Source organism: Acinetobacter piscicola (genome assembly GCF_002233755.1).
Lineage (GTDB): Bacteria > Pseudomonadota > Gammaproteobacteria > Pseudomonadales > Moraxellaceae > Acinetobacter > Acinetobacter piscicola.
In genome coordinates, this window is sequence record NZ_NIFO01000025.1 from 1 (window position 1) to 57,671 (window position 57,671).

Consider the following 57,671-nt stretch of genomic DNA (forward strand, 5'->3'; position numbering starts at 1 on the left):
TTCGAGTCCCGTCCGCTGCGCCATTCTTTTGATTCCTGAGATCAAGACAATAGCAAAATCAGTTGATAAAGTTTCAGCGTTTTTTTAGAAATCTCTAATATCCTTAACGCACTTTATTCACAACTCTCAGGGCGCTTAGCTCAGTTGGTAGAGCGTCTGCCTTACAAGCAGAATGTCGGCGGTTCGATCCCGTCAGCGCCCACCATATTCTCTCTTTATTCATTTCATAAATTTCTATACAATCAACTTATAATTATTTTAAAAATTACCTATTACTATGAGAAATCCTTATCAACGTAAAGCTGCCTCTTCGACTCAAAAAGGACCAGTTCAAGCCATTGATCAATATAAAATTTTTGTAGAAACAATTGTTTCTCAAACTAAGTTATATGCACTTTATGATGATGGATGGGCATTGTGTTCGACACCTACAGGTCAGCAGTCTTTAGCCGTTTGGCAAAGTAAGAGTTTAGCTCAGTTATTAATCAAGGATAATTGGAGTCGCTATACACTCCAAGAGATTGATTTGATCCCTTTTTTAGATGAAATGATTCCATTTATTATTAAAAATAATACGTTGCTATCAATCAATCTCACACCAGAAGGACAAAATGTTTTGGTTTCAGGGCATAAGTTCTTGGTCGATATCAAAAACTATTTATATCAACTGTATACGACACAACCTGAATTGTTTAGAAATAATATAAATTTACCATTACCAAGAAAAATTCGAATTAATCAAATGTAAATGTAGTGAATGTACTGTCTATTATTCTAAAAGAGTGATTTTTAATACTCACCCAATAGCCAACCACTGATATAGGCAAAATATTCTCTTAGCCATGCGTTATAGCGTGTTGTGATCGGAGTTTCTGCACCGACAGTGATAAAGTTACGATAACCTTGCTTGTTGGCGATTGCACCCGCACGCAGTGTGTGGAAATCACTGGTGACAATTGCAATTTTGGAATCTAAGCCGAGTTGATGTTTTGTCAAAATCGGCTGGCTATTTTTGAGATTTAAATCGGTACTGGTACTCTGGTTTTCTTGCAGAATACGCTTGGCTGGAATTTTCGAATATTCTTGTAAATAATTGGACATGATTTCAGCTTCAGTTTTTACTTCGCCATAATCAAGCCCACCACTGACAATGATCAGTGTTTGAGGTTGTTGCGTTGCAATTTCACCTGCAGTATCTAAACGCTTCGCTAGTGTAGGCGATGCTTTGCCTTGAGTAATTCCGCTACCCAATACAATAATCGCTTGAACATTTTCAATTTGATGTTTTTGATTAGATTTAATCAGTATGTAGCCAAAGAATCCAATCAGGCTAATCAGCCAGATTCCAAATGTTATCCAACCCAAATGCCAAATCTTTTTTAATTTTAAATGTTGATTTAGAAAAGAATTGATTGGCTTTATCCATAATGCTGTTGCACAAAAAACGAGACCAATCAATAGGGGGAGTATTGTCCCTAAGTGGATTTTTTTAAATAAAATAAGGATAAATCCATCAAGGAACAGTAAAAAACCAATGATAAACAGAACAGACCGCAACACTTTGTTTTTATACATATCAATCAAAATAGTTTAAGTATTCTATTATTTTAAACTGAAATTGTATGATTATTTGTAAATAAATCTTATTTTCAAGGTCGCTAACACAAGATGTGGTATTTTCAGTTTGATGTAAATCACAATGCTGAGTAGCTGTGTAACATCGGATCAGTGAAGTAAATAATATTGTCTGGTATCCTCATATTTAAAAATCCACTTTCCAAAATACAAGACCGAGCACTTTGGCTCGGTCTATCTGTTATTAAAAAGATTTAGAATGTGTTGATAAACAATTAATAAACATCACGACGATAACGACCATCGAGACGTAACTGATCGACACGATCTTGACCAAGGATGTCGATCAAAGCTTGCTCAACATCACTTGCCATACCATTGATGCTACCACATACGTAAATGACCGCATCATTTGCTACCCAAGCTTTAAGCGCTTCGGCATGATCACGTAATTTATGATGCACATAGATTTTTTCAGCTTGATCACGAGAGAAGGCTAAATCAATACGTTTAAGCATTGCCGTGTTTTGCCAAGCTTGAACAGTATCTTTAAAGAAATAGTCATGAGCCTGTTGGCGTTCACCAAAAATAAGCCAGTTATCGGTGTAATCCAAACGAACACGAGCATGAATTAAACTCATAAGACCTGCAATACCCGTACCATTACCAATGCAGATAATTGGGCGATTATCTGAAATTAAATGGAATGATTCATTGGTGCGAATGCGCAAAGCAACTTTATCATGTAATGCAATATGCTCAGTCAGCCAACCTGAACCAAGTCCGAGTTCACCTTGTTCATTACGTTGCTGACGAATCACTAGACGTAACACCTGTTGGGTTGGAATGCTGGCAATTGAATATTCACGTGTTGGTAGGGGAGGTAATTGTTCAAGTAAATGTTGCATACTTGAAAATGAACTTATCTCTACGGTTAAATCACGATCCCAAAGTGCTTGCTGAATGGTTTGATTCAAAGTTGTTAGTTGTGTTTCAGCATCAATTCGGTGTTTATCCAAAAAGTATTGAATACGATCTGCACTATTACTTGTTTGAATTTCAGCAATATCACCTGCTTGCCAGCTAGTATCATACGGTGCTTGCAGTTCAAGATTAAATGCAGGAGCACCCATGCTGTTTGGATTAAGCAATTCACGCTTAGCCAATTTCCACTGATCAAAGGTTTTTTCAATCGACATACCTTTTAGATCAAGCTGTGTGGTTTGTGCTAAAGCAGTGTTCCATTTTTGAATGTCATCATTATTTGCATTATTGACTTCAATTGTTGCAAATAATTGTTGTGCGCCAGATTGTTTTAACCATTGATCAATACGATGCCCAAAACCACAGTAAGAATCAGGATAATCTTGCGAACCAAGTGCTAAAACAGCATATTTTAAATGAGAAAGATCGAGTGACATAGTCATCAAATTTTTCTCAAAACTTGATGCAAGATCAGGAGCTTCACCCGTACCATAAGTACTGGCAACAAAAAGAATCTGTTTGGCTTGTTTTAAATCGTCAACCGTTACTTGTTGTATAGCTTTTACAGTTGTTGGCTGATGTGCTTCTTGTAAGCTACTTGAAGTGCGCCAAGCCAATTGTTCAGATACACCAGTCTGTGATGCATAGATGATGAGCCAAGGTGTTGCATTTGGATCAATTTGAACTGCCGAGGTGGTCTGTTTTGCTGCTAAGGTGAGTTTCTTTTGTTTACGGCGTTTGAGATAGAGCATCCAACCTGTCACAAAGAATAACGGCATAGCCAATGCAGCAAGCATGACAATGAACTGATAAACAGGCCCAAAGAAGCTACCACGATGCACAGGAAGCATACTGCTCATAATTTTTTCATTGAGCTTTTTATCTTCATATAACTCAACTTTTTCTAGCTGAGCATTTTGATAATTATAGATTGCCTTATTGCGCGCACGTTCATGTTGAGGAATCGCATCCACAAAAGAAACTTCAACTTTACCATCCGCTTTTTTAGGAATAGAAACGGTGAGAGTAGAGTAGTCACGTTTAATCTGAGAATTAAATCCACTCCAAGTTTGTGTGAGAGCGATTTGAATTTTTTCAGGTTTTATACCTTGTTTTTCATCATGTTGTCGACTTTCTCCACCAGACTGTTCACCACGATTTGGGCTGTCTTTCGCTTGTTTTTCGCTTCGAGCAGCATCACCACGGCCTTCGTCACGGTTTCCACCATCACGTTGTCCTTCTGCACGATTAGCTTGAGGCCGTTGATTGCCTTCTCCGCGACCAGCTTGCATTTCAGGTTGGGGTTTTTCTACGCCCAACACTTTGAACATGCCATTACGCCACCAGTCATACGACCAATATAAGCCTGTACATGCAAGAATTAAGTAGAAAATAACTACCCACGTACCAACAACCGCATGTAAATCCCAAAGGAAATTACGCCCTTTGAGCTTTGGTTTAATCACAAACCATTGTTTAAAAGAATGTTTTTTCGGCCAACGTAAATACAAACCACTCAGTACAAAGAAAATCAGCATCAAGGTACACGCGCCAGTAATTTGCTTACCGACTTCACCTACAGTCAAGTTGCGATGTAATTGTTGTACAAATTGGAAAAAATCTTTGCCTTTGACTTCAGGTAAAACTTCCGCTGTGTAAGGGTTAATCATCATGGTATAGCCCTTGCGTGCACCTTCTTTCACAATATTGATGCTAGAAGATTCGTCAGGTGCTGTTGCAATGCTAATACTATTGATTTTAGTTTCAGGACTTTCTGTTTGAAAATGTTGATAAATTTCAGCAGGTGTTAATTTTGCTTTATTTTCAACTTGAACAGTGAAACTGTCTGGACTTAACCATTTCTGAATGGGTTGTTCATAAGAATAAATAGCACCAGTTACCCCCATAATGGAAAGAATTAACCCTGCTGTAATCCCCAAGAACCAATGTATTTGGAAAAATGTCTTTTTAAACATGGTCGTAAAAGTGGAAATGTAATTTTGATGGACAAATTATAACTGAAGATTTAGAAGATAAAATGAATTTTGAAGATAATATTTATTCTCATTATCATTTTTATTAAAATTCTGTAATGGGGTATAAAAAAACCTCCATCATTTGGAGGTTTTTAAGAAAATTATTTTTTACAGTGTTTTAGCTTCGCCAACAACTTCTTGTAAATGTTTACGTACAGTTGCGAAAGGGAAGTTCCGGCTATCCATACGTTTAGGTAGGATATAAGCACCTTGCTGACCTTTCACTTTAAAGTTAACTAACATAAACTCAGGGGTGTTGTACCATTCATAAATATCACTCCAAGCAATGGTACCAACACCTTCTTGCGCACCCATTTGTTGACGCATGATAATGCCACTTGGTTGTACACCTAGTTTAATGCCTTTAATTTCCTGAACTGGAAATTCATTCATTTTACGTTTTACGTACCACTCAAGGCCAAATTTACGAACCAGTAAATAGACTGCTACACAGGCAAGTGCGACCCAGAAAATAATGGTTGAATAATTTTTAATGAAAATAAGGCCCAATAAAGCCAGCGCTACAACTACGCCCATAATTGCCCAAGCTTTCATTCCAATTTTATTGGTACTACGCCAAATTGCGAGTTGAGCGCTACGTTGTTCAGTTTCCGAAATTTCATACGGAACAGGTTGTAAAGTATAAGCGTAAATATTCTTGGCAGTCATAGTGTCAGTAGTGTGTATAAATCTAGTCAGAGTTTAGCACTAAATCCTCAGATTTAGTGCGCGTATTGTACCAAATAACGAAGCAAATTTTATACACATTTATAAAGAAGCCAATTCAGTTGAATGTTCATCACGTGCATGGCTTAAATTTTGTTTTAAAGTTCTTAATTGGTCTAAAATACTAAACATAAGTGATAATTGTTGAAGAATAATCAAAGATTTAGAGTCATCTAGTTCTGATTGGTTTAAGCGAGTTCGAATGTTCTGTAACATATTTTGTGCGGTTAAATCTGGCGCTTCATCTCGTAGTAAAGCTCCACGGATATCATCTAAGGCTTGATCCAATAAATTTAAAACTTCCTGATCATGTATTTGTGATCTATGTGCCCCCAAAGCGGCAATATAACTAATAAATGTATGATTTAAAGCTAAAAATTTAAATGCTAAGCCTTTTTGACTTGGATCAAAATCGGGTTCAGTGGCTAAAGTTGAAATAAGTGAAGCCACATCTGCATCTGTATTGTGTGCGGCGCGGCGGACAATCCGATAATTCAAAGCATTATTTCGACCATGATGATATTGATTGACCACTTCAGCCATATAGTTACATTGCGCTTCCAAAGAACGCTGAATGGTTCTTGGTAGGCGGCGGAATTTCCAATCAGGGAAAATAAAACTGACGCCAAACCATGCCAAAGCACAGCCAATAATTGTATCGATCATACGCGGCAGACCTGCGTCAAAACCGCTCCCGTCAAGATTAAAATTAATTAATGCCAAAGTCGTTACAAAAGCAGTGGCTTGGGCATATTGTTTACTGCGCAAATCGAAGAACAACACACCTGTGAGCACCAACAATAATAATTGCCCTTCGATGGATGGGACAAAATATAAAATGGCGTAGCCTAAAATGATTCCAGCAAGTGTGCCGATAATTCTTAAACGTAAACGACGTTTAGTCGCATTAAAATTGGGTTGACTGACAAAGAGTGCGGTGAGTAGTACCCAATAACCATATTCAATATTGGTCATTTGAATAAAAACATAACCGATGAAAAGCACAATCGAAACACGAATCGCATGTCTAAACAGAACAGATTCAGGGGTTAAATTCTGTTTAATACGGATAAAAATATCATCCCAACCTTTTAAATCATCATCTTTAAGTTGGTGCTCAATATGTTTACTTTGATCAGTGATAATGTGACGTTCAGTTTCGAGGTTTCGTAATTGAGCATCAATCGATTTGAGGTTTTGATAAAGAGAAAAGAATGCATTGATCCACATGAGATCGTATTTTTCTTCTTGCTTTAACTTGTCTAAAGAATAGCGCAGGTTTTTAAACGCATGTTCGAAGCGAGTATTATGCTCATATGCAGTGCGATGTAAGATACTATCACTTAAATCCTTACATGCTTTACCTTGTAGAGCTATAACACGTTGAAAACGAAATAAAATATCGCTGTGTTCAAATAGTCTCGCTAGTTTTTGATAATCAATATGGGCAGAATCGGCACGTTCATGAATATCTTGAGCGACAAAATAATATTGTAAACTTCGACGCGTATCACGTTGACCTCTATCGCCTTTTAAGCGAGTAAGTAGGGCTGTACGCATTTCGTTGAAGATGGTGATCAAGCGCCCATTTTCTAGCGACAAGCTAATCATGCTTTGTTGATAGCTGTCTGAAGTCATATCGACATCAAATAAATTCGATTTTGAAAATAGAAAATCACTCAGTGCTGAATAACATTGTGATAATTTATCTTGAACTTGGCGAACAGGGAAAAGCAGAAAACTAATCGTAGAAATTAGCCCATACCAAGCTGCTCCAATGACCAATAAAGTCGGTTGCATATACCATTGATCAAATAAATGCACACCAAGCATTGTATAAACAGAGATGACCAGACATCCGTAGGAAATCGTGGCATAACGACGTCCTAAAGAACCCAATAAAATCCAACCGATACAAGAAATAATCAATCCAATTGCAAATAGGATGGGATAAGGAAAAAGTAGGGTTACTGAAGTTGCGGTAATGAAAAATCCAATGTAGGTATACAATAAGTTTTGAATACGTACTGAAAAGCGATCATCAATATCACTTAAACCTGCGGCAAGTACACCTAAGGTTAAAGGAATGGTCATCAATTGATTTCCCATAAAATAAGGAACAAAAGCTGTACCTGAAAAGGCAATGATCATTCGCAAGTTATACATAAAACTTGTGTTATAGGTGGCTTTTCGGAGTTTTAACAACCAAGTCTTCAAAGGAAATCCTTATTTAATCAATAGGTGTTATGGTGATGATCAGTATAGGTAATTTATGTGACTTTTCACTCTTATCAATATCAAATCATACATCGGACAGTGTAAACTTGTCTGTAATCTTCGTATGTAATTATAAATGATCTATGTCTGAAAAAAATGCAAGACAACAGTATTCTATTGGTTGGATTATGCTTTTGGCTTTATTTACATCTTTGGGGCCATTATCCATAGATATGTATTTGCCAGCATTGCCTGAAATGGCTCAAGACTTCCATGTTTCGACACAACAAATAGCCAATACTTTACCTGCTTATTTTTTAGGTTTAGCAATCGGACAACTGATTTATGGCCCTATCAGTGATCGTATTGGGCGGAAAAAACCCTTGTATTTTGGTATGGCACTCTACACGATTGCCAGTTTGTTATGTGTCATAGCACCAGATCATTGGTCTTTGATTGCTGCACGGATTCTACAAGCACTGGGTGGCTGTGTTGGTGTGGTGATGGCACGAGCAGCGATTCGCGATTGTTTAGATGTACAAAGTTCTGCGCAAGCTTTTGCGAGTATGATGATTGTAATGGGGATCGCCCCAATTCTCGCACCAAGCATTGGTGCAGCAATTCTACATTTCTTTAATTGGCATGTGGTTTTTATTACATTGTCTTTGATCGGTTTAATCTGCTTGCTGTGTGTGCATTTTTTATTTAAAGAAACACTTGAACCAGCGCGAAGATTAAATCTAAATTTCAAACAAGTTTTTATTTTATATGGCGTTATTTTAAAAGATAAAAGCTTTCATTTTCCAATGATGGCAGGCTGTTTTACAGGTGCAGCATTGTTTTGCTATATCAGTTCAGCTTCAGCCGTGTTGATGGATGGTTACCATTTATCTCAGCAACAATTTGCCTTTGCATTCGGTTTTAACGCTTTTGGTATTATTATTTTATCGTCTTTAAATAAACGTTTAGCCAATAAAGTTTCTGTCATTAACCGTTTGAAAATAGGTGGTCTGATTCAAGTGCTTGGTGCTTTGATTATCATCATCGCTGGATTATTAGTCACCGCACCATTGGCTTTAGTCATGTTTGGACTATTTATGACTGTATCAGGCATTGGTTTTACTGGGCCTAATGCAATGGCTTTGGCAATGTCAGGGCAAGGCGCAAGGGCAGGAACGGCAAGTGCTGTTATGGGAAGTATGCAATTTGCATGTGGACTTTTGGGTGGTGTGGTTCTTAATTTATTGGTTTGGAATCCGCTATTTAATATGGGGATTTTAATGTTAGCATTCACTTTTATGGGGTTTATAACTATTTTAAAAGTTGCCCAACAACTCAGACAAAACGCGGCTTAATCCGTTCGTAGATATATTAGATATAGCTTATGTCCAACTACACTGAAATTGCATTAAAAATAGCATGATAAAAAATAAAAGGCCGACGATTCGAGTGATGATAAATCGTCGGCCAAAATACTTCGTTTAATTTAGATTCAGGCTGCTATTCTAAATCTAGATATTGAAGCATAAGTTTTAGGTCTCTCTTGGGAGGAAGGTCTCCAAATCTATGCGGATGCCGTGCACTAGGACTTGGTTGCTGCGACCTTATACTTATATAACGACATCAGTTGAGGATTGGTTGACAAGAAAATTAAAAAAACTTAAAAAAACTTCTTATAATGTATTTTTAAAGTTTGGATAAGTATCGATGGTTTCGCTAAGCAAATATTTTTTATGGTTTTTTGTTCTTTGTTTAGTGCTGACTGTGGTTATGGGATTAATCAGTTTAATTGTTCCAAATCAAATTGCAGGGATTCTTATCGCATTTCCATACTTGATCAGTATGATCATTGTGTTGCATCTGTTTCTAAATCGACAAAAGAGAGCACCTACTCAACAAGAAAAGAAAAAATTTACGATAGGTTTTAGTTTGATTTTTTGGAGCTATAATTTAGTTGGTTTAATTGGTGAAATTTTGTACTTTTCTCGACAAAACCCCGAGGTTTTAACAAACTTTCTATCTGGGTTACAAAATATTCAATTTTTAAGCATTTCAATTTTAATGTTACTCATGCTTGCTGTTCCTTTATATTTAATTACTTACTGGTTTTATGGGAAGCAAGCGCAACGTATGGCAGCAAAAATGTTTGGAGCGTAATTTTTTATCAATTGCTATTTTTCCAATAGCTCTAAAGACTTTAAAATAAAATAGGAATAAATAGAAAATGAAAACAGTTTTAGTCACAGGTGCGACAGGATTTATTGGCAGCCATTTACTTGAATATTTACTCAGTCATGGTTTTCAAGTGGTTGGATATTCACGACAACAAAAAACATCGACCAATGTACAGCTTCGATGGATCCAAGATTTTTCTGAACTTGAAAATTTAACCATAGATTATGTGGTGAATTTGGCAGGAGAAAGTATTGGAGAGGGGCGTTGGACAGCCAAACGCAAGCAACAACTGATTCAAAGTCGTGTTGGTACGACACAAAAACTTTATTGCAGCTTAGAGCAATTTCAGATCAAACCTGAATGTATCGTTTCAGCTTCGGCAATTGGATTTTACGGTATTGATTTCAATGAAAATTGGTCGGTTGAATGTGATGAAACATCACCATCTCAAAATATCTTTATGTCTGAATTGTGCCAAAAATGGGAAGCCGAAGCGCTAAGTCATCCAGACCAAAATACTAAAATTATGCGTTTAGCTGTTGTTTTTGGAAAAGGTGGTGGAATTTTGCCGCAAATATTATTACCCATTAAACTGAATTTAATTGGAAAAATCGGTACAGGCCGTCAACCGATGACTTGGGTACATGTAGATGATGTGATTCAAGCCATTCTATTTTTATTTAAAAGTAATTCTCCTCAGAAGATTTATAATGTGGTTGCACCTGATCATATTTCTCAGTCGCAATTTGCACAGCTTGCATCACAGGTTTTAAAGCGTAAACCTTTGTTATTTTTACCAAGTTTTGTGATGAAAATCTTGATGGGCGAACAATCTCAATTGGTTTTAAATGGGCAGTATGTTCAACCCAAAGCTTTGCTAAAAGAGAATTTTCAATTTCAATATGTAGATTTAACAAGTTCTTTACAGCAGATTGTGAATGCGTAAATTCTAGTTACTCATCATCAACATCTGCTTATAAGACTCTCTTTTTCATCCAGCATGTTTTAAGCGTTCTGTAGAATAAGCATCTGCATTTACTAAAGTGTCTTGATTTAAAATAAGTTGCCTAAGCAATCGAGCAGATGCAGGCCCCATACATAAACCATTACGATAATGCCCAAAATTGGCCCAAAGATTATCGAGTTCAGGCATTCGCCCAATATAAGGAATACCTGTAGGTGAGCTTGGTCTTAAGCCAGCCCATTGTTTTACAATTGGAAAATCAGCAAGCTCAGGCACCATTTCTACACAAGCTTTATAAATGTTTTGCTGTGTTTGTACGCTTGGTCGATGATCAAAACCAATATTTTCCATACTTGAACCACAAACCACATGACCATCCATACGTGGAATGAGGTACATTACTTTGTTCATACACATGGTTGGTAACCAATTTTCAGGGGTTTTGAATAGCATCATTTGCCCTTGTACGGGTTCAACTGGGATTGAAAGCTGTAATTGTTCTGACCAACAGTTTGACCATGCACCTGTCGCAATAACAAACTGATCTGCTTCAAAGTGTTGTCCACTTGATGTTTGGATAGATTGGATGTGTTGGTTTTGAATATTAAATTTTTCAATCCATGTATTTTCATACACTTCAACATTTGAGTGTTGTTTGAGATACGTAATCAGTGATTTGAGTAGTCTTGGATTTCTGATATTGGCTAAATGCGGAAAATAGATCGCATGTTGAAATTGTTGTGAAATATGCGGATTAATATGTTCAAGTTGCGTTCTTTTTAAATATTCGCAATGTTGCATTGGGTCTTGGTATTGGTCTTTGTAATTGAGTCCAATATCAAAATCATCCTCATCAAAAATTAGCATACCCGTTTCGTGAATTTGAAAATCGATACCTGTTTCAGGTTGTAATTTTGCATTCCATTGTTGATAAAACTGTTTTGCATATTGGGCAAGATGGTTGACTTCTTGAGGATATCGCCATGGATACATTGCAGAGAGAATACCACCTCCTGCCCATGAGGCAGCATGTCCAGCTTGTTGCTGGTCAAAAAGCGTGACTTTACAGCCTTGTTCTGCAAGTTCTAAGGCAGTGAGTAATCCGCTTACTCCTGCACCGATAATGGCGATGTGCATTTTGTGTTTTATACCGATACTCAATTTTGTTTTAACCCGCCTCAATTACGCTTAGTTTTACTGTCGCTCTTTAAAACTTGCTTAGATAGGGCTTTCAACTTTTCATTAAATTGATAATGAATACCTCCCTTTTTTAAAGGGAGGTTGGGAGGGATTGATTACTTCATTTCTTTTAATTGACGTGCCGCATGTTCAGCATAGTATGTCCAAATACCATCTGCGCCTGCACGACGGAAGCACATGAGTGATTCCATGATGATGCTTTCAGACAACCAGCCGTTTTGAATTGCTGCTGCGAGCATGGCATATTCACCACTGACCTGATACACAAAGGTTGGTACGCCAAAGGTGTCTTTAACTTCACGAACCACATCTAAATAAGGCATGCCTGGCTTAACAATCACCATATCTGCACCTTCTTGAATATCCAGTGCGATTTCATGCAATGCTTCCGCACGATTACCGACATCCATTTGGTAATTGTATTTATTGCCACCTTTTAAGTTCGATGATGAACCGACAGCATCACGGAATGGTCCATAAAAGCTTGATGCATATTTCGCAGAATACGCCATGATACTGGTATAAATATGACCATGACTTTCTAAAGCTGCACGGATAGCACCAATACGCCCATCCATCATATCACTCGGTGCAATCACATCTGCACCTGCTTCGGCATGACTTAAAGCTTGTTTAATCAAACATTGAACAGTTTCATCATTTAAAACATAACCTGTTTCATCGATAATACCGTCTTGGCCATGTGTTGTATAAGGGTCTAATGCGCCGTCGGTGATGAGTACCATTTCAGGTAACTCTTTTTTCAAAAGGCGTAGCGTGTTTTGCACTAAACCATCTTCATACCATGCCGCTTCTGCGGTTAAGCTTTTGTCTTGTTGTGGTGTTACTGGAAAGAGAGCGAGTTTAGAAACACCAAGTTCTAGCAAGGTTTCTGCTTTTTTCAACAGTAAATCGGCAGATAAACGTTGTACATTTGGCATGCTTGGCACATCTTGGGTTTGGTTCTGCCCTGGAAGTACGAATACTGGATAAATGAGATGATCTGCTGTGAGTTGAGTCTCTCTGACCATCGCCCTAAGTTTGTCGTTTTTACGGATACGGCGCATACGCGTAGCGGGAAAAGCAGGACGATTGAACGTATAAGTCATAACACAATCTCGTTGTTCAGTATTAAACTAGGTCATAATTGTAGTCCTTTCATATGTCTTTTGGGGAAAAACTAACGTTTTTTCTCATTATTGGTTCCGAAATTATTATGAGTGATTCTTCTAAAACTGATTCTGCACCAAGCGAATCACAAAAAAAATGGACTGGTAACTTACATTTAGGTGCGAAAGCAGATTTAAATGTTGTTCTCAACCAGCTCACCACAGCATTTAATGGTTCACCTTATTTCTCGCACAACACCATGCAAATGCGTGTCGTGAATAATGAAATTGAAGGTTATATCGAAATGCAATCATTCTTGATTGGAAATGTTGCCTTTCAGATTTTACATGGCGGTGTTGCTGCAACCTTATTGGATAGTATTGGTGGAATTGTGGCAATGGGGGAGCTTTATAAACGAGCAGAACCAGATCAACTGCCAGATACTTTAAAGAAAGTATCTCGTTTAGCAACGGTTGATATGCGGGTTGACTATTTGGCACCTGGCCGTGGTAAGCACTTCATTGCTAAAGCTGAAACTTTAAGAATGGGGCGTAAAGGTTGTACCATGCGTATGACTATGGTGAATGATGAAGGTCAAGCTATTGCAACTGCAATCGCATCTTATGCCTATTAAATTATCAAAGTGTACTAGTTAGTACAGATTGTATGAATTATGTCAATATAAGCCATCAAAATGAGCATTTTGATGGCTTATTTTTTATGAAAAAGAAGATTAAAATCAATAGTATTACAGGAAATTTTCTAACTAAACTGATGAGTAATATTTTTATTCTCACATGATGATTTTTGTCTGTAAAATTGACCGCCACAAATTTTAAAAATATGGATTCAACTCATTATCCAATATTCGCCCCATTTAAGTTGTTAAGTTGAGTTTCAGCTTAGGTACTTAAACTCGGCTAAAGATAGTGATAGAGCCAACAAACGCTAGGAATATGCGATGACGGAAGCGCAAACGACGAATGCATCTCTTGATGAGGCAAATGAATCTCAAACAGATTTAGAGGCACAGCAAAAACGTAAGAAAATGCTAAAAATATTTGCAGCGATCATTATCGTAGCAGCGATTTTATATGCAATTTGGGCTTTGGTTTTTGGAAATTCTGTAGATACAGACAATGCCTATGTCGGTGCAGAAACTGCCGAAATCACTTCTATGGTCAGTGGGCAAGTTGAAAAAGTATTAGTGAGCGATACTCAGCAAGTTAAAAAAGGCGATGTATTGGTTATTATTGATCATCGTGATGCAAAAATTGCAGTTGCTCAAGCCGAAGCTGAATTAACCAAAGCGAAGCGTCAATATACACAAAGTTCTGCAAACAGTAGTTCATTGTCTTCACAAATTTTAGTGAGTGCCGATGACATTAACAGCGTGAAAGCGCAAGTGGCGCAAGCTGGTATTGCTTATCAACAAGCTCAACAAGAGTTTGCTCGCCGTCAGCAATTGAATGCTTCAGGTGCAATTTCTAAAGAAGAATTCACCAAATCACAAAGCGCTTTAAATAATGCAAAGGCAAGCGTAGATGTTGCACAAGCAGCGCTTGCGCAAGCTGAATCTAAGCGTAAAGCGGCACAAAGTAACTTAGATGCCAATGAAGCATTGATAAAAGGTTCGTCGCAGTCTTCTACCCCCGATGTGTTGGTTGCTCAAGCTCGATTAGATCAAGCTTTATTGGACTTGCAACGTACTGAAATAAAAGCACCTTTAGATGGTGTGATTGCACGTCGTAGCATTCAAGTGGGGCAACGTATTGCAACAGGTTCAAGTTTGATGAAAATTGTTCCAATCAATGCTTTGTATGTCGATGCAAACTTTAAAGAAAGCCAATTAAAAAATGTCAAAGTCGGCCAAAAAGCCACATTGACTTCAGATTTATACGGTAAAGATGTTGAATATCATGGCACGGTGATTGGTTTCTCTGGTGGTACTGGTTCAGCATTTGCACTGATTCCTGCACAAAACGCAACAGGGAATTGGATTAAAGTCGTTCAACGTTTACCGGTACGAATCAAACTAGATCCTAAAGAATTAGCTGAGCATCCATTACGTGTGGGTTTATCTATGGAAGCTGAGGTCGATACCTCATCAGCGAAGTAATGGCTTATGAATAGCACAACTTTTCAAGGTGAGCTAAAAGGCGGTAAGTTATTACTGGCCGCTTTTTTCCTCGCATTGGCAAACTTCATGGTCGTTTTAGATATGACCATTGCCAATGTCTCCGTTCCTCATATTACGGGAAGCTTGGCAGTTTCAAGCTCGCAGGGAACATGGGTGATCACATCCTACGCTGTGGCAGAAGCGATTTGTGTACCGTTAACAGGTTGGCTAGCAGGGCGTTTTGGTGCGGTACGTATTTTTATTATTAGTTTGATTGGTTTTACTACATTTTCAGTCTTGTGTGGTTTATCCAATAGCTTGGCTATGCTAGTGCTTTGTCGTATTGGACAAGGTCTATTTGGTGGGCCAATCATGCCACTCAGCCAAACTTTGCTCATGCGTATTTTTCCGCCTGAAAAGCACTCTCAAGCCATGGGGATGTGGGCAATGACCACTGTTGTTGGCCCAATTTTAGGGCCGATTTTAGGTGGGACGATCAGTGATAATTTCTCTTGGCACTGGATTTTCTTCATTAACATTCCTGTTGGTGTGATTTGTGCATTGGGCGTAATGCGATTAATGAAAGTCGCTGAGACACCAACTGCCAAGCTTCCTATTGATACGATAGGATTAACACTTTTAATTGTGTGGATTGGTGCGCTTCAGTTGATGCTCGATCTAGGGCATGAACGAGATTGGTTTAATAACACCTTTATTTGCATACTTGCTGTGATTCTCGTGATTGGTTTTATTGCCTTTTTTATCTGGGAATATTATGAAAAGCATCCAATCGTCAATATTCAAATCTTCCGCTACCGTGGTTTCACCATTGCAACGCTGTCCTTAGCATTTGCTTTTGCAGCTTTCTTTGGCAGTATTGTTTTGATTCCGCAATGGGTACAAATCAACTTGGGCTATACCGCTTCATGGGCAGGCTATCTGACAGCAACGATGGGTTTTGGTAGTTTGTTAATGTCACCCATTGTGGCAAAAATGGCGACCAAATACGATCCTAGAGCATTGGCGAGCTTTGGTTTGATGATCTTGGGCGGCGTCACATTGATGCGTTCTTTTTGGACTACAGATGCTGACTTTATGGCATTGGCTCTACCGCAGATTATTCAAGGGTTTGCAGTTCCACTGTTCTTTATTCCATTGTCAAATATTGCTTTGGGTGTTGTTCGTCCAGATGAAGTGGCTTCAGCTGCGGGTTTGATGAACTTTATGCGAACTATGGCGGGAGCAATTGGTGCATCTATTGCCGTAACCATTTGGGATGATCATGCGAAGTTGGCACGTAGTGAGATTGTTTCCACTATGCATGTTGAAGAAACGCAACGTAACTTGGTCAATAATGGTTTCAGCCCTGAAATGGCTTTAGGTACGATTTCCAATTTAGTCGATAAAGAAGCTTTAACTCTTTCAGTCAATCATGTGTTTTTGATTTTTGCGATGATCTTTATTTTCGCAGGATTGATTATTTGGTTGTGTCCTAAACCGAAAGGAAGTGTGGGTGCAGGACATGCACACTAAATTTTGATTTAAATGGAAAGCCTACTGAAAAGTGGGCTTTTTTCTGGTCGCTATTCTGTCAGAGCAAAGCAATTTTTGGTGTTTTCTCTATTGATCAAGATCAGGCTATAATAGGGGCATTGTGTACCACTATGGGGAATATCTATGAAGTCTGAATTTCAGCAAGGGAAAATTAAACAATACGATGCCGATCGAGGCTTCGGGTTTATTGGTGGGCTTGAACAAGATATTTTCTTTCATATTTCTGATTTTCCGCTTGCAGATGGTGAGCCAAAGCGAAATGAAAGAGTTAAATTTATTGTTGTTGAAAACGATGGTAAGTTAAGAGCAATGAAAATTGAACGTGTTGAAGATCAATCAGCAAAGGCTAAAAAGACTAGAATTGTTGAAAACAATAAGTCGATTACCAATAATTTGTTGTCTAATTTTAGAAAGTGATGGTGTAAATTCCTTCCAACCTTCTTTCTTAAAGAGGGATTTTCCGTGAATTTTATAATGGTAGCGGATTCATGGTATTCCTCCCTTTTTTAAAGGGAGGTTAGGAGGGATTAAACAGAAGAATAAAAATGAAACCCTACAATAAAAACTTAAAACAACCCTCACGTGATCTCAGAAATAATATGACGGATGCGGAGTTGCTGCTTTGGAGAAGGTTACGCCGTAAACAAATTCATGGATTACAGTTTTATCGTCAAAAACCAATCTTAAATTATATCGTTGATTTTTATTGTCCATCTGCAAATTTAGTGATTGAGTGTGATGGTGGTCAGCATTATACAGATGATGGTTTAGATGCTGATCGAGTCAGGGATGGGGCTTTGGCTGGGCTTGGTTTGATGGTGTTGAGATTTGATAATTTGCAGATTTTGAATGAGATTGATGGGGTGGTGGAGCAGATTTATTGTGTTGTTGAGCAAGGATTGGAACTTATCAAATTAGAATCTCCCTCTTGCGAAACATAGTTCCTCCCTTTTTAAAAGGGAGGTTAGGAGGGATTATTTTAAGGTTATTGTTGGGATTGAATTTTCAAGATCTGCTAATTCATTCCAGCAAATAGCACCATTTGGTAAAGTCGTATTGTTAATTTCTAAAATTCCATCCAAAAGTTGTTTAATCGTAGCGTATTTAATTTCACATTCTTTAATATTATTTATACAGTTTTCAGGTTTATCTGATTCTACTGTTTCTGCAAAATATGCTGATTCAAAGTTTATGAGTGATGCTATTACGCGTGATTTATTTGTCATTTGAGCTTTTATTTTATTGTTGTTAGTCCATGCAGGATTTGTGATAGTAATTGTGTCATAAACTTTATGTTTCTCTGAACTTAAGTCTTTATTTATTTTTTTACTTAGACATTGTTGTGTATCAGTGTCGTGAAGTACGTAATATTTGTTTTTAAAGTGATTTAATACTTTCATCATTGATGCAACAGTAACTTTTCCTCTTGCTCTAATTATATTTAAATCATGGTAGTGTTCATTGATTAATGATTCTTTTTCACGGATATAATTAAATGCCGAGTATTCAGTGTCACCCTCTACAATGAGAATTTTTCCACCAAAAAATGCTTGTGAAATATGTGAGTCGAATAAATTCATTAATTTTAAATTTTCTTTATCGTCAGCATCTAGCTGTACATTTTCAGGTCTATAAAGTGTTGAAGCTTCAATGTCATTATTAAGACTTTTTTCTACCCTAATAACAGTTGTGTGATCTTTACTTAAATCAATAAAATTCGGTGAATGTGTGGCAATCATTATTTGCCAATTATTATTTTCTGGTAATGAATATAAAACATCGCGGGCGTTAGCGATAGCCAAAGGATGTAAACTTACTTCAGGTTCATCAAGAAGTAAGATGTGAGAGGTATTGGAGCCTAAATTTTCATGCTGAGATTTTGCATTTTTTGTAGTTGTATTTTTAGCTTTGATGCCTTTATCAGCTAGAAGTTTTAAAATGGTCCATAAGGCGGTTCGTCGACTACCACTTCCTTGTTTTTCCAAAGGGAATTTTTCTCCATTTATCGTCCCCATATGAACATCAAATTCATCACCAAGTAAAGTTATTTCTATTGGAGTATTTATTTCAGGTGAAGAGATTTTAAGTTCATGATTTGGAAATATTTTTCCAATTATTTCATTTGCAGAGGTTTCAAGTTCTTCAATATTTTGTGTTTGTTGACTTTTTGTAGTTTTTCTTAGGATATCTAATGACTCAATAATGGTCTCATAGATTGTTTTATCATCTTCATCTGAGCTTTTATGCGTTTTAATTGCCTCATCTAATAAATTTTTTAGTAGAGATTTAATAGCTCTTGCTTGAATTTCAGGTTCATCAAAAGTACTAACTCGGTGTGGTTTGGGTCTTCTAGCTTTTGCTACACTATTGACTCCCCAAGGCATTTTTTCAGCATCAGTTTGTATAGCAAATCTTTGTTCATGTATATTGAATCCAACTCGTATGGGGTCTTTCTTTGTACCCGTCCATGTCCATTTTTCTTTAACTAGAAAAGTTCCATCATCTAATGGTAAACACCATTCATTACCAGGTTTTGTATCATTTGTCGTAATTGAGTGTACTTCGATTTCAGGTAAACAATCTGGAGAAACTTGATTATTATGAAAGTCAGACTCTTCTAATTGTAAATTGTCTGTAACAACCTCAAAGGCTCTTAAAATTGTACTCTTACCAGCATTATTTGCTCCAACTAAAATTACAATTTTATCAATTTCTAATTCAATGGAATTTGATCCAATACAACCAAAGTTTTTAATGATTAATTTTTTAATCTTTGGAATAGACATTATTTTACCTCATAATAATAAAATTATTTACTTGATAATAATGCATTTAATTTTTTATTAAAAGGTTAATTTAATCCCTCCCAACCTCCCTTTAAAAAGGGAGGAGCTGTCACGTAATTAAATAGATACGCGAAAGTTCCCCTCTTTGGAAAAGAGGGGTTAGGGGAGATTAAAAAAAGAAAAACTCAAGAAACCGAATCATCCAAATTCGGTGCTAACCAACGCTTCGCTTCATCCAACGTCCAATTTTTACGTTGAGCATAATCGTCTAGCTGGTCACCAGAGATTTTACCCACGTTAAAATATTCAGACTGTGGATTTGCATAATAAAAACCACTAACACTTGAAGGTGGCCACATTGCAAAACTGCTGGTCAATTGCGTACCAATCTTATCAGTCGTACCTAACCAATCAAACAAAGACGCCTTTTCAGAATGCTCAGGACAAGCAGGGTAACCCGGTGCAGGACGAATACCGACATACTTCTCTTTAATCAACTCTTCATTAGAGAGTTGTTCATCTGCCTGATAACCCCAGAACTCTTTACGAACACGCTCATGCAAATGTTCAGCAAACGCTTCGGCAAAACGATCACCCAAAGATTGTGCAAGGATTGCAGAATAATCATCGCCTTTGGCTTTAAACTCATGCGCCATTTCCTCCGCACCAAAGATTGAAACCGTGAAACCACCCAAGTAGTCTTCAGCTTGATCTTTAGTCGCAACAAAATCAGCCAATGATAAATTTGGTTTACCTGTGACTTTGTCAGACTGTTGGCGAATATGATGGAACGTATGTGTTACAGATTGACCATCTTCATTAAAGACTTCAACGGAGTCTGCCGCTGAACGGTTGGCAGGGTAAATACCAAACACAGCACGAGCATCGAAGCGTTTATTTTCAATAATGTCTTTTAACATTGCTTGAGCTTGGTTATACAAATCAGTTGCAGCTTCACCGACCACTTCATCTTGTAAAATTTTCGGGAACTTACCCGCTAAACTCCAAGAAATAAAGAATGGTGTCCAGTCAAAATATTCCACCAAAGTTTCTAGTGGATAATTGGTAAGTGTTTGCATACCAATGAAATTCGGCTTCGCAGGTTTATTGGTTGCAAAATCAATTTTCAAACCATTTTCAATCGATTCCGCATAAGACAGTTTGGCTGCTTTAGGTTGCTTATTGGCAATACGTTCACGTACCTTTTCATATTCAGCACGATGTTCAGCGACAAACTTAGGTTTCATTTCAGGTGAAAGCAAAGTCGTTGCAACACCCACGGCACGAGAAGCATCAGCTACATAAATCACCGCATCATTTGAATATTGCGGATCAATTTTTACCGCAGTATGTGCTTTAGACGTCGTTGCACCACCGATCAATAACGGAATATTGAAGCCTTTACGTTGCATTTCTTTTGCAACAAACACCATTTCATCCAAAGACGGTGTGATCAAACCTGACAAGCCAATGATATCGACTTTTTCATCGATCGCAGTTTGTAAGATTTTTTCAGCAGGTACCATCACGCCAAGGTCAACAATGTCATAACCATTACAGCCAAGAACGACACCCACGATATTTTTGCCAATATCGTGCACGTCGCCCTTAACCGTTGCCATCAGCACTTTACCTTTAGATTGCGCATTGCCTTTTTCCGCTTCAATGTACGGATTTAACCAAGCCACAGCTTGCTTCATTACGCGGGCAGATTTTACCACCTGTGGTAAGAACATTTTACCTGAGCCGAATAAGTCACCGACCACGTTCATACCATCCATGAGAGGACCTTCAATCACATCCAATGGACGTTTAGATTTTAGGCGAGCTTCTTCAGTATCTTCATCAATAAATGCTGTAATTCCTTTGACTAAAGCATATTCAAGACGCTTTTCAACCGTGTCATTACGCCATTCAAGGTTTTCAACTTGTTTTTGTGCAGCACTTTGACCACGGTATTGTTCTGCAACTTCAAGGAGTTTTTCAGTGGCTTCTTGACCGCTTTCACCCTGATTTAAGTTAAGAACAACATCTTCAACGGCGTCTTTTAGTGCTTTAGGAATATCGTCATAAATCGCCATTTGACCAGCGTTAACGATTCCCATCGTCATGCCTTGTTTGATGGCATAGTAGAGGAAAACTGAGTGAATGGCTTCACGAACAGGTTCATTGCCACGGAATGAGAAGGATACGTTAGACACACCGCCTGAAATCATGGCATGTGGTAAGTTTTGCTTGATCCAACCTGTAGCTTCAATAAAGTCAACAGCATAGTTATTGTGTTCTTCAATACCTGTCGCAACTGCAAACACGTTTGGATCGAAAATAATATCTTCAGCAGGGTAGCCGACATCATTCACTAACACATCATAAGAGCGTTTACAGATTTCACGCTTACGTGCAGCGGTATCAGCCTGCCCCATTTCATCAAATGCCATGACGATAACCGCAGCACCGTACTGACGGCATAAACGTGCCTTCTCGACAAACTCGTCATAACCTTCTTTTAAGGAAATCGAGTTGACAATCGGTTTACCTTGTACGCATTTCAGACCTGCTTCAATAATTTCCCATTTCGATGAGTCAATCATGATCGGTACTTTAGAAATTTCAGGTTCAGAGGCAACCAGATTCAAAAAGTGCACCATTGCACCTTGTGAATCGAGCATGCCTTCATCCATGTTGATGTCGATGACCTGTGCGCCTGCAACGACTTGTTGTAGCGCAACGTCTAAAGCTTCAGTAAAGTTTTCTTCACGGATTAAACGGAGGAACTTTTTAGAACCTGTCACGTTGGTGCGCTCACCGACATTTACAAAAAGTGAATCATCCGAAATGTTAAAAGGCTCTAAACCACTTAAACGACATGCTGGTTTTGTTTCAGGAACTTGACGAGGTTTAATGTCTTTGACTGCATTATAAATCGCACGAATATGATCAGGTGTTGTACCACAACAACCGCCTGTAATATTAATTAAACCACTTTCAGCAAATTCTTTTAAGAATGCAGCAGTTTCTTCAGGTGTTTCATCGTATCCACCAAAGGCATTGGGTAAGCCTGCATTTGGATGCGCTGAAACAAAAGTATCCGCAACATCAGAAACTGTTTTTACATGCGGGCGCATTGCATCTGCGCCTAAAGCACAGTTAAAACCAATCGACAGTAAATCACCATGACGAACAGAGTTCCAAAATGCTTCTGCAGTTTGCCCTGTGAGCGTACGACCAGAAGCGTCGGTAATTGTTCCCGAAATCATCAGTGGTAATTCACGACCAAGCTGTTTAAAGACTTCTTTTACCGCAAAGATTGCAGCCTTACAGTTTAGCGTATCGAACACGGTTTCAATCAGGAGGATGTCTGCACCACCTTCAATCAAAGCATGTGTTGCTTCGATATAATTTTCTTTAAGCTCATCAAAAGTAATGTTACGAAATGCAGGATCATTGACATTTGGAGAGATCGAACAGGTACGTGAAGTTGGACCAAGTACACCTGCCACGAAACGTGGTTTTTCAGGTGTTGAATATTTTTCACACGCTGCTTTGGCAAGTCGTGCAGCTTCAAAGTTGATTTCATGGACTAAATCTTCCATGTGATAATCAGACATAGAAACACGTGTACCATTGAAACTGTTGGTTTCAATGATGTCTGCACCAGCATCAAGATAAGCTTCGTGAATCCCTTGGATAATCTGAGGTTGTGTGAGCACCAAAAGGTCATTGTTGCCTTTTAAGTCAGATGCCCAGTCAGCAAAACGCTCACCACGATAATCCGCTTCTTCTAATTTATGGCGTTGAATCATGGTTCCCATAGCACCATCAATGATCAGGATGCGTTGGGCAAGAAGCTCTTTTAAGGTGGCAAGTGTCGACATTTAAAACTCTCAGACAGTTTTTTAAAACGTGCAATATATTAACAGATTGTCTATATGATTACTGTAAAAGGCGATTTCAATGCTGTTTTATTCATGGGAATGTTTGATTTGTTAAATTGAACATTTTTATATAGCTGAAACAAAAACAATGCGTGTTTTTTCATCAATTTGTCATAAAAATAAGGCAAAGTATAAGAAAGTAGAGACTTATTTGTAATATTTGTCTGAAATATTACAAATATTATTGGGTCTAGAAATGCCGAGATTTAGCGATTTTTAGTTTTAATTTTTGATTTAAGTTTATGAATTTAAATATTAAATGGTTTTAATTTCTGACTTTATTCATCATTGATAGAAGTGAAATAATTGTGAAACTCGCTTTTTATTACAGCTGTTTGTCATATAATTGTCACAATTAAATTGAACAATAAGGGGATTTTATTATCCTCTTAACCGTCTGCATGAATTCGAATTTACCTCCCGTCTCAGATTCAGAACATTCAAACACTGTAAAGTCGACGAATGTACATGTACCTACACCGAAATTTTTTATGCCGGTGTTTTTGACGATTATCGTTGCAACATTGATCTACATCGGTGTGCAATTAAGTGCAGATTTGGCACATGTTCCACCTTTAAGCCTATATTCAGTTATTCTTTTAGCGACAGCCTTATTTATCGCTTTAGGCTTTGAGTTTGTTAATGGTTTCCATGATACAGCCAATGCCGTAGCCACGGTGATTTATACCAATGCATTACCTGCACCTGTTGCTGTGATGTGGGCTGGTTTTTGTAATTTTCTTGGGGTGATGGTTGCAAGTGGTGCTGTCGCATACGGCATTATTGCCTTGCTTCCTGTTGAATTGATTATGAATGTCGGAAGCGGTGCAGGTTTTGCCATGGTTTTTGCCATGCTGATCGCCGCTATCCTTTGGAATTTGGGAACATGGTTCCTTGGAATTCCTGCTTCAAGTTCTCACACCTTGATCGGTTCGATTTTAGGTGTAGGTATCATGAACTACATTTTGTTTTCATCGAGTGGTGCAAGCGGTGTAGACATGGATCAAGTGACTAAAGTGGGTAAGGCTTTATTATTCTCACCTTTAATCGGTTTTGCTTTTGCAGCAATTGTATTCTTGATTGTGAAAAAAATATTTAGAAAACAATTAGAATTGTTCCAACCACCAGAAGGCAATAAACCACCGCCACCATTGATTCGTGCAATTCTGATTTTTACCTGTACAGGTGTAAGTTTTGCGCATGGTTCAAATGATGGGCAAAAGGGGATGGGTTTGATCATGTTAATTCTGATCGGCTTGGTTCCATTGGCTTATTCTTTAAATAAAAATTTAGATCAGCATCATTTGCAATCTTTCTCTCAATTATCTGATCAAACTGCGACAGCAATCTATGCTCAGCATTCAAATATTTCAGATGAGCAAGCACGTACAACCATTACGAAATATATTCAAACTAAAGAAATGACACAGGACGTTGTACCTGCTTTGGCAAGTTTGACTGATCATTTGGGTGAACGTGTTGGTCAGTTTGATAATCTAAAAGATATTTCTGAGACTGAAATTTCTTCATTACGTAATGATATGTACTTAAGTACCACTGCTTTTAAACGTTTAGAAAAAGCAGATCAATTACCAAAAATGAGTGAATCGCAAGCGAAAACGGTCAAAGAGTATCGTAAAAATCTTGATTCATTCCTTCAATACATTCCCAACTGGGTCAAAGTTGCTGTAGCACTTGCACTGGGTTTAGGAACAATGGTAGGTTGGAAGCGTATTGTGGTTACTGTGGGTGAGCGTATTGGTAAACATCACATGACTTATGGTCAAGGGATGTCTGCTGAACTGGTTGCGATGTCTACAATCGCTGCTGCTGACGGTTTTGGTATGCCAGTTTCTACAACGCATGTATTAAACAGTGCTGTAGCAGGAACAATGGTTGCAAATAAGACTGGACTGAATTTTGCGACAGTACGTACGATTCTTTCAGCATGGATTTTTACACTACCTGCAACAATCTGCTTATCGGGTACGTTGTACTGGTTGTTATTGAAAGTATTTTAATTTTCAACTGAATTAAAAACCAAAAAACGCTGCAATTGCAGCGTTTTTTATTGGCTTAAATTTTATATATTCTCGAAAAAAACAATCTCAAAGTTTATTTTTAAATTTTATCAATGACTTTTTGATGGGGAATTTATCAGCGGCAAAACCATAGATTGCAGCAAAGGGTAAAGCTGTCCGAGCGAGATAGGCAACACGCCATAAACCACCATGATTTGCACCTTCCATCATCAATTCTAATGGATGTTGCATCGTGGTTTTAGGGTTTGCAATCGAGTTTGGATTTCTTAAATCATGAATCCATAATGCAGCCATGATGGCATTGGTTGTTTCTGGATGAAAAGCTTCAACATTAAACAAACTTGCGCCATTAAATGCGGCTTTTAACAATGGATTTTTAGTGACGGAATGGGTTGTCGTTGAAGGCGCAATATTGATGCTGACGTGTTGACCTTGGTGGCGCGCTAACGTTGCTCGCCATTGTTGGATACGTTTTGCCAATGCGTAATTCGGCCCTTGTTCGAGGACTAAACAGTCTGCAATACCATAAGATTGTCCATTATCTGAAGTGATCAACTGTGGATCGTTATTTTTAAAGAATTGCTTCATTGAAACTGTTGCAATGCTTTTGCTCAAAAGCGTTTCAAGCTTTGAGCGTTGTTGATTATTTTCTGTAGAACCTTGGATCACTTCTTTAGGAACGGCATATACATCAGTCGGTGTGCACATATACATCAGCGATGAATCAGGTTTTTGTTCACTGACATGACTCATAATACTGTCCATTGCCATGGAAACACGAACATGCTTTTCGCCATCCAAATAAGCAATAGAGGCTAAATCTAGTTTGTGTGGATTGTCACACAACCACTGCGTAATTTCAGGGATTTGGGTGAGTAGATTGGCACCTAACTTGGTTTTTAATTCTTGGATACTTTGAATATTTTCAATTTCTTTAAAACTCGGTGCATACAATGTTGCATTACCATGTTCAATGATTTTGAGAATTTTCTCCCAAACACGCTCATTGGGTAAATCAACAGCAATAATTTTGGCTTTCCAACGCGATAGCCAAGTGAGCGGGCCTGCTTCTGAAGCGGCACCAAATAACACCATGGTACGATCAGATAAATCAAACCATTCAGGATGCGCAGTAGCTTCCCGTAATGCTTGGGCATGGCTGGTCTCAATAATTCCTGTATCTTCCCAAATTTGAATTTGATTCAGTAAGGCTTTACCTTTTAAATTTTGACCATGATAAGGGACAAACCATTCTGGCTGTGTTTGAGCATGACCTTTAAAAGTTATAGTGTGAATTTTTTCAGTGATGGGTACGTTCATGACATCTTTTAAAGTGTAACGTTGCCCATGCCTAAAAAAATCAAAACTATGTTGTGCTTTATGTAGACCTTGTTTGGCTATGGTGATTGGATGGTTTATCGATGTGATACCATTTTCAACTAAGGCTTTAAAATATATAGGGTAGTTTTTTCGCCAATTTTTTTCATTCAAAACCTGTTTAGCAGTTTGATTATCTACAGTAGAGAGTGCTTCTGCTACGATTTCTTTTCCTACATTAGAGGAGCTAGATTTTTGGGTTGCAGGGTCGATTGGAAATTGTAAACCATCACTTGAACTGGACATGCAAAATATCTCGCTTCTAATGCATTATTAATATACAGATGTATACATTATCCATGCCATATTCAAGAATAGAGTGGCATTATCTACCAAAATTGTCAGATAAATATTGATAGAAGATATTTCGAAGTTAAAGTTGTAACTGTAAGCGAGTCGTCAGTAACTCTTGGATTATATGTATGATTTATTCATATATTTCGCTATTTTATGACTACATTGCCATGACTATTTCTTCGCAAACTTTTGTACGTCTGCCAAAACTTGTGCTGCATGTGTTTGTGTATTCACACTACTGTAGTGGTAGACAATATTGGCTTGCGGATCAATGAGGAAGGTTTCTCGCTTGGCAATTTTTGCAATCCCTAAGTTTCGAACAATACCAAACTGACTCGCAAGTTGATGATTAGTATCAGCCAGTATAGGGAAATTCAGCCCAAGTTTTTCTGAGAATTTTTGATGTGATTTAATATCATCTAAACTTACACCTAGGACTACCGCATTATTTTTAATAAATTCTGGGTATAAGGATTTGAATTGATTGGCTTCTTGAGTGCAACCAGGTGAATCATCTTTAGGATAAAAATATAGAACAACCCATTTACCTTTATATTGGCTCAATTCATGCCATTTTGAATTTTGATCTTGTAATTTAAATTTTGGTGCAGGTTTTCCAACCCATTGTTTTTGATCTGAATCAAATTTAGAAAAGATTGAATTTTCAGCATGACTGAATGCACTAGTTATGAATAAGGCAGAAATAGAAAGTAAGCCAATACTGACGAATTTTAATGATTTCATATTGCATACTTTCCTGAATGAATTCTATCCCGATCTTAGCAAATTTTAGGCATTTATGTTGCTGAGAAATGTTGGCATTTATTCCAAACAAATAGATGATTTTGTTACTGGTCATGTTATTAATGAGGATATTCATCTAAGAATAATGATCAAGAGTAAATAATGGATGTTGGCGCAGTTTTAATACAGCTTAAACCGAATGCTTTAACCCATGTCGATGCATGGCAAGCAGAACTCAATGCACGTAAAGATGAAGCAATTGAAACCTTAAAAGCAGAAGGCGTTTTGGTTGAGTCGTGGTTTTTTCTAGAGTTGGAAGGACAAAATTATTTATTGGCTTACATGCGAGCTGAAAATATTGAGAAAGCACAAGCTGTTGCGAAAAAGAGTCGTCTTCCAATCGACCAAGTGCATAAGCAGTTTAAAAGTAATTGGGCAAAAGTCATTCCAGCAAAGTTATTGCTCGATTTAGAAAATAACGTTGTTCTAGAAAATGAATTGAATCTAGAAAATAATTCGAACTTGGAAAATAACCTAGATATAGAAAAGAGCTAAGTCTTATACTATTTTAAATATTCAATCATCGTTTAGAGTTTAAATTGAATCAACGTATTTTACTCATTACAGGCTGGGGCGGTGGGACGAAACTGCTCAATTCACTTCAACAAGCTTTACAACAGAGAAGCTATAATGTTGAACTTATTAATATGTTTAATGCTTTGGATGAAAAAGTATTAGATCAATATATTGAAAAAGCGAAAAATTTTGATGTCATCATTGGTTGGTCATTGGGTGGACAACTTGCAACTTTACTCGTCGATCAGATAGAAAGAAAATATTCAGAGAAGAAAATTTTGATTACATTGGCATCAAATCCTTGTTTTGTTGCCAATTCTGAATGGCAAACAGCAATGGAGCAATCGACATTCCAAAACTTTAAACAATCCTTTGAAAATGATGCCATTACGACATTAAAAAAATTTGGTTATATGGTTTGCCAAGGCGTAGAGACAACAAGAGCCGATTTTCTAACTTTGCAAAGTTTGATTCAGCCGCAGAAAATTGAGTTGCTTCAAGAAGGTTTAAAGCTTTTAGAAAATTTAAATCTTGTTCATATCTTAAAAAATTCTACAGGTCGGCAATATCATCTATTTGCCAAACAAGATTTTTTAGTTAGCTACAAAGTATTAGAAAATCTGCAGAAATTAGATGCAAAGTTTTTAAATGCAGAATTAATCAGTGGCTCACATGGCTTTCCTGTATTTAAAACTGAAGAAACAACTGACAAAATCTGCCAATATTTACAAAAAATGAATTAAATCTGTAGACGAGTGGTGGATATCGCAATTTCTTTTTAATCTGCACAGGTTTAAGATGATTAAATTGTTTTTGCTGTGAAATGTACACGGAGTGAGGGATGGCTGATTTAATGACTGAATTAAATGATCAACAGTTTGATCTTGAGCATCTTTGGCATCCTTATACTTCTATGACGAATCCGCTGCCTACGTTTAAAGTCAAAAAGGCGTATGGCGCAACGATTGAGCTTGAAGATGGTCGCCAACTCATAGATGGTATGGCGTCATGGTGGTGTGCGATTCATGGTTATAATCATCCTGAACTGAATCAAGCTGTAATAAACCAATTACAAAATATGTCACATATCATGTTTGGTGGGTTTACTCATGACCCAGCAATTCAACTTGGAAAATTATTACTTGAAATTACCCCACCCAGTTTAGATAAAATTTTCTATGCAGATTCAGGTTCAGTCGCTGTTGAAGTTGCTTTGAAAATGGCTGTGCAATACTGGTCTTCTCAGGGAAATATTCAAAAAACTAATTTCGTTACACCACGTTCGGGTTATCACGGTGATACTTGGAATGCGATGTCGGTATGTGATCCTGTCACAGGAATGCATCAGATTTTTGGTTCAAGTTTACCCAATCGAATTTTTGTTCCTGCGCCGCAAGTCGGCTTTTATGATCAATGGGATCAAAGTGACATTCTCGAATTAGAAAAAACATTAACAGAACATCATGCAACTATTGCAGCTTTAATTCTTGAACCGATTGTACAGGGTGCAGGAGGAATGCGCTTTTACCACCCTGAGTATTTACATCAAGCCAAATTACTTTGTGAAAAATACAATATTCTGCTGATTTTTGATGAAATTGCGACAGGTTTTGGTCGAACTGGCAAACTGTTTGCATGGGAACATGCACAAGTTGAACCTGACATTATGTGTATAGGTAAGGGTTTGACAGGAGGCTATATGACACTTTCTGCAACTTTAACCACAAAGCATGTCGCAGAAACCATCAGTCGAGGGGAAGCGGGCGTGTTTATGCATGGGCCAACTTTTATGGCAAATCCATTGGCATGTGCTGTAGCGGTAAGAAGTATTCAATTGCTGACTTCACAGGATTGGCAAAGTAATATTCTACGTATTGAACAGCACCTTAGACAGGTTTTAACACCATTACAAACACTTGAATATGTACAGGATGTACGTGTATTGGGTGCAATTGGTGTGGTGGAATTAAGCTTTAATGTGGATATGAAAACCTTACAACAAGAATTTGTCAAAAGAGGAATTTGGATCCGTCCATTTGGAAAATTAGTCTACGTTATGCCACCCTATGTGATTTCCGAACAGCAATTAAAAATATTGTTAGAACAATTGGTTAACGTTGTGAAAGGCATGCAGGAGCACATTGCATGAGTGTTATAAACTCACATCTTGAGCATTTTTCACAGCAATTAGATAACTTGAAACAGCAAGGCAATTTGCGTCAATTTACTGCCAATATTCAACAGCAACGCTATATCACAATTGATCAGCATCAAATGTTGAATTTAGCTTCTAACGATTATTTAGGTTTGGCAGCTGATGTTCAGCTACGTGAACAGTTTTTTGATGAAACACCAAATGAACAACGTTGGATGAGTTCGTCGTCATCTAGGCTACTGACGGGAAATTTTCCTGAATATGAACAATTGGAAACCAGTTTAAGCCAAGCCTTTCATGGACGAGCAGCACTGCTTTTTAATAGTGGCTATCACATGAATATTGGTATTTTACCTGCATTGGCAGACAGTAAGACACTGATTCTTGCAGATAAACTGATTCATGCCAGTATGATTGATGGGATTCGTTTATCGAAAGCTAAATATATGCGTTATCGTCATAATGATTTAGCACATCTCACACAACTTTTGCAGCAATATCATGATGATGACGCTTTTGAGCGAATTATTGTGGTGACTGAATCTATTTTTAGTATGGATGGTGATGAAACTGATCTTGCTGAATTGGTTCAGATAAAAAAACAATTTTCTAAAGTCATGTTATATGTTGATGAAGCACATGCAATTGGCGTACGTGGTGTACAAGGCCTAGGCTGTGCTGAACAGTATGCAGTGATTGATGATATTGATTTTTTAGTTGGTGCCTTAGGTAAAGCAATGGCATCGGTGGGTGGTTATTTGATTTGCCATGCCATTATTCGAGATTATTTGATCAATTCAATGCGGCCCTTGATTTTTAGTACGGCCCAACCACCCATTTGTATGGCTTGGACAAATTTTATTTTTCAAAAAGTACAAGTGCTAAATTCACAACGTCAGTATTTACAGCAAATTAGTCAAAACCTACAACACGCTGTTCAAGCCAAAGGTTTTGATTGCCCTTCAAGTTCACATATTGTACCTGTGATTATTGGTGATTCAGCGAAAACTGTTGAAAAAGCTAAGGCTTTGCAAAAAGCAGGTTTTTATATCATGCCCGTACGCCCTCCAACTGTACCTCAGCATAGTTCACGATTGCGTATTTCCTTAACAACGCAAATTTTACAAACTGATATCGATCAGCTCGTGACTTCATTGTGAAGGTAGTATGGCGCAATGAATATTGATAAATCACAAGTGGCTTTGCGTTTTGCACAGGCAGGGCAAAGCTATAATCAACATGCTGTGGTACAAAAGCAGATTGCACAACAGTTGTTTGATTTAATTCGAAAATTTTATCCAAAAACACATGCTAAGTCCGTATTTGAAATAGGTTGTGGTTCGGGAAACTTAACTTATCCTTTGATGCAAAACTTGCAGATTCAGCATTTAATTCTGAATGATTTATATGTGCAAGTGCAGCAACATTTTCAAACGGATCAAAAATTAGAATGGTTAATTGGTGATATTGAACAGCTTGAATTTCCACAGCATTTGGATTTGATTGTTTCTAGCTCGGCATTGCAATGGATGCATGATCTCGATATGGTCTTTCAAAAATCGCATGCAAGTTTGAATCGCGATGGATATTTGTGCTTTTCGACATTTGGGCAGAAAAATTTGCAAGAAATTAAAGCTTTAACTGGACAAGGTTTGGCTTATTTATCTATTGAAAATATTCAAGAAAAATTACGGAATAGTGGTTTTGAAGTCTTATATTTGTCAGAGCAAGTAGAGCATTTGAACTTTCAGTATCCCAAACAAGTTTTACAGCATTTAAAAGCTACGGGTGTCACAGCAACAGCTTCAAATTTTCGTTGGACAAAACAGACACTACAAGACTTTTATCTGAATTATCAAAAAATTATGCATCAAAATGAGTCTGGAGAAAAATTTTACTCACTGACTTATCATCCAATTTATTGTATCGCTCGGAGACTGCCATGACTGCATCCATTTATTTTATTAGTGGGATAGATACTGGAATTGGTAAGACGTACACGACGGGTTATTTAGCCAAGTTGTGGAATGAGCAAGGCAAAAAAACCATTACTCAAAAATTAATACAAACGGGTAATATTGATATTTCAGAAGATATTGAACAGCATCGTCAAATCATGGGTATGGGCTGGTTTCCTGAAGATGAAGCTAAACTGACCATGCCTGAAATTTTTACTTATCCAGCTTCGCCGCATTTGGCGACTAAAATCGATGGTCGTGAAATTGATTTTCAGAAAATTGAAAATGCGACTCAACAACTTGCTGAAAAATATCAAGTTGTTTTGCTAGAAGGCGCTGGTGGCTTAATGGTTCCACTGACAACTGATGTGTTAACCATTGATTATCTTGTAGAAAAACAATTCCCTGTGATTCTTGTCAGTTCAGGCAGATTGGGAAGTATTAACCATACCATTCTAAGTTTGGAAGCTTTAAAAAGCCGTGGTTTAGCATTGTATGCTTTGGCCTATAACTTAAATGATGAATCGCAAGATGCATTAATTTCCCAAGATACTGCTGAATACTTAAAAGCTTATTTAGCAAAACATTTTCCAGAAGCTTTGTGGATTGATATTCCAGTTTTGTAATAGATCAGAAGTTGGGAATAATTTTTTTCGACATCAATAGAATAAGAGCTTCTCGTTTTATTGATCAGTTTTTCTATTGGTTGATTTGTTGTGGGTAGATGTATTTACGATAGATTGGTAGAAGAATCGGCAGCAATAAGAAATGAATTAAACTGGTCGTCCAAATCACGATAATGAGTGCTGCAATGTATGATGGAACATCATTTGCCCAAACGAAACTAAGTAAAGGTAAAAGGATAGGTAAGATGGAGCAAAAGGCATAACTAATAAAAGGGTGTTTAACTGCATATCTTGAGCAAAATAGAAAAGCATAACTCATGATCCAAATGGCATAGATAAAACACGCTTGTAGAATTTCAGAAGTTGGATAGTTATTGTGTATTTGTAAAGATAAAATTTGAGCATTATCGATTTGTTCTTGCGTAGGAAATTGACCTTGATAGGCAATATAGCCACAAGCACATAGCCAAATAAAGAACAGTGGTATCAATATAAAATATCTTCTATTCATCTTGTTATTTTTTTGATCAATAAATAATCACTATAAAAATAGTTACTTTTAATTGCAAGTTTTGCTAGGTTTTGTTCTGTATATATTCAGTTTAAAAGTCGTAATCTTTGCGATGAAGGATCATGTTTTCAATCTAGATATAGATAAAGTAAATCTGTTGATATGAGTAAAACGTGAATCAAAAAAAGCGCTAATAAACTGAATTATTAGCGCTTTCTTTTACTCATTGCTTATCAATTACCATTGGCTGAAATACCAATCTTTTTCACATTTAAGCGTTGTGCAGCGGCCATGACCATTGCAACATCTTTATATTCAGACATTTTGTCAGGCTGCACTTTAATTTGATCTTGATCAGATTTCTGTGCAACACCTGCAAATAGAACTTCTAAAGCTTGTTTGTTTTCAACAGGTTGGCCATTCCAAAAGAGTTTACCTTGAGCATCAATACGTAAAGTAATGGGTTCAGGTGGTTTCTCATTGGTTGGCGGTGGTGGTGCTCCGTTAGGTAAATCAATATTAATTGAGTTATTCGGAATTGGTATCGTGATAATAAACATGATCAACAAGACCAACATCACGTCAATAAGTGGAGTCATATTGACGTCTAACATCACATCATCATCGTCTTTATTGGAACCTACATTCATACCCATAAGTTGTTCCTTCTATCCGATTATGGTGCGGCAACAGGTGTCGTGACAAATGCAATTTTGCCAATACCCGCCTGTTGAGTTGCACTAATGACTTCGTCAATCGCTTCATATTTAGTGACTTGATCGCCACGAATATGAACTTCAGGTTGTGGGCGTTTTTGCGCTTCAACCTGTAGGCGACTAACCAATGTACTTTTATCTGCGATATATTTTTCATTCCAAAAAATATCTCCAGCCTTATTCACAGCAATTTGAATATTGATCGGCTTGGTTACATAAGGAACGTTCTTTTCCTCAGGTAACTTGACTGGAACTGTATGGATCGCAACAGGCACTGTAATTAAAAAGATAATGAGCAGTACCAACATAATATCAACCAATGGTGTGGTATTAATGGCTGCAATTACATCATCTTCGTCACCATCTGAATTGATCATCATTCCCATGGCTGATGCCTCACTTATTTAATTTCGTTATTTTTAGTGCTATCGTTTTTGATTTCACCGCTTAATAAAACAGTATGTAAATCAGAACCAAAAGTACGAACATTATCTAATACAGCTTTGTTACGACGCGTTAACCAGTTGTAACCGAGTACTGCTGGAACAGCTACCGCAAGACCAATTGCTGTCATAATCAAGGCTTCACCTACAGGGCCAGCTACTTTATCGATAGACGCTTGACCTGAGATACCAATGGCAGTTAATGCATGATAAATACCCCAAACGGTACCAAACAATCCAACGAATGGTGCAGTTGAACCGACTGTTGCTAAGAATGCTAAACCACCGCTTAAATGACTTTGGATTTTATCAATCGCACGTTGAATAGAAATTGTTACCCAAGTATTGAAGTCAATACGTTCAAGTAAGTTTCCACCATGCTTCTTCGTTGAGTTGATGCCTTTTTCAGCAATAAAGCGATATGCACTTTCTTCAGCGAGCGTTTCAGCAGCATTGTCAATTGACGCTGCTTCCCAAAATTTTGCTTCAGCTTCTTTACCTTGGCGCTTAATTTTTGCTTGTTGGATAAACTTGGTCACCATGATGTACCAAGTACCAATCGACATTAATACTAGAATGAAGAGGGTAGATTTTGCAACGATGTCGCCTTCACGCCACAATGCTTCTAAACCATAAGGGTTATGGGTAGGTGCTGCCGCAGGTTTTGGTGGTGGCGTATGTATTTCACTATTTGCTGCTGCTGGTGCAGTCGCTGCTGGTGCTGCTGATTCTTCAGCAAAAGCTGAATGAATTGGGAGTAATGTACTTGCAGCTAAAAGTGTTGCTGAAGCAAATAGTTGAGCAGGTTTCATCATTTTATTCATTCATAATCTCCAAAATTTTTTATGCAATTCATTAATTCAGTACAAATTCATAAGGAATGTCATACCAAGATTCTTGAGGTTCACCATTTTTCATTGCTGGTTTAAAAGTACATAAGCTAAATGCTTTTGATGCCGCTTTATCGAGAGATTTAGCACCACTTGATTTTTTAACTTTAGCTTCTTTAACTTTACCGTCCGTACCGACATAAACTGAGATCAGTACTTCACCTTGTTCCTCATTTTGTAAAGCATCACGAGGGTAGTCAGGTTTTTTACATCCAGCTTCACCGCCAGCTACACCACGAGTTTCACCCGTTGGTTTGGGTGCTGGTGCAGGATCAGATTTAGGTGTTGGTGATGGATTTGGACTCGGAGATGGATTTGGACTCGGAGATGGCGTTGGATTCTGAGTAGGAGTCGGTGTTGCCTGAACTTTTTCCGTCGGTTTTACCACAGGTTTTGGATCAGGTGTTTGCAATACTTTATCGACAAGCTTTGGTGGCTCAGGCGGTTTTTCAATTGGTTTGGGTTTCGGTGGATCTGGTTTTTTGTCCTGAATAATGAGTAATTCAACAGGTTGTTCTACTGGTTTTTCACCATTTTTAGCTAAACCTGTGATTAATCCATAGAGAACGATTAGATGCAGTAATATTACTACTCCAATACCAATCAGGCGTTTGGCAGAGTTATTTTCTAAATCTGAAAAATTCGTGCCCATTGTTACTCCTGAAATGAGAGACAAACAATCAATAGTAAAAGTGTGACTATAAAAAAATTGTTATTTCAATTCTGTTGTTTGGCTAAAGTGAAGTATTAAATCTCGCAAACATCATCTGCGGTCTAAGAGACTGAGACGATGTTTGCGAAACTGCCATTTTTAGAACTTGTAAGTTGCTCTTACATAGTATGCACGGCCAGTAGGATCTGCATAACTTGAGTCATAACCATATTGGAAATTATCAGTTACGTTAGACGTTGGTGGATCTTCATCAAATAGATTCTTGATACCGCCAGTAAGTTCTAAGTTCTTGAATCCACTATAGGTTGTTGCAATGTTATAAAGCGTGTAATCACTTACGCGATGATTATCGTATTGAGCTTCACCAATAGAATTTGAGTCTTTATAACCACGGCTAAATTGTTGTTCGAAAATCATTTTCCAGTTTTCATAGCTCCAATTCACATTGGCAACATGTCTCCAACGTGTATAAACCTGTTGGTTATAATAAGAGCCTGCATGACTGATCCACTCACCACCTTTTTCTTCTTGTTTGTCATATTTCATGATGTAAGTACCATCAATGCCAAAGCCGAAGCGACCAGTTGCGGTTGTTGGGGTAAGATAATTTAAGCTTAAATCTACACCTTCAGTTTTGATACCACCCATATTTACTAAAGTAGTACTTACATATTTGAGACGACCATCTGCATCACGCACAAAAGAACTAGCATACTTAACTGGATCGCCAAAAATGATTGAATCGGTAATGGTGTCAATTAAGTTTTCAACTTCGATATTGTAATAGTCAGCAGTGAAGACTAAGTTTTTGATTGGCTCAAGTACAAAACCTGCTGTATATGAGGTTGATTCTTCAGCTTTTAAGTCAGGGTTTCCGCCTTGCATACGTTTAAATTGAACATTACATTCAGTTTGGTATTGTGGCGAAGTTGGTGTACCACCTGGGCAGAGCAGAGGATCGTTATATTTAGAACCTGTATAAGTCTCAATCTGTGGTGAGTTAAGATCATATAAGCTTGGTGCACGGAAACCAGTACTGTACGAAGTACGGAACATTAACTCTTTCATAGGTTCCCAACGGAACGCAATTTTCGGATTGAATGTGTCACCAAAGTCACTGTAGTCATCATAACGTGCAGCAAGTTGTGCTTCTAAATTCGCTAAAATTGGAATATGGAACTCAGTAAATATAGCTGAGATATCACGATCACCTTTACTCAATGGCTTACTTGGATCGATACCACTACTTGGAACTTGGCTGACAATTTCTGAATTAGTTTTTGATTTCCATTCTTGCTTAGTGAAACTTCCACCAAGTGCGAAACCAACTTCACCCGCTGGAAGCGTGTAAATAGGACGAGATACTGTGAAATCAGCAGTTGTAGATTCTAAAGTAGCTTCATTGGTATCGCCTTTAACTTCAAAAGATTTCCAAAGACTTGAATCTGCTGAAGCACCGAAAGGATTGATTGAACCATCATTAAGCGCACTTTGTAGTTTTGAGCGATTTAGATAACCACCAGCAAAACTGTCTGTTGCTTTACTTTTAGCATAAGTTACACCACCATTCATATCCCAACCGTATGCTTCACCTTCAACGCCAGCAAATACACGATGTGAATCGGTTGTTGTCTCGCCCATACGGTTACCCGCTTGAGAGCGTAAATACAACTGAATTGGTTGACCACTAAGTCCAGCAACGCCTGGTGTAATACCATTACCTGGATAATATTGGCTGCTTGAAGGAAGTGTTACCGAACGACTATAAACGTCTGGAGCAATTGATGTATTCACTTTATTGCGAGAGAAAATGTATTCTCCAACAAGATTGAATGTATCTGAAAGTTTGAATGTACCACGACCTAAAGCAGAAACGGTTTCATTCTCTGGGGTAATGCCAATCAATGCTTGAGTATTTAAGTAACACAACTCACCATCAGAGCTTACATTTGGCGTATTATTACAGTTGGTGCTGCCATATGGGTTGGCAAGAACACCTTCTGGATTACCATCAGCATCTAATGGACCACCTTTAGGGTCTAAAAAGTTTGCAGGGAAGCCATTTGCAGAACTTGCATCTAGACCAAGCTCAGGAATTACACCACCGCGGCGACTGATTTTACGGTCTTTCGCCATGATATTGTTGGTTTTACGATAATCGACGACACCATAGACGTTAAAACCTTGTTCGTCTAAATCACCATAACCACCAAAAATCGAAATATCTTGTCTATCACCACCAGACTCTGCAGGTTGAGTTGCACCAACACTGATGTTTAAGCCTTCAAATGATTTCTTGGTGATAAAGTTAATTACCCCTGCAATCGCATCGGCACCATAAACAGCAGATGCACCATCACGTAAAATTTCAATACGCTCTACCATTGCCATTGGAATGACATTGAGGTTGGTGGTTGATGTACTGAATGGGCTATAAGCCAAACGACGACCATTGATTAAAACCAAAGTTTTATCTGTACCAAGTGCACGTAGGTTAGCAGAAGAACCTTCAGTGCTACTCGCTCCAACGTTTTGAGACGTTGAGAAACCTGCTTGGTTTGAACTGACCTTGGTCAGTGCTTCTTCAACAGTGGTGACCCCTTGTTTCGCTAAATCTTCACCTTTGATAATGGTGATTGGTGATGCACTTTGAGCTGCAACCCCTTTAATTGATGACCCCGTTACAGTCACTTTTGCGACTTTTGTTGGTTGATTTGTTTCTTCTGCTTCCGCAGCGTGAGCTAGCGATAGACACATCATACTCAAACTAAGCGCGCTTAATTTAAGTAACGATTTGCCAATCGTTGGCGATCCCAAAGAACGAACAGCGTTGTTCATTTTCATATTTTAAAACATCCTTTTTTGTTGTACTTAGCGATATTGCTGCATTGCCTTCTAGCAATTCAAGTGCCAACTATATAATTATAAGTTTTAAAAATATACAATATATTGATAAAAATTTACGTTATTAGTATTGAATAACATTATTCGATCGTGACTTTATAGTACGAAAAAATATTTGGAATTCATTTAAAAAAATGTTAAAGCAGTATTAAGGTCTGATTAAAAAGTGATCACTTGATTGGTTTTTAGCACAATTTTGGTTCATAACTAATCGATTTTAATATATTTTATACAATATATAATATATTTTTATGAATTTGATGTTGTTTATAAATTATTTATAATCAGTCTATTGTGTGTAAAAATATAGCCTTTGATAAAATAAGTGAGCAATTTTGACTCGTCAGTGCATTTTAATTGTGCATTATGAATTGTTCTGATATTAGTTATCTGAATTTAATATTTAAGTAATGGTTGTGGTAATCGATAGGATGTCGATACATGATAAATAATGAATTATCGCAGATGTTTTTACGGTAAAAAGAACCTAAATCAAGCCCGGATTAGGAGTGGTGGCATGAAATTCGCTTTACATTTAATACTGTTCTATTGTCCAATTTTTCACTATGGTTAGTTTAGCGTTGTAGTACAGTGCTAAAGGCAGTGAAGTACAGGATGATAAACACAGTAAAAAGTTCTGTCAAAACATAATCTTATTTTATAAAAATGTAGGTATAAATTTGGAACTCAAGTTTTTACAAGTTGCGTTGATGACTTGTGCAATCAGTTATGGGGGAGTGGCAATTGCAAAGTCACCAGCTCAGCCAGATAAAGTATTAAATTTGGCATTTGAAGCGCCAGATGACGGTTTTGATATGGTGAAAACCTATAATTTTTATAGTGGCAACATTGCTGAAGTCATATTTGAGCCATTATTGAAATACGATTACCTTGCTCGTCCTGTCGTATTGGTTCCAAATACTGCTCAAGCCATGCCAAAAATCGAACAAGAAGGTAAGGTGTACACCTTTAAAATTCGTCCAGGTATTTATTACTCTGCCGATCCTGCTTTTAAAGGCAAAGCCCGAGAACTTACTGCTCAAGATTATATTTATTCAATACAACGAATTAGTGATCCAAAAAACCGTTCGCCTGCATTTAATTTTATTGATGGAAAAATCGTTGGCATGGACCAAGCGGTTGCAAATGCAAAAAAAACAGGAAAGTTTGATTACGATGCACCGATCGCAGGCTTAAAAGCTATAGATCGTTATACATTGCAATTTACATTGACTCGACCTGATTATAATTTTCAATACATTCTCGCCTATGTTGCTTTTAGTGGAACGGCAAGAGAAGTGGTTGAGTTTTATGGTGACCGTGTTGGACAGCATCCTGTTGGAACAGGGCCATATCAACTGAGTAAATATGTGCCACGTAGTAAAATTGAATTGGTTGCAAACCCTGAATACCGTGGCTTCGTTTGGAATTTCAAATCAACGGGTACAGCTTGGGATAACAAGCTAGTCAAAGAAATGTCAGGCAAGAAAATGCCCCAAGTCGGTAAAGTAACGGTCAGTATTATTGAAGAAGAACAGTCTCGTTGGCTTGCATTTAAATCAGGGCAACTCGATTTTGATAAATTAACTTCAAATGCAGTTCCACAAGCATTAAACGGAAATAAACTGAAACCCGAATTACAACAACTGGGTATTCAGCATTTTCCGAACAAAGATCCTGAAATTACTTACACCATGTTCAATATGAAAGATCCGATTGTGGGGGGGGGCAGCTTAGATAAAATTGCTTTACGCCGTGCGATTAGTATGTCTTATAACCAAACAGAAGCCATAAAACAGCTTTACAAAGGACAAGCGGTTAAAGCTGAAATGTTTGTTCCAGATGGTGTACAAGGCAATAATCCTAAATATAGAAGTAGTGTGGGATACAACCCATTACTTGCTAATAAATTACTCGATCGATTTGGTTATAAAAAGGGTAAGGATGGCTATCGTACTTTGCCAAATGGTCAGCCTCTCACGCTTAGATACAATACAGAAAATAGCTCAAGTTCAGTGATTCATTCAGAGCTTTGGAAGAAAAATTTAGATGCCATTGGTGTTCGTGCTGAATTTAAAGTCAGCAACTTTGCCGACAACATGAAAGAAGCCATGCAATGTAAATATATGATGTGGGGCGGTGCATGGATTGCAGATTTTCCTGAAGGTGAAAACTTTGCACAATTGCTTTATGGGCCAAATTCTGCACGTGGTAATTTAAGCTGCTATGAGTCAAAAGCCTATGATTCACTTTATGATAAGGCAATGGCATTATTACCTGAAAAACGACAATCTTTCTATGAACAAATGAATCGTCAAATTGAAGCAGACAATCCATGGATTGTGCATACGACACGTGTTCGAAACTGGTTAATCCATCCTCAAGTACAAGGCTATAAAGCCCATCCAATGATGAATACCACATGGCAATATCTTGATGTACAGCCTATCAAAAAATAACCATATTTAAGTTGATGAAAATGATGAAGGACAATCTCAATCGGAAATTAAAGCAAATCGGGGTGAGTGTTTTATTGGGAAGTATGTTTCTCACAGGCACGATGAATGTATTTGCAAAAAGTCCAGCTGATCCAAATAAAGTTTTGCGTTATGTTTTTCCTGTGGCTGAAACGGGTTTCGATCCAGCTGGAACACATGACTTATATTCTGCACATGTACATAACTCTATTTTTGAAGGTTTATATACCTACGATTACTTAGCATCTCCTGCAAAGTTAACAACGCGTACAGCTGTTGCTATGCCTGAAGTTAGTAAAGATGGTTTGACTTATACCTTTAAAGTCCAAAAAGGGATTTATTTTGCTAAAGACCCTGTATTTAAAGGTAAGCCACGTGAGTTAACTGCGCAAGATTATGTTTATTCTTATAAACGGTTGCTTGATCCATCTCTACGTTCACCAAATAGTTGGTTGTTTGATGACAAAATTGTAGGTATGGATAAAGTTCTTGCACAAGCTAAAAAAACCGGCAAGTTCAATTATGATATGCCAGTTGAAGGTTTGTATGCTCCAGATCGTTATACCTTAGTCATTAAACTCAAACAGCCAGATCAAAATTTCCCAATGTTATTGGCACATCAACCCGCGGGTGCTGTGGCAAGAGAAGTGATTGAACATTATCGGGACAAAGCAGGCTTTGCGATGGCAAATCCTGTTGGTACAGGGCCTTATGTTCTTTCTAAATGGACGCCGGGTTCGCGTATTATTCTCAAAGCAAATCCAGATTTCCGTGGTTATGTTTGGGATTTCAAAGCCTCTTCACCTGAAGATCAGAAAATCGTCAATGCGATGAAAGGCAAAAAAATGCCTCAAATTGGCGTTGTCGATATTCAAGTGATGGAAGAAGGACAATCTCGTTGGCTATCTTTCAGTAAGGATGAAACAGATCTTTTTGTTTTAGATGGTGAGCTTACTGTGCAAGCGATTCAGGATGGCAAGTTAAAGCCTGAATTAGTTAAAAAGGGTGTACAACTTTCCCGTATTGTTGATCCTTCTATTGATTATCATTATTGGAATATGCAAAACCCTGTGGTCGGTGGCTTGACCAAAGATAAAATTGCTTTGCGTCGTGCAATGGCAATGGCATATTCGCCAGATAATCAAATTAAAATTTTGTTAAAAGGTGATGCACAAAAACTGCAATATCCAATTCCTTATGGCATTGTGGGGCATGACCCGAATTATAAAACCAGTATTCCTTATTCTGTCAAAGCAGCAAATTTACTCTTAGACCGTTATAACTATAAAGTCGGCGCTGATGGTTGGCGGACACTACCGAATGGTAAGCCACTTGTGATTGAAATGACTTTGTCAGGAAATACATTAAAGAGCCAACAAGGTGCAGAGTTTTGGAAAAAGACTTTAGACAATATCAAAATCAAAATGACCACCAAATCGATGCCGTTTGCTGAAGCTTTAAAAGCCGAAAAACAATGTAAAACTATGTTTAAAGGCTCAGCTTGGATTGCCGACTATCCTGATGCAGACAACTTTATGCAGTTGTTCTACAGTAAAAATATTCATGTCACCAATAATGGTTGTATGAAAATTCCTGAATTTGATCGCTTATATGAACAAACCCAGAAAATGAATCCGGGACCTGAACGTGATGCGCTCTATCGTAAAATGGCACGTATTCTCGAAGTTTATATGCCAGTTCAAATGGAATCGACCCGTTATAGAAATGCACTCGCTCAACCCCGTGTGATTGGATTCAAAAAGCATCCAATTATTCCTTCGGAATGGATGTATTTCGACATTAAAAAGTAAGCAAAATTGAATGATGTAGAAAAATGAATAAATTGAAAATTGGAGAAAATATGAAAAATCAATCGTTTAAACTGACAGCACTGTGTATGTTAAGCATGGGGATTAGCCAAGTTGCTTTTGCAGATACTGAACGCAGTACCTTACCGAAGTTTCAGACAAAAGATATTCCAGCACAGTGTGATGCGACTATTGCAAAGATTAAAAGTAAGCTGAGTGATTTTGAAAAAATTAAATTGAAGGACAATGCAGAGGCAGGGCCAATTTTAGCCAAATGGGATCAGATTTTTGCTGAGTTTGAAGACTTTTATGGCCCAATTAATTTATATAGTAATGTTGACCCGAGTGCAGACTTACGTAAAGCTGCTGAAGATTGTGAAGTTAAAATTAGCCAATTCCAAACTGAAGTTTATCAAAACTCAAAGCTCTATCAGCAGATTAAAAAAATCAAAGGCAGCAATGAGATAGATACCAAATATCGTCAAGACATATTAGATGGCTTTGAAGATACAGGTATTCAACTTCCTGCAAAAAAACAAGCACGTTTAAAAGCAATCCTAGATGAACTCACCAAGATTCAACAGGAATATGCACGTAATATTCGTGACAATCCTGAAAAATTAGAATTTACACCTGCTGAATTAAAAGGTTTACCTGAAAGTTATATTTCTGCTTTGAAGAAAAATGAAAAGGGTAATTACTTACTTGGCTTTGATTCACCAGAGTATCGTCCATTTATGGAATTGGCGGATAATGATGATGCACGTAAGCGTTATCAAATCGCCTATACGCGTCGTGGTACAGAAAAGAATTTGGTTTTACTGAAACAAGCGATGGATTTGCGCCATGAGCTTGCACAATTGTTTGGTAATACTAGCTATGCAGATTGGGCACTTAAGAATCGCATGGCGAAAAATCCTGAAACTGTGAATAAATTCTTAAATGAAGTACACAGTACCGTTGCACCTTTAGAGAAAAAAGAAGTACAAGAATTACGTCAGTTTAAAGCTGAAACGTTAAAAATACCTGTTGAAAAAGCTGAAATTGATCGTTGGAGTGAGGGCTATTGGAGCGAGAAGTTACGCCAAGCCAAATATAAAATTGATCAAGAAAAAATGCGCGAATATTTTCCAACGCAAGCATCTCAAGACTGGTTATTTGCCATTTCATCTGACTTATATGGTATCGAATTTAAACCTGCCAAAGTGGATGTTTGGCAAGATGAAGTTGAATACTATGATGTAACTGATAAAAAAACAGGCCAATTGCTTGGTGGCTTGTATATGGACAAATTCCCTCGTGAAGGGAAATATGGTCATGCCGCAGTTTGGGGTGTAAAAGGTGGAAGTACACTTACACAGCGTAAACCAATTTCAGCTTTGGTGACGAATTTTAACCGTAAAGGTTTAAACAGTGATGAGTTAGAAACTTTTGTACATGAGTTTGGACATGCTTTACATGGTATTTTGTCGAATACCCGTTATGCATCTCAATCTGGTACTGCGGTAGAGCGTGATTTTGTTGAAGCACCTTCTCAAATGTATGAAGAATGGGCACGTCGCAAAGAGAGCTTATCTAAACTCGCAGATTATTGTAAACCTGCTTGCCCACGGATCGATGATGAACTGATTGCCAAGCTAAAAGCTGTGAATAATTATGGACGAGGTTTGTTCTATTCACGCCAAACTTTATATGCTCAATACGATATGGCATTACACACAGCAGATGCACTTAAAACTCAGCCTTTAGATGTGTGGAAGAAATTGGAAGGTGCTACAGCTTTAGGTTATGTACCAACCACAGAATTCCCAGGTCAGTTTGGGCATATCATGGGTGGTTACCAAGTCGGTTATTATGGTTATATGTGGTCTGAGGTGATGGCCTTAGATATGTTGTCAGCATTTGGAAATAATTTAAATAATCCAGAAGTTGGACAACGTTATCGTCAAACGATTTTATCTCAAGGTGGTCAAAAGAAGGCATCACAGCTGGTGGTGGATTTCTTAGGACGTGAGCCTGATAACAAGGCCTTTTTTGATGAAATTACTGGTCAACGTGATTAAAAGGAATTAATACTATGTTGGCATATATCATACGCCGTATTTGGCAAATGATACCCACGATGTTGGGTGTTGTTTTGCTCATATTTTTCCTATTTAACTGGGTCGGTGGCGATCCAGCTTATATTCTTGCAGGAAAAATGGCGAATCCAGAACAAATTGAAAATATCCGTCAGCAATTGGGGGTGGATCAACCTTATTACGTCCAGTTGTGGATATTTATCAAACAAATCGTCACTTTTGATTATGGTTTTAGTTGGAGTACGGGGGAGTCAGTATCGGACATTATCCTGACGCGCTTAGGGCCTTCACTTACCATTTTGATTCCATTGGTTATTTTACAAACCGTGATTTCAATTGTACTTGCTTTAGCTGTTGCTGCAGTACGTGGTTCTTTGACTGACCGTATGGTGATGATGCTGTGTACGATTGGTATGTCGATCAGTATTTTGGTGTATATCATTGTTTTCCAATATGGTTTGGCTTACAAGCTTGGTTGGTTCCCAGTGCAAGGCTGGAGTGATAGCCTGAGCGAAAACCTTTTAAAATACTCGTTGTTGCCTATTCTCATCATGTTAGTGGTGAGTATTGCACCGACACTACGTTTATACCGTAGCTTTGTTTTAGATGAAGTCAATCAAGATTATGTGCGTACTGCACGTGCCAAAGGTGTTGGTGAAAGCCGTATTCTTGGCATACATGTATTACGTAATGCTTCGATTCCGATTGTCACCGATGTGATGGCAAGTTTGCCTGCATTATTGATTGGTGCATTTTTAATTGAACGTTTCTTTGGTATTCCGGGCATTGGGCGAGAAGTCATTATTGCGGTAGAGCGTAGTGATTTTCCAGTAATTAAAGCCATTACGGTTTATGTCGCTGCTGCAACAATGATTTTTAACTTGATCGCTGACTTGATTTATAAAGTGATTGATCCACGTGTACAGTTGAAGTAGGTGAGCCATGCTTGGAACTTTATTAAAAAGCAAAGCTGAAGCTCAAGATCATTCAGCTTCTCCCGGATTATGGCGTTTAGCCATGCGTCGCTTAAAAGCCGATCGAATTGCGATGGTTTCGCTATTTGTTGTGCTGTGTTATTTCGTCATGCTTATTCTGTCGATGACAGGTGTTATTGCATCAAACTGGAATAAAGAAGTCGCAGTCAGTTATGCACCACCAACCTTTATAGGCGCAGAGCAAAGCACTGCTGATCCTGCTAAAAAAGCAGCTGTCGTTGAAGCATTGCCTGAAAATCCTGTCGACCCTTTAAAAGATGTGATTAAAGAGTTAAATACGCAAATTGCAACTGAGCAAAGTTCAGGTGGTGTGATTGACTATTATGGTGTGCAAGATCCTTTGGCTGAAGATATGAAAGCCATTGATCAGCAATTAGGTGGACACTTACTTGATCAGCAAACTGAATTAAAACAAACTTTGCCTTTTGGTGCGGATAAATGGGGGCAGGATGTTCTGCTTAAAACCATTAAAGGTGCTGAAACTTCGATTATTGTGGGTGTGATTTCTGCTTTGGTAGCCGTAGTGATTGGTACAATTCTAGGTGCAATCGCAGGTTACTTTGGTGGTTGGGTGGATGATGTTCTGAACTGGTTTTATAACATTTTCACTTCGATTCCATACTTGTTGTTAGTTTTGGCAATCGCCGCGGTATTGCAACAAAAAGGGATACTCTCAATCGTCCTGATTCTCGGGCTAACGGGATGGACAGGCGTGTTTCGTTTAGTTCGTGCTGAATATATGAAACATACTTCTCGTGAGTATGTACTTGCTGCTAAAGCGATTGGGGTAAGTCATTACCGTCGTATGTTCGTACATATTTTCCCGAATGTAAGCCATATTGCTCTGGTACAAATGTCGATTCTTGTGGTTGCATTCATTAAGTCTGAAGTCATTCTAAGCTTCTTAGGTTTTGGTGTTCCTGTTGGCGTAGTGTCATGGGGAAGTATGCTGAATGAAGCGCAAAGTGAATTGATTTTAGGAAAATGGTGGCAATTGGTTGCCGCTTCAGTCGCTATGGCTATTTTGGTAACCGCATTTTCAATGTTTACAGATGCATTGCGTGATGCATTAGACCCTAAACTGAAATAAGGAGCGTCAGAATGTCAGAACAACAAACTACAACTTCTGCGCTGCTTCGTGTAGAAAATCTAAGCGTTAGCTTTAAAGGTGAAAATAAACAATTCGTTGAAACGGTGAAGGGAATTTCTTTTGAAATTCCACCGAATACCACAGTTGCACTCGTGGGTGAGTCTGGTAGTGGTAAGTCGGTGACTTCACTTGCAACAATGGGGTTGTTACCTGTGGGGCAATCTCGAATTTCTGAAAAAAGTAAAATCATTTTTGAAGGCATAGACTTACTCAGTTTACCGCCTAAGAAGATGCGAGAAATGTGTGGTAAAGAAATTGCCATGATTTTTCAGGAGCCAATGTCTTCATTGAATCCAGTTTTTACTGTGGGCGATCAGATTGCGGAAATCCTACGCTTACATCTCAATATGAACCGTAAACAAGCTAGACAACGTGCTTTAGAATTATTGAAAGAAGTGGGTATTCCTTTACCTGAAACCAAAATTGATGCATATCCGAGTCAACTTTCAGGCGGCCAACAGCAGCGTGTCATGATCGCGATGGCGATCGCCTGTGAACCTAAGCTATTGATTGCCGATGAACCGACGACGGCATTAGATGTCACCATTCAAAAGCAAATTTTGGATTTACTTGAAGATTTACGTAAGCGCCGTCAAATGTCGATGCTGTTTATTACCCATGATTTGGCTTTGGTGAGTGAAATTGCCGATGAAGTTATTGTCATGCGTCATGGTGAAATCCGTGAGCAAGGCTTAGCCAAAGATGTTTTGGAGCATCCTAAAGATGCTTACACCAAAGCATTGTTAATGTGTCGTCCGCAACTGTCACATCGCCCATTTCGTTTACCGATGATTAGCGACTTTATGAAGCAGGAAGGCGACCAATTGGTAGAGGCGCTGAGTTTATCTGATGCGAATCGTGCTGAACGTAGTCGTGGTTTGGTTGGAAATGAAGAGATCATTCTTGAAGTCCAAGACCTTAAAAAATCTTTTTATAGCCGTAAAGGTCTTTTTGGAAAAGATGAATTTAAAGCGGTGAAAGGCGCTTCTTTTAAACTGGCTAAAGGTAAAACCTTAGGTTTAGTGGGGGAGTCTGGTTCAGGTAAAACCACGATTGGTTTATTGTTGATGCGCCTGCAAGAATCAACGGGTGGAAAAGCATTATTTGAAGGTAAAGATATTTTAGCAATGTCTGAAAAAGAATTTGCTCAGTATCAACGTAAAATTCAAATTATTTTCCAGAACCCATATGCATCTTTGAATCCACGGTTTACTGTGGGGCAGATTCTGATGGAGCCGATGCAAGTTCATCACATTGGGGCGAATGATGCAGAACGTAAAAAAATGGCGCTTGAGTTATTAGAGCGTGTCAGTTTACCTGCGCAAGCTTTTGATCGTTATCCACATGAGTTTTCAGGTGGGCAGCGTCAACGTATTGCGATTGCACGTTGTTTAACATTGAAGCCTGAAATATTGATTTGTGATGAATCTGTTTCTGCACTCGATGTCTCTGTACAAGCACAAGTTTTGAATTTGCTTCAAGATTTACAAGATGAGTTTGGCTTAAGCTATATCTTTATTTCACATGATTTGTCTGTTGTTAAATATATTTCAGATCAAATTATGGTGATGAATCATGGTGATATTGTCGAGATTGAAAATTCGGATGAATTGTATCGAGCGCCAAAACATGAGTACACCAAACGCTTATTGAGTGCTATTCCTCAAGCGAATGTAGAGCATGTTATCTAGTATTTGCTGAATTCTGAAAATGTAAAAAGCCACTCAAACGAGTGGCTTTTTATTCAGACTGAAAGTTTTAACGAATTAAAACTTTTTAAATCCTTTATTTACAACAAAAGGTTTTTTCTTTTCAGGTTGTTCAGTACGTTCTTGACGATCTGAATAGTCACGACGTTCATTGAAACTAGGACGACCTTCAGAACGCTTATTTTGACCATAACGATTTTCAGAACGTTCATTGTTATAGCTGTTACCACGATTGTCGGAACGGCTATCCGAGCGACTACTGTTATAGCTATTGCCACTTGAACGTACTTTGTTGAAACGGTTTTCTGAGCGTTCATTGCGATTGTCAGCGCGATTTTCTGAACGGTTTTGACCATATTGATTTGTACTTGGTTGAGACTCACGCTGATCTTGCTGATTGCTTTGAATCACTTCACCTTCGCTATCACGACGTTGTTGGCGTAAAAAGCCACCACGACGAGCAGCCAAAGGTTTATCTTGCATACGTTCAGTACGACGTTTAGCCATACCAAATAAACCAGTACCTTGACGTGGTTTAAGTTCAACAGCTTTGGTTAGGTTATCGATATCATTTTTATCGAGTTCCATCCAACGACCTGTACGAAGCTCGCGTGGTAAAATTACTGTGCCATAACGGGTACGTAATAAACGGCTTACTTTTAAACCTTGTGATTCAAAAATACGACGAACCTCACGGTTACGACCTTCTTTTACCACAACCTGATACCAACGGTTAATCCCTTCACCACCAATTTCAGTGAAAGATTCAAACTTAGCAGGGCCATCATCTAAAACAACACCTTTGGTCATGTTGTTTTTTAATTGAGGGGTAACTTCGCCCATCACACGAACAGCATATTCACGTTCAATTTCATTTGAAGGGTGCATTAAGCGATTTGCAAGCTCACCATCATTTGTGAAAAGTAGTAAACCTGTAGAGTTGATATCTAGACGACCAACCATCACCCAACGTTCATTGGCAATCGTCGGAAGATGTTCAAATACAGTTGGACGTGACTCTGGATCATTACGTGAACAGATTTCACCTTCTGGTTTGTAATAAATCAAGACACGGCGGCGAATTTCATCTTCAATTTGGAATTGAACCTTACGACCATCGATGCGAAGCTCATCTGTTGGTTCGATACGTTCACCCACTTGAGCAACCTGCCCATTGACACTTACACGACCAGCCGCAATGACCTCTTCCATATAACGGCGAGAGCCCAAACCAACTCGTGCGAGTACCTTTTGCAATTTTTCACTCATGACAGCATAACCTTAGAAATAATCATCAACAGTGCACCTATTTAAGACTTTGGAGCTTGCGCATCCAAAGCCATAAAAGCTTCCTTGGCGTCCTGCAGGGGAGGCAATTGATCTAGAGAAATTAGACCAAAAGCATTTAAAAATTGTGGCGTTGTGACTAACAACGCAGGTCTTCCAGGGAGTTCTCGGAAACCAGATTCTTTAATCCAGTTCCAATCGAATAATGTCCTCAATATCTGACTATTATTCGTTACTCCACGTATTTGCTCGATATCAGCACGAGTCACGGGCTGATGATAAGCGATCACTGCAACTGTTTCTAACAGTGATGGAGATAATCTTGTTGGTCGATCAGGCCAAACCTGCGCAATAACGTTTCGATATTTTGCACGAACTTGAAAGCGATAGCCTAAAGCGGTTTCAACCAGTTCAATCGAACGACCATGTTGTAAAATAGACAATTGTTGCAAGTGTTGGCGTAATTGCTGTTTAGAATATTGATCTTGAAAGGCTTCTTTTAAACGAGCCAATGATACTGGCGCATCGCTTGCAAAAATAATGGCTTCCAATTGCATTAAAACTTCATGATGATGATCATGTTGAGAGCCATCAACATTGAAGGCATTATTTTGATCAATTGTCATGCATACACTCCTTGAATCGAAAGCGGAGCTTCAATGCCTGAAGAAATAATTTGAATTTTTTGCTGACGTGTTAATTCTAAAACTGCCATAAAAGTAACGACCATTCCCATACGACCTTGGCTTGGCTTGAGTAACTCTTGAAAATTGAGAACCTCGCCTGTTTTAACCATATGTTCAATATAGGCGATTCGTTCATCAAGTAAAACAGGTTCTTGTTCGATTTTGTGTGTGATCGGCTCTGGACGATTGAAAATGCAGAATAGTGCATCTCTTAACATGTCAACTTCATAGCCTTCATACACTTTGGGAATATGGCCGATAGAAACACTGGTCATATAAGTATCCCGATCTAAAACAGGCATTTGACCTAAACGTTCGGCTGCTTTTTTGATACGTAAATAGGTTTCTAGTCGGTCAATTAATTCTTGTTTTGGATCTTTTTCAATATGAACAGTTTTAGGTTTTGGCAATAATAAACGAGATTTTAAATCTGCCAATAACGCTGCCATGACCATATAATCTGCGGTCAACTCGATATTCAAAGACTTCATATTGTCCATATAAGACAAATATTGAGCGGCGATTGGCGCGATATCGAGTTGTAATAAATCAAAACCGTTTTTTTGAATCAAATAAATTAAAAAGTCGAGTGGTCCTTCGAAATGTTCAAGCAGAATTTCGAATGCAGCTGGTGGAATATATAAATCCTCTGGAATGGTTTCATGCCATTCATCCAATACTCGGATGTGGGAAACCGATTCCATAGAATCATGTGATGTTTGAGTCATTACAATTTATTAGCCACGCGAATTTTCAAAGGCATGTTTTATCGTACAACCACACAATGAAACTTGTACATTGGAGAGAGGTGGAGACGAATTACAAAAAGATAGTAAGTCTATTTTAAAGGAAAAACACGTAGGAATACATTGCTAAATCATAAAAAATGATAAAAACCTGAAAATAAATAGGGAATTTTTTAATTTGGAGTACGATTAATATGAATATAGTGAGAATAGGTAGTGTGCTTTAGGTAGTGTGCTTATTGGTATTTGCTGAAAACTAGACATGAAGGATTCTATGCATCTTTAACGATCATTCAAATACAAGAAAAATATCAGATAGGGCGTTTTGTGGTGCAAGGTTACAGATGACTTTTAACCGAACTTAAACAAAATGAAATACTTTAGAAGTTGAATATTACTTATATAATTATTAAGATTTATTAATTAATAATAGGTCATAATAATGATAAATAATATTTTTGGTATTTTGGATAAATTAGGCTACAGCACACGAAAGCGTGCCATAACTGCTCAGTTTTCAAATGAAGAATTGAACGCTCAGGTCGTGTTACAACGGATTGATGGATATCATGAAATTAATGAAGGGTTATCCGCAGAACTCATTTGCTTATCGACAAATCCATATATCGCTTTAAAAGAATTTATAGGTTGCCAAGTGGCTGTTGATCAAGTTACCGATTTAGGACAACTGTTTAGAACCACAGGTATAATTACAGGTACGAGTCAAGGGCAATCTGATGGTGCATTTACGCTTTATCGTTTAACCATGCAAGATGCAACCAGTTTATGGCATAAAAGACGCAATAGTCGCGTATTTATGAATAAGACTATCGTGGAAATTATTCATGTGATTTTCAAGGAGTGGCAGCAGCGAAGTGCCTTATTCACGAGTAGTTTAAAACTGGATTTGACCGGTTTAACAAAAGAGTACGATATACGCCCCTTTTGGATGCAGTCGAATGAAAGCGATTTTACATATTTAACCAGAATAATGCGTGAAGAATCCATTAATTGGTTGATTGATGAATCTCATAATATTGTATCTACACAGAGTCAAAGTATCGAGCCACAGAAACTACGTTTAATTGATGATAATGCACAATTTAAAGCGCTTGAACGAAGAGCAATTCGATACCATCGCTCAAATGCAACAGAACGATATGACACGATCACCAGCTTTATTGCACAGCGACAATTACAATCAACAGCGATTCATTTACAACGTTGGCAGGCAGACTATTTGAGTCAAGAAGATGCCAGTGGTTCAGTATTAAGTTTGCACAGACACAGTAGCCAAAGACACAATGAAAGTTTAAGCCTTGAACAGGCATGGAGTTTGTCACCCGCATGGATCAGTGATTTAAAAGGTGAAGATCAAGCAACAGTTTCGAATAATAATCAATTAGACAAGTTGAATAAGCATCTGAGTCAATACCAAGCGCTACAAGCTAAATACTTTATAGCGCATAGTAGTGTCCGAGATGCCCAAGTTGGTTATTGGTTTCAACTGAGTGGACATCCTGAACTTGACCAAAATCATAGTGATAATGCTAAAGAATTTTTAATACTCAATAAGCATTTCTACAATCAGAATAATTTCCCCAAAGATATACAAGACCAAGTTGAAAGGCTACTCAGACTGAGCCATTGGCAAAAGAATAAGGACAGTACAGAAGAACGTCAGGCAAATGAACTCGTCGTTGTGCGTAGGAATATCGCGATTGTTCCAGAATATGACCCACTCGAACATCGCCCAACTGCATATGTACAACGAGCTAAAGTTGTAAGCGATGGTGAGGAAATTTATGTAGATGAATGGGGACGTATCAAAGTTCGATTTTTATTCACAAGAAATGAAGATCATTCACACGATGGCGGAGCGGGGTCAAAAGATAGTGATATGGATTCTGCATGGGTAGATGTATTGACGCCGTGGGCAGGTGAAGGTTATGGAGCACGATTTTTACCGCGTAAAGATGAAATCGTTGTTATTGACTTTTTTGACGGCAATATAGATCGACCATTTGTGACGGGACGTATTCATGAAGGAAGACGTTCTCCAACCAAGTTTGATGTTAAAGGCAAATTACCTGCGACTAAAAAACTTAGTGGTATTCGTTCCAAAGAAGTTAGTGGTGAGGGTTTTAACCAACTGCGTTTTGATGATACGACAGGGCAGATCAGTGCTCAATTACAGAGTAGTCATGGGGCTACACAACTCAATTTGGGAAATTTAAGTCATCCTAAGGAGCAAGCTGAAAGTGAAGGTCGTGGTGAAGGTTTTGAGTTGAGGACGGATGATTGGGGAGCTGTTCGAGCACCAAAGGGTATTTTGATTAGTACTGAAAGTGCATCTAATGCGAGTGGAAACCATCTAGATCGTAAAAATCTACAGAAGAATATAGAAAAATCTTTAGGTTTAAATAAGGCAATTCAAGACGCAGCAAAAGGGCATCAAACGACGGAACCTGAATTAGAGCTTCAAGAGTCTTTAAAGAATGAATTACCGAATTGGAATGAATCAGATTCAACGCCATATATTGCAGTAAATACGCAAGATTCACTGATTTTGGATGCTGATAAAGGCATTCTTGCCCAAGCCAAAGACAATATTGATATTAGTACTGAGCGCAATGTTCAGATTTTCTCAGGACGAAGCTTTCTTGCCAATGTCTTGGATAGAATTTCATTATTTGCAAAAGCGGCTGGTATCAAAATAAAAGCGGGTGCAGGTCCTGTCGAAATTGAATCTCAGGCTGATCGTATGAAGCTTGCTTCGCAAGAACTGATGCATATTTATGCCATTAACGATTTTGTAAAAGTTGAAAGTGGTAAAGGGATATTGATTAGTGATGGTCGTGGTTATATCAAGATGGAAGGTGGAAATATAGATATTGTTTGTCCTGGTTTATTGACTTTAAAAGCTGGACAAATTCAGACCATGTCTGGTGCTACCTTAAGTAGTGACCTAGCAGCTATGCCTAAGTTGCAAATGGATTATGACGAGCTATTTGTATTACGTAACAAAGCTGGAAAAGCCATGCCCAATATGAAATATCAAATTAAAACAGAAGATGGCAAAACGATTGAGGGAATTACCGACTCAAAGGGTAAAACTGAGAATGTTACTTCACTTTCTATGACCAAAGCCGTTGTTACATTACTAGGATATATTGATGAATAAAATACTTTTTTCTCTATTCATCGCTGTATGTATATCAACAACAGGCTGTGCTACAGCAAGATCAGAATTAAAAAATACAGGAAATAACATGATCAATTTAAAAAACACCAAAAGCTATTGTTTAGGACGTTATGCCGTGGAGATTCCTGCCGAGGCAAATCCATTGGAAAGATATGACCAATATGATTCATTTATTATAGCGGTCAAAGAAAATGCCACACGTCAAGATTTTGATGCAGCGATTCAAAAAGTGAGAAAAGAGTATTCTAGAAGTGATTGGCATATAACGGAAGATCCTCAAGAACAGCAATTCGAAAGTCGATTGACTAAAATTTTAAAGGGCAAAACATCAAAGGATAAAGGTGATCCTTTAGATGTTTTTGGTTTTGTATTAGATAAAAAGACTTTATTTCTAATTGAAGGTGGGCATAGTGATATGCCGAAGTGGACAGAAAAAAGCAATGAAGCCATTCAAAACCTAGTCAAAAACTTACGTTATCGCCCTGAACATGAAATTCCAAAAGAAAGTGGTCAATGTATTTATCAAGGTTTTATCAAAGACAATGATCAAAAGTTTCGACACAGTAAACAAACACTAGCATTTGACTTTAATAATTATCCAAGTGTGGTTTTGCGCTTTGAAGCTGAAACGAATTCAAGGGAAACTGCACAATTGATTCCGAGAATTGAAAACAAATTAAGACAGGTTGGGCAAAGTGAGCATCAAATCAATAAAGGTAATATTCGCAAAGGTGAAAAGAATACCGCACAGTTAACTGCACAAGAGTGGATTGGTATTGAAAAAATGAAAGGGCGTGATGGTATCAGTGCTTTATGGGAACATACAGGTACGGCACGTAATAATAAAGATCCTTTAATTAATTTTGAAGTGGATACGAGTTATGAGTCTTTTGGTAATGAAAGTAGTAGCTTATATCAAGTAGAAGCCTTACAACTATATGAGACAATCATAAAAACAATACGCAAATTTTAAAACCAACTAAAAATAACTGAGAATAAAATGTCAAATAATGCCTATACACATGATGCTTATGAAACCATTCATAAGTCGGGAAAAGTTTCTTATGTATCACACACCACGCCAAATAGTATCAAAACTGAGTGTCAAATACCTGCACCCGTGAAATATGTGGTTCCGATTATTTTTGTTCCTGGAATTATGGGATCAAATCTAAAAGATTCAAAGAAAAACAAAGTCTGGTATCCCAAGAAGTCTATCTCAACTATAGTAAAATATAGCAGAAGAGATGCCATGCAACGTCAAATTGCTTTAAATCCTAAAACCACGCAGGTGGGGTATGACGGTGATATTAAGTTAAATAAAAAGCAGCTTCCTTATATTACTGAAGAGATTGCCAGAGCACGAGGCTGGGGCTCAGTAATTACCATTGGTTATGCCAAGGTGTTAATTTATTTGGAAAATCAACTAAACAATCCATTTAAAAAACTAAGTGAGCATCAACAAGACCAATTTAATGGTACTGCTGAGTGGGAAAAAATTGTTGGATCTGGCAGTAAAGAAACACAAGACATACTTAAAAACTGGTCAAGTACTAAGGCTGTTGAACTGTTAAGTTTAGAACAGCATGAAGAATTAGCTGATTATGCATTTCCTGTTTTTGCTTGTGGTTATAATTGGCTAGATACCAACATGGAATCGGCAAACAAAATTGCAGATCGCTTAAATAATGAAGTGATGGTGCAAGTCAAAAAAGAATACCCCACAGCAAAATTTAAGAAATTTATTATTGTGACCCATTCTATGGGCGGATTGGTGACTCGAGCATTGATTCAAAATGAGAAGGTCAAAGATAAAATTGCGGGAGTGGTGCATGGGGTAATGCCTGCCAGTGGTGCGCCCGCGGTTTATCAACGCTTAACCGTAGGTTGGGATGGTTGGAAAGCCTCTACAGGGTTAATGAATAGTGTTCAAGCATGGGCGACCAAATTTATGTTTGGTAATACTTCAGAGCGATTAACTGCAACCTTGGCCAGCGCACCCGGTGGTCTAGAACTGCTACCATTCCCTAATTATTCCAATACTCAAGATTTTCCAAAAAATCCCAAAGCATGGTTAATCTTAAAAGCCAATACTCCCTCTGGTGAAATCACTGCTTCACTGCCTAAAACAGCTGATCCTTATACTGAAATATATAAGAGAAAAGACTGTTGGTGGGCAATGATGAATTCTGATTTTATCGATCCAGCAGACTTACTTAGACAAGAAGCTAATG

The 57,671-nt window shown here is 37.9% G+C and carries 43 protein-coding genes, 1 tRNA gene and 1 pseudogene (1 of these 45 running past the window's edge); 26 read left to right on the forward strand and 19 right to left on the reverse strand.

Annotated features, from left to right (window positions below; genetic code table 11):
- Window positions 1–129 precede the first annotated feature (129 nt).
- Both CDA10_RS14215 and CDA10_RS14220 read left to right on the forward strand, forming a co-directional pair.
- Window positions 130–205 (forward strand) — tRNA-Val (locus CDA10_RS14215).
- A 72-nt stretch (window positions 206–277) separates the two neighbouring features.
- Entirely contained in the window at window positions 278–748 is a 471-nt protein-coding gene (locus tag CDA10_RS14220) for a DUF2750 domain-containing protein (protein WP_089606235.1), read from the forward strand.
- Between the two features lie 41 nt (window positions 749–789).
- Here CDA10_RS14220 and CDA10_RS14225 read toward each other — a convergent pair whose 3' ends face one another.
- The 4 genes from CDA10_RS14225 to yccS form a co-directional block, all read right to left on the reverse strand.
- Entirely contained in the window at window positions 790–1,575 is a 786-nt protein-coding gene (locus CDA10_RS14225; protein ID WP_089606236.1) for an ElyC/SanA/YdcF family protein, read from the reverse strand.
- Between the two features lie 275 nt (window positions 1,576–1,850).
- On the reverse strand, window positions 1,851–4,535 hold the full coding sequence (locus tag CDA10_RS14230; RefSeq protein WP_089606237.1) for a PepSY domain-containing protein: 2,685 nt from the start codon (window positions 4,533–4,535) through the stop codon (window positions 1,851–1,853).
- Window positions 4,536–4,703: 168 nt separating this feature from the next.
- The gene (locus tag CDA10_RS14235; RefSeq protein ID WP_089606238.1) at window positions 4,704–5,264 is read right to left on the reverse strand and encodes an SdpI family protein; all 561 of its coding nucleotides are present in this window, start codon (window positions 5,262–5,264) and stop codon (window positions 4,704–4,706) included.
- Between the two features lie 99 nt (window positions 5,265–5,363).
- Window positions 5,364–7,538, reverse strand: coding sequence for a YccS family putative transporter (gene yccS, locus CDA10_RS14240; RefSeq protein WP_089606239.1), 2,175 nt, complete (start codon window positions 7,536–7,538; stop codon window positions 5,364–5,366).
- Window positions 7,539–7,681: 143 nt separating this feature from the next.
- On the opposite strand from yccS, the gene CDA10_RS14245 reads away from it, so the two are divergent.
- The 3 genes from CDA10_RS14245 (at window position 7,682) to CDA10_RS14255 (ending at window position 10,659) form a co-directional block, all read left to right on the forward strand.
- Entirely contained in the window at window positions 7,682–8,893 is a 1,212-nt protein-coding gene (locus tag CDA10_RS14245; RefSeq protein WP_089606240.1) for a multidrug effflux MFS transporter, read from the forward strand.
- A gap of 352 nt (window positions 8,894–9,245) precedes the next feature.
- Window positions 9,246–9,695: an ABZJ_00895 family protein gene (locus tag CDA10_RS14250; RefSeq protein WP_089606241.1), complete on the forward strand. Its 450-nt coding sequence runs from the start codon at window positions 9,246–9,248 to the stop codon at window positions 9,693–9,695.
- A 67-nt stretch (window positions 9,696–9,762) separates the two neighbouring features.
- The gene (locus tag CDA10_RS14255) at window positions 9,763–10,659 is read left to right on the forward strand and encodes a TIGR01777 family oxidoreductase (RefSeq protein WP_089606242.1); all 897 of its coding nucleotides are present in this window, start codon (window positions 9,763–9,765) and stop codon (window positions 10,657–10,659) included.
- A gap of 45 nt (window positions 10,660–10,704) precedes the next feature.
- Here the strand turns inward: CDA10_RS14255 and thiO are convergent, their stop codons facing one another.
- Both thiO and hemB read right to left on the reverse strand, forming a co-directional pair.
- The gene (gene thiO / locus CDA10_RS14260) at window positions 10,705–11,814 is read right to left on the reverse strand and encodes a glycine oxidase ThiO (protein ID WP_089606243.1); all 1,110 of its coding nucleotides are present in this window, start codon (window positions 11,812–11,814) and stop codon (window positions 10,705–10,707) included.
- Between the two features lie 158 nt (window positions 11,815–11,972).
- Window positions 11,973–12,986 (reverse strand): porphobilinogen synthase, encoded by a 1,014-nt coding sequence (gene hemB / locus CDA10_RS14265; RefSeq protein ID WP_089606244.1) that lies wholly within the window; start codon window positions 12,984–12,986, stop codon window positions 11,973–11,975.
- Between the two features lie 107 nt (window positions 12,987–13,093).
- Here hemB and CDA10_RS14270 point away from each other — a divergent pair, with 107 nt between their 5' ends.
- The 5 genes from CDA10_RS14270 (at window position 13,094) to CDA10_RS14290 (ending at window position 17,601) form a co-directional block, all read left to right on the forward strand.
- Window positions 13,094–13,621: a thioesterase family protein gene (locus tag CDA10_RS14270; RefSeq protein WP_089606282.1), complete on the forward strand. Its 528-nt coding sequence runs from the start codon at window positions 13,094–13,096 to the stop codon at window positions 13,619–13,621.
- A gap of 327 nt (window positions 13,622–13,948) precedes the next feature.
- Window positions 13,949–15,106 (forward strand): HlyD family secretion protein, encoded by a 1,158-nt coding sequence (locus CDA10_RS14275; protein ID WP_089606245.1) that lies wholly within the window; start codon window positions 13,949–13,951, stop codon window positions 15,104–15,106.
- A gap of 6 nt (window positions 15,107–15,112) precedes the next feature.
- The gene (locus CDA10_RS14280) at window positions 15,113–16,639 is read left to right on the forward strand and encodes a DHA2 family efflux MFS transporter permease subunit (protein ID WP_089606246.1); all 1,527 of its coding nucleotides are present in this window, start codon (window positions 15,113–15,115) and stop codon (window positions 16,637–16,639) included.
- A 144-nt stretch (window positions 16,640–16,783) separates the two neighbouring features.
- The gene (locus CDA10_RS14285; protein ID WP_089606247.1) at window positions 16,784–17,077 is read left to right on the forward strand and encodes a cold-shock protein; all 294 of its coding nucleotides are present in this window, start codon (window positions 16,784–16,786) and stop codon (window positions 17,075–17,077) included.
- A 128-nt stretch (window positions 17,078–17,205) separates the two neighbouring features.
- Window positions 17,206–17,601 carry an endonuclease domain-containing protein gene (locus tag CDA10_RS14290; protein WP_089606248.1) on the forward strand — a complete coding sequence of 132 codons (396 nt, stop codon included), beginning with the start codon at window positions 17,206–17,208 and terminating at the stop codon, window positions 17,599–17,601.
- 33 nt (window positions 17,602–17,634) lie between these two features.
- On the opposite strand, the gene CDA10_RS14295 is transcribed toward CDA10_RS14290, so the two are convergent.
- Entirely contained in the window at window positions 17,635–19,446 is a 1,812-nt protein-coding gene (locus CDA10_RS14295; protein WP_089606249.1) for an ATP-dependent nuclease, read from the reverse strand.
- Window positions 19,447–19,631: 185 nt separating this feature from the next.
- A complete protein-coding gene (metH, locus tag CDA10_RS14300) occupies window positions 19,632–23,321 on the reverse strand; it encodes a methionine synthase (protein ID WP_089606250.1) in 3,690 nt (1,229 codons plus the stop codon).
- Window positions 23,322–23,782: 461 nt separating this feature from the next.
- Between metH and CDA10_RS14305 the strand changes: the two genes are divergently transcribed.
- Window positions 23,783–25,402, forward strand: coding sequence for an inorganic phosphate transporter (locus tag CDA10_RS14305; protein WP_089606251.1), 1,620 nt, complete (start codon window positions 23,783–23,785; stop codon window positions 25,400–25,402).
- An 87-nt stretch (window positions 25,403–25,489) separates the two neighbouring features.
- Here the strand turns inward: CDA10_RS14305 and CDA10_RS14310 are convergent, their stop codons facing one another.
- Both CDA10_RS14310 and CDA10_RS14315 read right to left on the reverse strand, forming a co-directional pair.
- Window positions 25,490–27,046: a hypothetical protein gene (locus CDA10_RS14310; protein WP_089606252.1), complete on the reverse strand. Its 1,557-nt coding sequence runs from the start codon at window positions 27,044–27,046 to the stop codon at window positions 25,490–25,492.
- A gap of 222 nt (window positions 27,047–27,268) precedes the next feature.
- Window positions 27,269–27,841, reverse strand: a complete 573-nt coding sequence (locus CDA10_RS14315) for a peroxiredoxin (RefSeq protein WP_089606253.1) — start codon at window positions 27,839–27,841, stop codon at window positions 27,269–27,271.
- 162 nt (window positions 27,842–28,003) lie between these two features.
- Here CDA10_RS14315 and CDA10_RS14320 point away from each other — a divergent pair, with 162 nt between their 5' ends.
- From CDA10_RS14320 to bioD, 6 genes are all read left to right on the forward strand, one after another.
- Window positions 28,004–28,396 carry a DUF6176 family protein gene (locus CDA10_RS14320; RefSeq protein WP_228704643.1) on the forward strand — a complete coding sequence of 131 codons (393 nt, stop codon included), beginning with the start codon at window positions 28,004–28,006 and terminating at the stop codon, window positions 28,394–28,396.
- A 44-nt stretch (window positions 28,397–28,440) separates the two neighbouring features.
- The gene (locus CDA10_RS14325; protein ID WP_089606254.1) at window positions 28,441–29,160 is read left to right on the forward strand and encodes a lipase family protein; all 720 of its coding nucleotides are present in this window, start codon (window positions 28,441–28,443) and stop codon (window positions 29,158–29,160) included.
- A gap of 110 nt (window positions 29,161–29,270) precedes the next feature.
- Window positions 29,271–30,566, forward strand: coding sequence for an adenosylmethionine--8-amino-7-oxononanoate transaminase (gene bioA, locus CDA10_RS14330; protein ID WP_167374970.1), 1,296 nt, complete (start codon window positions 29,271–29,273; stop codon window positions 30,564–30,566).
- Entirely contained in the window at window positions 30,563–31,732 is a 1,170-nt protein-coding gene (locus tag CDA10_RS14335; protein ID WP_089606256.1) for an 8-amino-7-oxononanoate synthase, read from the forward strand. The genes bioA and CDA10_RS14335 overlap by 4 nt, the downstream gene beginning before the upstream one ends.
- A gap of 15 nt (window positions 31,733–31,747) precedes the next feature.
- Entirely contained in the window at window positions 31,748–32,518 is a 771-nt protein-coding gene (gene bioC, locus CDA10_RS14340) for a malonyl-ACP O-methyltransferase BioC (RefSeq protein WP_089606257.1), read from the forward strand.
- Window positions 32,515–33,156 carry a dethiobiotin synthase gene (gene bioD / locus CDA10_RS14345; RefSeq protein WP_089606258.1) on the forward strand — a complete coding sequence of 214 codons (642 nt, stop codon included), beginning with the start codon at window positions 32,515–32,517 and terminating at the stop codon, window positions 33,154–33,156. Before bioC ends, bioD begins: the two co-directional genes overlap by 4 nt.
- 73 nt (window positions 33,157–33,229) lie before the next feature.
- On the opposite strand, the gene CDA10_RS14350 is transcribed toward bioD, so the two are convergent.
- From CDA10_RS14350 to CDA10_RS14375, 6 genes are all read right to left on the reverse strand, one after another.
- Window positions 33,230–33,667, reverse strand: coding sequence for a hypothetical protein (locus tag CDA10_RS14350; protein WP_157909362.1), 438 nt, complete (start codon window positions 33,665–33,667; stop codon window positions 33,230–33,232).
- A gap of 233 nt (window positions 33,668–33,900) precedes the next feature.
- Window positions 33,901–34,323: an ExbD/TolR family protein gene (locus CDA10_RS14355; RefSeq protein ID WP_089606260.1), complete on the reverse strand. Its 423-nt coding sequence runs from the start codon at window positions 34,321–34,323 to the stop codon at window positions 33,901–33,903.
- Between the two features lie 20 nt (window positions 34,324–34,343).
- On the reverse strand, window positions 34,344–34,769 hold the full coding sequence (locus CDA10_RS14360; RefSeq protein WP_089606261.1) for an ExbD/TolR family protein: 426 nt from the start codon (window positions 34,767–34,769) through the stop codon (window positions 34,344–34,346).
- Window positions 34,770–34,783: 14 nt separating this feature from the next.
- Complete coding sequence (locus CDA10_RS14365; RefSeq protein ID WP_089606262.1) at window positions 34,784–35,650, reverse strand: MotA/TolQ/ExbB proton channel family protein; 867 nt, start codon at window positions 35,648–35,650, stop codon at window positions 34,784–34,786.
- 31 nt (window positions 35,651–35,681) lie between these two features.
- Window positions 35,682–36,368: an energy transducer TonB gene (locus tag CDA10_RS14370; protein ID WP_089606263.1), complete on the reverse strand. Its 687-nt coding sequence runs from the start codon at window positions 36,366–36,368 to the stop codon at window positions 35,682–35,684.
- Window positions 36,369–36,527: 159 nt separating this feature from the next.
- Window positions 36,528–39,233 carry a TonB-dependent receptor gene (locus CDA10_RS14375; protein ID WP_089606264.1) on the reverse strand — a complete coding sequence of 902 codons (2,706 nt, stop codon included), beginning with the start codon at window positions 39,231–39,233 and terminating at the stop codon, window positions 36,528–36,530.
- 770 nt (window positions 39,234–40,003) lie between these two features.
- Between CDA10_RS14375 and CDA10_RS14380 the strand changes: the two genes are divergently transcribed.
- From CDA10_RS14380 to CDA10_RS14405, 6 genes are all read left to right on the forward strand, one after another.
- Window positions 40,004–41,752 (forward strand): ABC transporter substrate-binding protein, encoded by a 1,749-nt coding sequence (locus tag CDA10_RS14380; RefSeq protein ID WP_228704644.1) that lies wholly within the window; start codon window positions 40,004–40,006, stop codon window positions 41,750–41,752.
- An 83-nt stretch (window positions 41,753–41,835) separates the two neighbouring features.
- Complete coding sequence (locus CDA10_RS14385) at window positions 41,836–43,581, forward strand: ABC transporter substrate-binding protein (protein WP_407640382.1); 1,746 nt, start codon at window positions 41,836–41,838, stop codon at window positions 43,579–43,581.
- A gap of 23 nt (window positions 43,582–43,604) precedes the next feature.
- Window positions 43,605–45,641 (forward strand): M3 family metallopeptidase, encoded by a 2,037-nt coding sequence (locus CDA10_RS14390; protein WP_171334000.1) that lies wholly within the window; start codon window positions 43,605–43,607, stop codon window positions 45,639–45,641.
- 14 nt (window positions 45,642–45,655) lie between these two features.
- Window positions 45,656–46,594, forward strand: a complete 939-nt coding sequence (locus CDA10_RS14395) for an ABC transporter permease (protein WP_089606267.1) — start codon at window positions 45,656–45,658, stop codon at window positions 46,592–46,594.
- 7 nt (window positions 46,595–46,601) lie between these two features.
- Window positions 46,602–47,744, forward strand: coding sequence for an ABC transporter permease (locus CDA10_RS14400; protein ID WP_089606268.1), 1,143 nt, complete (start codon window positions 46,602–46,604; stop codon window positions 47,742–47,744).
- An 11-nt stretch (window positions 47,745–47,755) separates the two neighbouring features.
- Complete coding sequence (locus CDA10_RS14405; protein WP_089606269.1) at window positions 47,756–49,495, forward strand: ABC transporter ATP-binding protein; 1,740 nt, start codon at window positions 47,756–47,758, stop codon at window positions 49,493–49,495.
- Between the two features lie 393 nt (window positions 49,496–49,888).
- Here the strand turns inward: CDA10_RS14405 and rluB are convergent.
- From rluB to CDA10_RS14420, 3 genes and pseudogenes are all read right to left on the reverse strand, one after another.
- Window positions 49,889–50,782: pseudogene (gene rluB / locus CDA10_RS14410) on the reverse strand (23S rRNA pseudouridine(2605) synthase RluB); the annotation flags it as partial.
- 41 nt (window positions 50,783–50,823) lie between these two features.
- Window positions 50,824–51,426, reverse strand: coding sequence for an SMC-Scp complex subunit ScpB (scpB, locus tag CDA10_RS14415; RefSeq protein ID WP_010115100.1), 603 nt, complete (start codon window positions 51,424–51,426; stop codon window positions 50,824–50,826).
- Window positions 51,423–52,214, reverse strand: a complete 792-nt coding sequence (locus CDA10_RS14420; protein ID WP_089606271.1) for a segregation and condensation protein A — start codon at window positions 52,212–52,214, stop codon at window positions 51,423–51,425. The genes scpB and CDA10_RS14420 overlap by 4 nt, the downstream gene beginning before the upstream one ends.
- Before the next feature lie 460 nt (window positions 52,215–52,674).
- Between CDA10_RS14420 and CDA10_RS14425 the strand changes: the two genes are divergently transcribed.
- The 3 genes in view from CDA10_RS14425 to CDA10_RS14435 are tightly spaced (at most 27 nt apart) and all read left to right on the forward strand, a layout consistent with a single transcriptional unit that may run on beyond the window.
- Entirely contained in the window at window positions 52,675–55,416 is a 2,742-nt protein-coding gene (locus tag CDA10_RS14425) for a type VI secretion system Vgr family protein (RefSeq protein ID WP_089606272.1), read from the forward strand.
- Window positions 55,409–56,410 carry a T6SS immunity protein Tli4 family protein gene (locus CDA10_RS14430; protein WP_089606273.1) on the forward strand — a complete coding sequence of 334 codons (1,002 nt, stop codon included), beginning with the start codon at window positions 55,409–55,411 and terminating at the stop codon, window positions 56,408–56,410. The genes CDA10_RS14425 and CDA10_RS14430 overlap by 8 nt, the downstream gene beginning before the upstream one ends.
- A gap of 27 nt (window positions 56,411–56,437) precedes the next feature.
- Window positions 56,438–57,671 carry the 5' portion of an esterase/lipase family protein gene (locus CDA10_RS14435; RefSeq protein WP_089606274.1) on the forward strand. 644 nt of this gene lie beyond the right edge of the window, so 1,234 of the gene's 1,878 nt are visible here — the first part of the coding sequence; it begins with the start codon at window positions 56,438–56,440; its stop codon lies beyond the right edge, outside the window.

Bases quoted from the DNA above. Each gene is read 5' to 3' on its own strand.
- CDA10_RS14220 (WP_089606235.1), top strand. From the start codon at position 278: ATGAGAAATCCTTATCAACGTAAAGCTGCCTCTTCGACTCAAAAAGGA.
- CDA10_RS14225 (WP_089606236.1), bottom strand. From the start codon at position 1,575: ATGTATAAAAACAAAGTGTTGCGGTCTGTTCTGTTTATCATTGGTTTT.
- CDA10_RS14230 (WP_089606237.1), bottom strand. From the start codon at position 4,535: ATGTTTAAAAAGACATTTTTCCAAATACATTGGTTCTTGGGGATTACA.
- CDA10_RS14235 (WP_089606238.1), bottom strand. From the start codon at position 5,264: ATGACTGCCAAGAATATTTACGCTTATACTTTACAACCTGTTCCGTAT.
- CDA10_RS14245 (WP_089606240.1), top strand. From the start codon at position 7,682: ATGTCTGAAAAAAATGCAAGACAACAGTATTCTATTGGTTGGATTATG.
- CDA10_RS14250 (WP_089606241.1), top strand. From the start codon at position 9,246: ATGGTTTCGCTAAGCAAATATTTTTTATGGTTTTTTGTTCTTTGTTTA.
- CDA10_RS14255 (WP_089606242.1), top strand. From the start codon at position 9,763: ATGAAAACAGTTTTAGTCACAGGTGCGACAGGATTTATTGGCAGCCAT.
- thiO (WP_089606243.1), bottom strand. From the start codon at position 11,814: ATGCACATCGCCATTATCGGTGCAGGAGTAAGCGGATTACTCACTGCC.
- hemB (WP_089606244.1), bottom strand. From the start codon at position 12,986: ATGACTTATACGTTCAATCGTCCTGCTTTTCCCGCTACGCGTATGCGC.
- CDA10_RS14270 (WP_089606282.1), top strand. From the start codon at position 13,094: ATGAGTGATTCTTCTAAAACTGATTCTGCACCAAGCGAATCACAAAAA.
- CDA10_RS14275 (WP_089606245.1), top strand. From the start codon at position 13,949: ATGACGGAAGCGCAAACGACGAATGCATCTCTTGATGAGGCAAATGAA.
- CDA10_RS14280 (WP_089606246.1), top strand. From the start codon at position 15,113: ATGAATAGCACAACTTTTCAAGGTGAGCTAAAAGGCGGTAAGTTATTA.
- CDA10_RS14285 (WP_089606247.1), top strand. From the start codon at position 16,784: ATGAAGTCTGAATTTCAGCAAGGGAAAATTAAACAATACGATGCCGAT.
- CDA10_RS14290 (WP_089606248.1), top strand. From the start codon at position 17,206: ATGAAACCCTACAATAAAAACTTAAAACAACCCTCACGTGATCTCAGA.
- CDA10_RS14295 (WP_089606249.1), bottom strand. From the start codon at position 19,446: ATGTCTATTCCAAAGATTAAAAAATTAATCATTAAAAACTTTGGTTGT.
- metH (WP_089606250.1), bottom strand. From the start codon at position 23,321: ATGTCGACACTTGCCACCTTAAAAGAGCTTCTTGCCCAACGCATCCTG.
- CDA10_RS14305 (WP_089606251.1), top strand. From the start codon at position 23,783: ATGAATTCGAATTTACCTCCCGTCTCAGATTCAGAACATTCAAACACT.
- CDA10_RS14310 (WP_089606252.1), bottom strand. From the start codon at position 27,046: ATGTCCAGTTCAAGTGATGGTTTACAATTTCCAATCGACCCTGCAACC.
- CDA10_RS14315 (WP_089606253.1), bottom strand. From the start codon at position 27,841: ATGAAATCATTAAAATTCGTCAGTATTGGCTTACTTTCTATTTCTGCC.
- CDA10_RS14320 (WP_228704643.1), top strand. From the start codon at position 28,004: ATGGATGTTGGCGCAGTTTTAATACAGCTTAAACCGAATGCTTTAACC.
- bioA (WP_167374970.1), top strand. From the start codon at position 29,271: ATGACTGAATTAAATGATCAACAGTTTGATCTTGAGCATCTTTGGCAT.
- CDA10_RS14335 (WP_089606256.1), top strand. From the start codon at position 30,563: ATGAGTGTTATAAACTCACATCTTGAGCATTTTTCACAGCAATTAGAT.
- bioC (WP_089606257.1), top strand. From the start codon at position 31,748: ATGAATATTGATAAATCACAAGTGGCTTTGCGTTTTGCACAGGCAGGG.
- bioD (WP_089606258.1), top strand. From the start codon at position 32,515: ATGACTGCATCCATTTATTTTATTAGTGGGATAGATACTGGAATTGGT.
- CDA10_RS14350 (WP_157909362.1), bottom strand. From the start codon at position 33,667: ATGAATAGAAGATATTTTATATTGATACCACTGTTCTTTATTTGGCTA.
- CDA10_RS14355 (WP_089606260.1), bottom strand. From the start codon at position 34,323: ATGGGTATGAATGTAGGTTCCAATAAAGACGATGATGATGTGATGTTA.
- CDA10_RS14360 (WP_089606261.1), bottom strand. From the start codon at position 34,769: ATGGGAATGATGATCAATTCAGATGGTGACGAAGATGATGTAATTGCA.
- CDA10_RS14365 (WP_089606262.1), bottom strand. From the start codon at position 35,650: ATGAATAAAATGATGAAACCTGCTCAACTATTTGCTTCAGCAACACTT.
- CDA10_RS14370 (WP_089606263.1), bottom strand. From the start codon at position 36,368: ATGGGCACGAATTTTTCAGATTTAGAAAATAACTCTGCCAAACGCCTG.
- CDA10_RS14375 (WP_089606264.1), bottom strand. From the start codon at position 39,233: ATGAAAATGAACAACGCTGTTCGTTCTTTGGGATCGCCAACGATTGGC.
- CDA10_RS14380 (WP_228704644.1), top strand. From the start codon at position 40,004: ATGACTTGTGCAATCAGTTATGGGGGAGTGGCAATTGCAAAGTCACCA.
- CDA10_RS14385 (WP_407640382.1), top strand. From the start codon at position 41,836: ATGTTTCTCACAGGCACGATGAATGTATTTGCAAAAAGTCCAGCTGAT.
- CDA10_RS14390 (WP_171334000.1), top strand. From the start codon at position 43,605: ATGAATAAATTGAAAATTGGAGAAAATATGAAAAATCAATCGTTTAAA.
- CDA10_RS14395 (WP_089606267.1), top strand. From the start codon at position 45,656: ATGTTGGCATATATCATACGCCGTATTTGGCAAATGATACCCACGATG.
- CDA10_RS14400 (WP_089606268.1), top strand. From the start codon at position 46,602: ATGCTTGGAACTTTATTAAAAAGCAAAGCTGAAGCTCAAGATCATTCA.
- CDA10_RS14405 (WP_089606269.1), top strand. From the start codon at position 47,756: ATGTCAGAACAACAAACTACAACTTCTGCGCTGCTTCGTGTAGAAAAT.
- scpB (WP_010115100.1), bottom strand. From the start codon at position 51,426: ATGACAATTGATCAAAATAATGCCTTCAATGTTGATGGCTCTCAACAT.
- CDA10_RS14420 (WP_089606271.1), bottom strand. From the start codon at position 52,214: ATGACTCAAACATCACATGATTCTATGGAATCGGTTTCCCACATCCGA.
- CDA10_RS14425 (WP_089606272.1), top strand. From the start codon at position 52,675: ATGATAAATAATATTTTTGGTATTTTGGATAAATTAGGCTACAGCACA.
- CDA10_RS14430 (WP_089606273.1), top strand. From the start codon at position 55,409: ATGAATAAAATACTTTTTTCTCTATTCATCGCTGTATGTATATCAACA.